This window comes from Pseudomonas sp. UBA5706 (assembly GCF_002419965.1).
In the GTDB taxonomy this organism is placed as follows: Bacteria; Pseudomonadota; Gammaproteobacteria; order Pseudomonadales; family Pseudomonadaceae; genus Aquipseudomonas.
In genome coordinates this window covers 57,672-114,410 of sequence record NZ_DIHC01000038.1, presented here as the reverse complement: position 1 = coordinate 114,410, position 56,739 = coordinate 57,672, and the positions used below count along the sequence as shown (strand labels likewise).

53 protein-coding genes (2 of these 53 running past the window's edge) are annotated in these 56,739 nt (G+C 60.0%); 22 read left to right on the top strand and 31 right to left on the bottom strand.

Translation table 11 applies throughout. From position 1 onward, the window contains the following. The 4 genes in view from B3I26_RS18425 to B3I26_RS18410 are tightly spaced (at most 52 nt apart) and all read right to left on the bottom strand, a layout consistent with a single transcriptional unit that may run on beyond the window. Positions 1-2,034: the 5' portion of an efflux RND transporter permease subunit gene (locus B3I26_RS18425; protein ID WP_296259693.1), read on the bottom strand. Its footprint begins 453 nt before the window's first position; the window shows 2,034 of its 2,487 coding nt (coding positions 1-2,034); its start codon is at positions 2,032-2,034; its stop codon lies off the left edge, out of view. A 25-nt stretch (positions 2,035-2,059) separates the two neighbouring features. Beyond that, positions 2,060-3,124 (bottom strand): WD40/YVTN/BNR-like repeat-containing protein, encoded by a 1,065-nt coding sequence (locus B3I26_RS18420; RefSeq protein WP_296259692.1) that lies wholly within the window; start codon positions 3,122-3,124, stop codon positions 2,060-2,062. A 52-nt stretch (positions 3,125-3,176) separates the two neighbouring features. Then, entirely contained in the window at positions 3,177-4,556 is a 1,380-nt protein-coding gene (locus tag B3I26_RS18415; RefSeq protein ID WP_296259690.1) for a DUF1329 domain-containing protein, read from the bottom strand. 36 nt (positions 4,557-4,592) lie between these two features. Beyond that, complete coding sequence (locus tag B3I26_RS18410; RefSeq protein ID WP_313482440.1) at positions 4,593-6,299, bottom strand: DUF1302 domain-containing protein; 1,707 nt, start codon at positions 6,297-6,299, stop codon at positions 4,593-4,595. Positions 6,300-6,661: 362 nt separating this feature from the next. On the opposite strand from B3I26_RS18410, the gene B3I26_RS18405 reads away from it, so the two are divergent. From B3I26_RS18405 to B3I26_RS18385, 5 genes are read left to right on the top strand one after another with little or no spacing between them, the layout of a single operon-like run. Continuing rightward, complete coding sequence (locus tag B3I26_RS18405) at positions 6,662-8,677, top strand: FAD-dependent oxidoreductase (protein ID WP_296259687.1); 2,016 nt, start codon at positions 6,662-6,664, stop codon at positions 8,675-8,677. A gap of 24 nt (positions 8,678-8,701) precedes the next feature. Next, complete coding sequence (locus B3I26_RS18400) at positions 8,702-9,904, top strand: acyl-CoA dehydrogenase family protein (protein WP_296259685.1); 1,203 nt, start codon at positions 8,702-8,704, stop codon at positions 9,902-9,904. A gap of 15 nt (positions 9,905-9,919) precedes the next feature. Then, complete coding sequence (locus B3I26_RS18395) at positions 9,920-11,071, top strand: acyl-CoA dehydrogenase family protein (RefSeq protein ID WP_296259684.1); 1,152 nt, start codon at positions 9,920-9,922, stop codon at positions 11,069-11,071. Further along, complete coding sequence (locus B3I26_RS18390; protein ID WP_296259683.1) at positions 11,064-12,629, top strand: class I adenylate-forming enzyme family protein; 1,566 nt, start codon at positions 11,064-11,066, stop codon at positions 12,627-12,629. Before B3I26_RS18395 ends, B3I26_RS18390 begins: the two co-directional genes overlap by 8 nt. Then, positions 12,629-14,851 (top strand): acyl-CoA dehydrogenase, encoded by a 2,223-nt coding sequence (locus tag B3I26_RS18385; RefSeq protein WP_296259681.1) that lies wholly within the window; start codon positions 12,629-12,631, stop codon positions 14,849-14,851. The genes B3I26_RS18390 and B3I26_RS18385 overlap by 1 nt, the downstream gene beginning before the upstream one ends. A 58-nt stretch (positions 14,852-14,909) precedes the next feature. On the opposite strand, the gene B3I26_RS18380 is transcribed toward B3I26_RS18385, so the two are convergent. The 4 genes from B3I26_RS18380 to B3I26_RS18365 form a co-directional block, all read right to left on the bottom strand. Then, complete coding sequence (locus B3I26_RS18380; protein WP_296259680.1) at positions 14,910-16,112, bottom strand: CaiB/BaiF CoA transferase family protein; 1,203 nt, start codon at positions 16,110-16,112, stop codon at positions 14,910-14,912. An 86-nt stretch (positions 16,113-16,198) separates the two neighbouring features. Next, positions 16,199-16,978 carry an enoyl-CoA hydratase/isomerase family protein gene (locus B3I26_RS18375; protein ID WP_296259679.1) on the bottom strand — a complete coding sequence of 260 codons (780 nt, stop codon included), beginning with the start codon at positions 16,976-16,978 and terminating at the stop codon, positions 16,199-16,201. After that, positions 16,971-17,870: an alpha/beta fold hydrolase gene (locus tag B3I26_RS18370; RefSeq protein WP_296259678.1), complete on the bottom strand. Its 900-nt coding sequence runs from the start codon at positions 17,868-17,870 to the stop codon at positions 16,971-16,973. The genes B3I26_RS18375 and B3I26_RS18370 overlap by 8 nt, the downstream gene beginning before the upstream one ends. 3 nt (positions 17,871-17,873) lie before the next feature. Then, complete coding sequence (locus tag B3I26_RS18365; RefSeq protein ID WP_296259677.1) at positions 17,874-18,668, bottom strand: enoyl-CoA hydratase/isomerase family protein; 795 nt, start codon at positions 18,666-18,668, stop codon at positions 17,874-17,876. Between the two features lie 149 nt (positions 18,669-18,817). On the opposite strand from B3I26_RS18365, the gene B3I26_RS18360 reads away from it, so the two are divergent. From B3I26_RS18360 to B3I26_RS18350, 3 genes are all read left to right on the top strand, one after another. Next, complete coding sequence (locus B3I26_RS18360; RefSeq protein ID WP_296259676.1) at positions 18,818-19,900, top strand: glycerol dehydrogenase; 1,083 nt, start codon at positions 18,818-18,820, stop codon at positions 19,898-19,900. Positions 19,901-20,028: 128 nt separating this feature from the next. Continuing rightward, complete coding sequence (locus B3I26_RS18355; RefSeq protein ID WP_296259675.1) at positions 20,029-20,919, top strand: SDR family oxidoreductase; 891 nt, start codon at positions 20,029-20,031, stop codon at positions 20,917-20,919. A gap of 377 nt (positions 20,920-21,296) precedes the next feature. Next, positions 21,297-21,458, top strand: coding sequence for a hypothetical protein (locus tag B3I26_RS18350; protein ID WP_296259673.1), 162 nt, complete (start codon positions 21,297-21,299; stop codon positions 21,456-21,458). Positions 21,459-21,541: 83 nt separating this feature from the next. Here B3I26_RS18350 and B3I26_RS18345 read toward each other — a convergent pair whose 3' ends face one another. From B3I26_RS18345 to B3I26_RS18330, 4 genes are all read right to left on the bottom strand, one after another. Beyond that, positions 21,542-22,384: a metal-dependent hydrolase gene (locus tag B3I26_RS18345; RefSeq protein WP_296259671.1), complete on the bottom strand. Its 843-nt coding sequence runs from the start codon at positions 22,382-22,384 to the stop codon at positions 21,542-21,544. Between the two features lie 83 nt (positions 22,385-22,467). Next, positions 22,468-23,637, bottom strand: a complete 1,170-nt coding sequence (locus B3I26_RS18340; protein WP_296259670.1) for an epoxide hydrolase family protein — start codon at positions 23,635-23,637, stop codon at positions 22,468-22,470. Positions 23,638-23,661: 24 nt separating this feature from the next. Next, positions 23,662-24,474, bottom strand: a complete 813-nt coding sequence (locus tag B3I26_RS18335) for an enoyl-CoA hydratase-related protein (protein ID WP_296259669.1) — start codon at positions 24,472-24,474, stop codon at positions 23,662-23,664. 41 nt (positions 24,475-24,515) lie between these two features. Next, a complete protein-coding gene (locus B3I26_RS18330) occupies positions 24,516-25,667 on the bottom strand; it encodes an acetyl-CoA acetyltransferase (protein WP_296259667.1) in 1,152 nt (383 codons plus the stop codon). A 155-nt stretch (positions 25,668-25,822) separates the two neighbouring features. Here B3I26_RS18330 and B3I26_RS18325 point away from each other — a divergent pair, with 155 nt between their 5' ends. After that, positions 25,823-26,683, top strand: coding sequence for a MaoC/PaaZ C-terminal domain-containing protein (locus tag B3I26_RS18325; RefSeq protein WP_296259666.1), 861 nt, complete (start codon positions 25,823-25,825; stop codon positions 26,681-26,683). A 28-nt stretch (positions 26,684-26,711) separates the two neighbouring features. Further along, the gene (locus B3I26_RS18320) at positions 26,712-27,536 is read left to right on the top strand and encodes an SDR family NAD(P)-dependent oxidoreductase (RefSeq protein WP_296259664.1); all 825 of its coding nucleotides are present in this window, start codon (positions 26,712-26,714) and stop codon (positions 27,534-27,536) included. Positions 27,537-27,563: 27 nt separating this feature from the next. Here B3I26_RS18320 and B3I26_RS18315 read toward each other — a convergent pair whose 3' ends face one another. Continuing rightward, positions 27,564-28,751 (bottom strand): thiolase family protein, encoded by a 1,188-nt coding sequence (locus B3I26_RS18315; RefSeq protein ID WP_296259662.1) that lies wholly within the window; start codon positions 28,749-28,751, stop codon positions 27,564-27,566. Between the two features lie 228 nt (positions 28,752-28,979). On the opposite strand from B3I26_RS18315, the gene B3I26_RS18310 reads away from it, so the two are divergent. After that, positions 28,980-30,605: an AMP-binding protein gene (locus B3I26_RS18310; protein WP_296259660.1), complete on the top strand. Its 1,626-nt coding sequence runs from the start codon at positions 28,980-28,982 to the stop codon at positions 30,603-30,605. Between the two features lie 31 nt (positions 30,606-30,636). On the opposite strand, the gene B3I26_RS18305 is transcribed toward B3I26_RS18310, so the two are convergent. Further along, positions 30,637-31,488: an acyl-CoA thioesterase gene (locus B3I26_RS18305; protein ID WP_296259659.1), complete on the bottom strand. Its 852-nt coding sequence runs from the start codon at positions 31,486-31,488 to the stop codon at positions 30,637-30,639. A gap of 23 nt (positions 31,489-31,511) precedes the next feature. Further along, positions 31,512-32,843 carry an MFS transporter gene (locus B3I26_RS18300; protein WP_296259657.1) on the bottom strand — a complete coding sequence of 444 codons (1,332 nt, stop codon included), beginning with the start codon at positions 32,841-32,843 and terminating at the stop codon, positions 31,512-31,514. 139 nt (positions 32,844-32,982) lie between these two features. Here B3I26_RS18300 and B3I26_RS18295 point away from each other — a divergent pair, with 139 nt between their 5' ends. Next, positions 32,983-33,843, top strand: a complete 861-nt coding sequence (locus B3I26_RS18295) for an alpha/beta fold hydrolase (RefSeq protein ID WP_296259655.1) — start codon at positions 32,983-32,985, stop codon at positions 33,841-33,843. A gap of 9 nt (positions 33,844-33,852) precedes the next feature. Here B3I26_RS18295 and B3I26_RS18290 read toward each other — a convergent pair whose 3' ends face one another. The 10 genes from B3I26_RS18290 to B3I26_RS18245 form a co-directional block, all read right to left on the bottom strand. Then, entirely contained in the window at positions 33,853-34,620 is a 768-nt protein-coding gene (locus B3I26_RS18290) for an enoyl-CoA hydratase-related protein (RefSeq protein ID WP_296259653.1), read from the bottom strand. 143 nt (positions 34,621-34,763) lie between these two features. Continuing rightward, on the bottom strand, positions 34,764-35,255 hold the full coding sequence (locus tag B3I26_RS18285) for a MarR family winged helix-turn-helix transcriptional regulator (RefSeq protein ID WP_296259652.1): 492 nt from the start codon (positions 35,253-35,255) through the stop codon (positions 34,764-34,766). A 103-nt stretch (positions 35,256-35,358) separates the two neighbouring features. Beyond that, entirely contained in the window at positions 35,359-35,811 is a 453-nt protein-coding gene (locus B3I26_RS18280) for a PaaI family thioesterase (protein WP_296259650.1), read from the bottom strand. A 14-nt stretch (positions 35,812-35,825) separates the two neighbouring features. Further along, positions 35,826-37,472: an AMP-binding protein gene (locus B3I26_RS18275; RefSeq protein WP_296259649.1), complete on the bottom strand. Its 1,647-nt coding sequence runs from the start codon at positions 37,470-37,472 to the stop codon at positions 35,826-35,828. Then, entirely contained in the window at positions 37,469-37,762 is a 294-nt protein-coding gene (locus B3I26_RS18270; RefSeq protein WP_296259648.1) for a hypothetical protein, read from the bottom strand. The genes B3I26_RS18275 and B3I26_RS18270 overlap by 4 nt, the downstream gene beginning before the upstream one ends. Positions 37,763-37,793: 31 nt before the next feature. Continuing rightward, the gene (locus tag B3I26_RS18265; RefSeq protein ID WP_296259647.1) at positions 37,794-38,567 is read right to left on the bottom strand and encodes an SDR family NAD(P)-dependent oxidoreductase; all 774 of its coding nucleotides are present in this window, start codon (positions 38,565-38,567) and stop codon (positions 37,794-37,796) included. A gap of 49 nt (positions 38,568-38,616) precedes the next feature. Then, positions 38,617-39,366, bottom strand: coding sequence for an SDR family NAD(P)-dependent oxidoreductase (locus B3I26_RS18260; RefSeq protein ID WP_296259645.1), 750 nt, complete (start codon positions 39,364-39,366; stop codon positions 38,617-38,619). A gap of 2 nt (positions 39,367-39,368) precedes the next feature. Continuing rightward, positions 39,369-40,667 carry an acyl-CoA dehydrogenase family protein gene (locus B3I26_RS18255; RefSeq protein WP_296259644.1) on the bottom strand — a complete coding sequence of 433 codons (1,299 nt, stop codon included), beginning with the start codon at positions 40,665-40,667 and terminating at the stop codon, positions 39,369-39,371. Positions 40,668-40,703: 36 nt separating this feature from the next. Beyond that, a complete protein-coding gene (locus tag B3I26_RS18250; RefSeq protein WP_296259643.1) occupies positions 40,704-41,801 on the bottom strand; it encodes a phosphotransferase family protein in 1,098 nt (365 codons plus the stop codon). Between the two features lie 115 nt (positions 41,802-41,916). Continuing rightward, positions 41,917-42,651, bottom strand: a complete 735-nt coding sequence (locus B3I26_RS18245) for an SDR family NAD(P)-dependent oxidoreductase (protein WP_296259641.1) — start codon at positions 42,649-42,651, stop codon at positions 41,917-41,919. Positions 42,652-42,786: 135 nt separating this feature from the next. Here B3I26_RS18245 and B3I26_RS18240 point away from each other — a divergent pair, with 135 nt between their 5' ends. Beyond that, complete coding sequence (locus tag B3I26_RS18240) at positions 42,787-43,977, top strand: amidohydrolase family protein (RefSeq protein ID WP_296259639.1); 1,191 nt, start codon at positions 42,787-42,789, stop codon at positions 43,975-43,977. A 45-nt stretch (positions 43,978-44,022) separates the two neighbouring features. Here the strand turns inward: B3I26_RS18240 and B3I26_RS18235 are convergent, their stop codons facing one another. Then, positions 44,023-45,285, bottom strand: a complete 1,263-nt coding sequence (locus tag B3I26_RS18235; protein WP_296259638.1) for an MFS transporter — start codon at positions 45,283-45,285, stop codon at positions 44,023-44,025. Positions 45,286-45,482: 197 nt separating this feature from the next. Between B3I26_RS18235 and B3I26_RS18230 the strand changes: the two genes are divergently transcribed. Both B3I26_RS18230 and B3I26_RS18225 read left to right on the top strand, forming a co-directional pair. Then, positions 45,483-45,866 carry a Zn-ribbon domain-containing OB-fold protein gene (locus tag B3I26_RS18230; protein ID WP_296259637.1) on the top strand — a complete coding sequence of 128 codons (384 nt, stop codon included), beginning with the start codon at positions 45,483-45,485 and terminating at the stop codon, positions 45,864-45,866. Beyond that, a complete protein-coding gene (locus B3I26_RS18225) occupies positions 45,866-46,639 on the top strand; it encodes an SDR family NAD(P)-dependent oxidoreductase (RefSeq protein ID WP_296259636.1) in 774 nt (257 codons plus the stop codon). The genes B3I26_RS18230 and B3I26_RS18225 overlap by 1 nt, the downstream gene beginning before the upstream one ends. Positions 46,640-47,246: 607 nt before the next feature. Here B3I26_RS18225 and folX read toward each other — a convergent pair. The 4 genes from folX to B3I26_RS18205 form a co-directional block, all read right to left on the bottom strand. Continuing rightward, complete coding sequence (gene folX, locus B3I26_RS18220; protein ID WP_296259634.1) at positions 47,247-47,627, bottom strand: dihydroneopterin triphosphate 2'-epimerase; 381 nt, start codon at positions 47,625-47,627, stop codon at positions 47,247-47,249. Next, positions 47,624-48,190, bottom strand: coding sequence for a GTP cyclohydrolase I FolE (gene folE, locus B3I26_RS18215; RefSeq protein WP_296259632.1), 567 nt, complete (start codon positions 48,188-48,190; stop codon positions 47,624-47,626). The genes folX and folE overlap by 4 nt, the downstream gene beginning before the upstream one ends. Positions 48,191-48,253: 63 nt before the next feature. Then, a complete protein-coding gene (locus tag B3I26_RS18210) occupies positions 48,254-49,441 on the bottom strand; it encodes a thiolase C-terminal domain-containing protein (RefSeq protein ID WP_296259630.1) in 1,188 nt (395 codons plus the stop codon). A 27-nt stretch (positions 49,442-49,468) separates the two neighbouring features. Then, positions 49,469-50,332, bottom strand: a complete 864-nt coding sequence (locus B3I26_RS18205; RefSeq protein ID WP_296259628.1) for an SDR family NAD(P)-dependent oxidoreductase — start codon at positions 50,330-50,332, stop codon at positions 49,469-49,471. 201 nt (positions 50,333-50,533) lie between these two features. Here B3I26_RS18205 and B3I26_RS18200 point away from each other — a divergent pair, with 201 nt between their 5' ends. The 3 genes from B3I26_RS18200 (at position 50,534) to B3I26_RS18190 (ending at position 53,147) form a co-directional block, all read left to right on the top strand. Further along, on the top strand, positions 50,534-51,403 hold the full coding sequence (locus tag B3I26_RS18200; RefSeq protein ID WP_296259627.1) for a MaoC/PaaZ C-terminal domain-containing protein: 870 nt from the start codon (positions 50,534-50,536) through the stop codon (positions 51,401-51,403). A gap of 13 nt (positions 51,404-51,416) precedes the next feature. After that, complete coding sequence (locus tag B3I26_RS18195; RefSeq protein ID WP_296259625.1) at positions 51,417-52,217, top strand: enoyl-CoA hydratase; 801 nt, start codon at positions 51,417-51,419, stop codon at positions 52,215-52,217. A gap of 78 nt (positions 52,218-52,295) precedes the next feature. Beyond that, positions 52,296-53,147 (top strand): MaoC/PaaZ C-terminal domain-containing protein, encoded by an 852-nt coding sequence (locus B3I26_RS18190; protein ID WP_296259623.1) that lies wholly within the window; start codon positions 52,296-52,298, stop codon positions 53,145-53,147. A 3-nt stretch (positions 53,148-53,150) separates the two neighbouring features. On the opposite strand, the gene B3I26_RS18185 is transcribed toward B3I26_RS18190, so the two are convergent. Continuing rightward, complete coding sequence (locus B3I26_RS18185; RefSeq protein WP_296259621.1) at positions 53,151-53,912, bottom strand: TetR/AcrR family transcriptional regulator; 762 nt, start codon at positions 53,910-53,912, stop codon at positions 53,151-53,153. Positions 53,913-54,191: 279 nt separating this feature from the next. Here B3I26_RS18185 and B3I26_RS18180 point away from each other — a divergent pair, with 279 nt between their 5' ends. From B3I26_RS18180 to B3I26_RS18165, 4 genes are all read left to right on the top strand, one after another. Then, a complete protein-coding gene (locus B3I26_RS18180; RefSeq protein WP_296259619.1) occupies positions 54,192-55,094 on the top strand; it encodes an SDR family NAD(P)-dependent oxidoreductase in 903 nt (300 codons plus the stop codon). 146 nt (positions 55,095-55,240) lie between these two features. Continuing rightward, the gene (locus tag B3I26_RS18175; RefSeq protein WP_296259617.1) at positions 55,241-55,408 is read left to right on the top strand and encodes a rubredoxin; all 168 of its coding nucleotides are present in this window, start codon (positions 55,241-55,243) and stop codon (positions 55,406-55,408) included. Next, positions 55,405-55,674 carry an FAD-dependent oxidoreductase gene (locus tag B3I26_RS18170; RefSeq protein ID WP_409521985.1) on the top strand — a complete coding sequence of 90 codons (270 nt, stop codon included), beginning with the start codon at positions 55,405-55,407 and terminating at the stop codon, positions 55,672-55,674. Before B3I26_RS18175 ends, B3I26_RS18170 begins: the two co-directional genes overlap by 4 nt. A 343-nt stretch (positions 55,675-56,017) precedes the next feature. Continuing rightward, a protein-coding gene (locus tag B3I26_RS18165; protein WP_296259616.1) for an amidohydrolase family protein crosses the window boundary here: on the top strand, positions 56,018-56,739 show its 5' portion. 613 nt of this gene lie beyond the right edge of the window; the window shows 722 of its 1,335 coding nt (coding positions 1-722); it begins with the start codon at positions 56,018-56,020; its stop codon lies beyond the right edge, outside the window.

The window sequence follows — 56,739 nt, the reverse complement described above, 5'->3', positions numbered from 1 at the left end:
GCACAGAATCGAGGTGATGATCAATGGGATGAGCGCAACGAGCGTGGCTCGCCAGCTTCTGAACGTCAGCAAGCACAGCAACGCAACGGCGCCATATAGCACCAGATGCAGTGTCCAGAAGCTTTGCTTGACCACGATATTGGTGGTCGCCTCGATACCGGCGTTGCCGGCAGCCAGCAAAAACTGACGATCGTCGCCGTTGTGCGCGGCGGCAAACGTCTCGACGGCTTTCACCACCCTGTCCAGCGTCTGTGCCCGATGGTCAGCGAGGTAGGCAACGATCGGTGTGACCGTGCAACTGCGGTCCGCCAGCTCAGGTCGGTCGGTGGAGAAATTCTGGAATGCCTGGCTGCGATTGCTGGTGTTGCGTGGAATCGTAAGCCATTTGGGATTGCCTTCGAACATTCCGGAAGTCGCCAGCATGATGCCGTCCGCCGACGAGAAGGTAGTTTGCACCCCGGGGATCTGGCGCAACTGCTCACTGAGGCGGTTGGCCTCCACGACCGATGCGTATTGCGTGCACTGGCCTGGCCCTGTTTTGAGCATGATCGCGAACTGATCCATGGACAGCCCGTAATTGCGCGTGACGAATGCAACGTCCTGGTTGTAGCGCGACTCGGGGCGCAACTCCGGCGCCCCCGCGTTCAAGTCGCCGAACTGAACGCCATGCCCCGCCCAAAGCCCGACGAACGTGAGCATCGTGGCCAGAGCTATGGCCACGATGGCTCGCCGCCGCTCGGTCAGGCGAATCAGCCAGTAGCGGATCGACTGCAGCGGGCTGCGTCCTTCGCCGACCTCCTCCATCGACCGCACGCTGCGCTCGGCGGCTTTCTGGCTGACGCCGAAATACGACAACAGCACCGGAATGAGGAACAGCTTGGTGAAAATCAGCACCGTCACACCCAGGCTGGTGGTCAGCGCCATGTCCCGGATGACGGGTATGTCGATGATCATCAGTACCGCGAAGCCGACGATGTTCACCAGCAAGGCGGTCAACCCCGCCATGAACAGACGGCGGAAGGTATAACGTGCAGCGACGTATTTGTGTGTACCGCGGCCGACATCCTGCATGATGCCGTTCATCTTCTGCGCACCGTGGGATAACCCGATCGCGAAAATAAGAAACGGCACCAGGATCGAATAAGGGTCCAGAACGAAACCCAGCACGCTGAGCAGGCCGAGCAGCCATACAACGCCCAGCAATGCGCAGGACACCAGCAACGCGGTACTGCGCCAGCATCGTGTATAGAAAAACACCAGCAGGCTGGCAATCAGCACCGAGATCGCGAAATAGGCCATGACCTGGTAAAGGCCGTCGATCAGGTCACCTACCAGCTTGGCAAAGCCAACGATGTGTATTTTTATTGTCGGCGTTTCCAGCCCTCGTACCTGCTCCTCCAGTTGCCGGGAAAGCACGTTGTAGTCCAGCGGTTTGCCTGTCGTGGGATCGAGGCTGAGCAAGGGGACGAAAATCATCGAGGACTTCATGTCGTTGGCGACATAGCTGCCGATGATGCCAGCGCGGTAGATGTTTTCACGCAGACCATCCATCGAGGCAGGTGTGCCATCCCACCGATCCGGAATGATCGGACCCCCTCGATAGCCCTGCTCAGTCACTTCCGTCCAGCGCAAGCTGCTGGTCCACAAACCACGCATCCAGCCCTGATCGATACCCGGCAGCAGGTAAACTACGTCGTTGATTTTCTGCAGGGTCAGCAGGTAGTCCTTGTCGAAAATGTCGCCTTGGGTATTCTCCACCGCGATCCGCACCGAGTTACCCATGGCGCGCAACGAGTTACGGTTATCGAAGTAATTGCGGATATAGGCATGAGACTGAGGAATCATCTTTTCGAAACTGGCGTTGACCGGAAGCTTCAACGCGTTCCAGCCGAGGAACACTGTCAGACACGCGCAGAGCACTATCACCAGCGCCCGATGATTGAATACCGCGCGCTCCAGCCAATTACCGCTTTGCCGGTCGAACTGCGCCGGGTCGGAAATTACCTTCATGTCAATCACATTGCTTCCAGCCATGTTTGCCTCTTACTAGTTGACCGGATCAGTTCAGTTCAACGACGCGTATACCCGAATAGCCCGCTGTCACCACTGAGCGTTCATCACTCTGCGTCAGGCTGGAGAAACGCCCTCCCCGCGCTGTTTTTACCGGTGTGAAACCTGTCATTGCAGCGTCCCCCATCATGAGCCTTCCATCGACGCTGGACAGCAGGTAGCGGCCGTCGCTCATGAGGTGCATCGCAGTGAATGCGGTATTGATCCCACTGGGAACCACACGCCAGCTTCGCCCTTGATCGTCCGAGCTGTAGACACTGCCGCGCAAACCCGCGGCCACGACCCGGCCCTGGGCTGCATTAATGGCGAAAAACGAGCCGGCATAACCTGTCTGCAGTGCGGTGAAGCGTTGTTGCTGACGATCCAGCTTGAACACGATGCCGCGTTCCGACGCGATGTAGACGTTATCCGCATCGCCGCTGATGGCCAGGAAATGAAGAAATTCCGGATTGTCGACACGCTCCATCCACGACTCCCAGGTCTGGCCGCCATCATGGGTCGCGAACAGAGTGCCGAAGGTGCCGACGATGAAGCCGTTCTGTGCATCAGCGAACCAGACGTCCATCAATGCCTGCTCGGGTCCGTCCTGATAATTGAGTTTGACGCCGTCGAGCAAGGCCTGGGCCTCGGGGTTTCCCGCCTCGACCTGAGCGCTGTAGCGCTCGATCAGTTGCCGCGCTGCCTGTCTACCGTCGAACTGCTTGACCCAGTTGAGGCCACCATCGCACGTGTGCAGCACCAGGCCGTCGTGGCCGACCGCCCAGCCCTGATCAGGGGTCGGAAAGTGCAACGCCAGCAAATCGGACGAGGCCGGCGCCTGCACCTGTGTCCAACTTGCACCCTTATCGCTGGAAACGGCGATCATTGCTCCTGAGCCCACGGCAACGAGCTTCTTTCCGGCCTGTGTCACGGCACTGAAATGACCACGTTCAACGTCGTGTACCTGCATGGCCGGTACATCGAGCGGGTCTTTGAAGACGTTGGCCCCCAGGGCCTGGTTTCCGATGAGGCATGCGCTCAGCAAGCACCACCCGATCGCACGATATGCGCTCATTTTCCCCTCCTGCCCCAAAGGGGGAGCAAGGCTCCCCGTCCTGTTCACTCAATCAGCGAACGCCGGTGCCCGCCAGCGAACTTGGGGTGAAGAAGTTGCTTGACCATGGCTGGACAACGGCGAAGCCGGTCTTGCCTGGCGCGCCCATCATCGAACCGTTGGCGTAGACGCCTTTGCTCAGGTCGTAAAGCAGATATTGGCTGCTGCGAAATGCAGGTTTTTCGTACTGCTGGATGGCAGGAAAGTGTATGACATGCTGGATTTTTCCCGACTGATCCTCGGAGTTGTAGGCCAGGAAGGTCCAGCTGTCTTCATCAATATAGAAACGTTTGACCTTCTGGACATGGCGCTCACCTGGTTTGAGGGTGCCCTCGACAACCCATACACGATGCAACTCCCAGCGCATCAGGTCCGGATTGACGTGTTTGGGGGCGTTGATCTGGTCACTGCTCGCGGCCCATGCCTTATAGTCGTTGTAAGGCACCAGCATTTCCCGACGGCCAAGCAGTTTGAAATCGAACTTGTCCATTTTGCCATCGAAACCCTGGATTTCATCGAAGAGCAGGACCCCGCCGCTGGTAGTACTTACCGTGTCGTATTTGAATTCAGGCGCCAGGCGAACGCGACGTTGCCCTGGAATGTAGGACCAGGCCATGGAGTCACGCTGATCCGGATCAAGAAAGGCTTGCCGCAGCTGTTTAGTTCCGACTTGCGAAGAAGGCGCTGTGGTGGTCGCGATCAAGGCCCAGTATGGTTGGTTGGCAGGGACGCTATCCAGCGAGTTGTCCCAGTACAGATTGCGGTTGGCAATGGTCTGGGTACTCGTTAGCGTTTTGCCGCCAGACGTATCGATCAGGTAAGCATCCTGGCTGCCTTCCATATAAGGCACTTCGTAACGCAGTAACGCGTTCCACATCACCTCGTAACCTGATTTGGGAATCGGAAACGGGACCTGGGCGTGAGCGTCCGCGACGCCGGGTGCCGACCCGACCAGCTTGGGCTTCCTGACGTTCTTAATGGTGTTGTCGTAGACGAACTGTGGATAACATGCCGTCCGGTGGGTCGGGTATACCTCAAGCTTGTAGCTGTCGGGGTAACGTTTGAGCAATTCTTTGTTGCCCTCATCCAATTGCTTGTCGTACTTGGCCATGTTGGCCGCAGTAATGACGTACAACGGTTTTTCGTTGTTGAACAGATCTGCGTAGGGCGAGCCACCCTTGTCACCCATGATCGGCTTGTAGTCAGACGGCGGTTTGCAGACGCCGCCATCCCAGGCCGGAATCGTACCGTCGGCACTCGCTGCCTTGATCGCGCCCATTGGGGTCAGCGTCTTGCCCAACTGAGCAATTTCATCCTCGGAGGGCGCACCCAGGACCTGCCCTATCATCAGCAGTCCAACCGCGCCGAGCATGATCTTGTTCTTGTTATTCATTGGTTACTCCTTCATCGGCCTATCAGCGAAACGAAATCAGAAAGTTGTCTTGTAGGAGAGTGACAGCCAGCCGTGATTGTTCTGGTTGGAGGATCCGTTGGTATAGGCGCTGGTGACGTAGTCGGTCGCCGGATTTTTCGCATAGTCAGCGTGAGAATCCACCCAGCGCAACGTCACTGTGTGCAGGTTTTTCCATTTCCCAGACACACCGATGGAATAGTTATAGGCGCCCTCGTTCGTGCCACCCAATGTCGGACTGTTACCGTCCAGGCCATAGGCCAGGCTGACCGGCATCGAGATGTCCCAGGACGGAAAGAGCTGCGGCCACTCAGGCGTGAAACCAATCTGCATCCCGACCGAATGCTTGTCTGCGCAGTTCTTCGAATACGCCGTAGTACAGCCATAGCCACGAGCGTTGAAGCGGTTTTCATTCTCGGTGATCTTTTGCAGCTTGTTGTAGGTCAGTTCGCCCTGCAGCGTGCCGCCATCCCAGAGGAAGGTTTTGGGCAACAGGTAGATGCCGTTGATCAACGCATGCCAACTGTCACCACGGGCACCCTCGATATCGCTGTAGGAAGGATCGCCCGTAGCAGTAATCACGCTGTAACCGGCGACCGAATTAAGCGCCGTGTTCTTGCGATAGGAAATCTCGCTGCCGACGCTGATCACTCCGATGTTTTTTGAAAGGCTCACACCGTACAACTCGGTGTCACGTGCATACCCAAGACGAATCGCTTGCGGCACGGGGCGCCCCCCGACGAGCCCGATCTGGGTGAAGCTCCAGGGAAGCTTTTCATCGAACTTTCGGTAGTAGATCCCGGCAGTACCGCCCAGCCAGTAAGGAGACCAATGCATGTTCAGGCCGAAGTTGCCGGATTGATGCGCTGGCTCGAAATCGCTGCCGTTAGGAATCTGAAAACCCGCTGCGGTGGTGTTGCCGTAATCGGAGCGCGATCCATCGGACGGACCAAAGTAAGTGCCACCGGGAACTAGGCGAAACGGCTTCCAATCCAGAAGATATTGCGCTCCGACCGACAACTCATCGGTCAACTGGATTTCGCTGGAAACCTGCTTAAGCGGCAGGAACAACTCCTTGGCCTCGGCACCAGGACTGGTGGCGGATTTGATCGTGTCGATCGGCCCTTGAGAGTAGGCAATGCTGTTACCTATCGAATACAGCGACTCGCCCCAGTAAACGTTGTGCTGACCGGCCTTGAGGTTGACGTTGGCGCTGCCGATCGCAAAGTTGGTGAACACGAATGCATCGAGGATTTCACCCGATGGGCCGGCGATGTAGCGATTCGTGTAGCCGTTGTAGTGATTGTTCTTATAGTTGCCACTGGCGCCTAGCGCACTATTGGGCTCGGCGCTGTCCTGATAGGCAGCGTCATACCAGCCGGCAGCACTGATACGAAAACCGTGGGCCTGACGCCAGATCACGTCCAGTTCGGAGATCAGGTCCAGACGGTTGGTGACCATGTCACCGCGATCGAATTTGTGCTCAGTGTCGTCGAAGTAAGGCGAGTTATCGAAACCCGATTTCTGGCCTTCCATCCTCCAGCCTGCGTTATAGCGAACCGTGTTATCCCAACGAACATCGAAGTCGGGATTCCCGACATCGATCGGCATGGCGTGAAGCACGGGGCAGCAGGCCGCGCCGAGCAACAGAGCAATGGAACGTGGAGCACAGGCATGACTGCCGATTCCCTTTGAAGCGCATGCATTTTTCTGTGTTTTTTTCACTTGGCTGCTTCTCCGACTCTGATCGGTTTTTATTTTTTTGGCTTCGCCCCGCCGGGACTAACCAGCGTTTCAGGAAATGCATCACACCTGCGGCCTGCTACGGCAACCCGGATGCGGCACCTGAAATTAAGCTAACACATCGTCAGCTATTCACAAATATTTTTTAGAAGACCTTCACAATACCCTGCACTACAAGCGTACTAGCGCTACCAGATCTGCTGGAAACCGTAAAAGCGTCATTCATGCAGAAGGCTAGCCAACGTCTAATAACTAATATATCGTCAGCTATACAAGCATAACGACTCATGTGTCCGATGCCCGAGAACGCCATCGCACTACCTGAGCGCAACAGAGGATTGGCCATGTATCCCCTCAACTATCCCCGTCTGTTCGAGCCGCTGAAGCTGCGCTCGCTCACTATTCCCAACCGGATTGTCATGGCGCCGATGTCCACTAATCTGGCGAGCCGCGACGGTAACGTCACGGCGCAGCAGATTGCGTTTTATCAAGCCCGCGCCGAAGGTGGCACCGGCATGATCATCGTCGAGTTCTGTTGCGTGGACGGTGACACGGGTCGATCCGAGCACCGCCAGTTGACGCTTGCATCCCTGAGCCAGGTCGCTGGCCACCAGCGTCTGGTGGAAGCGATCCGTTCGGCAGGTGCCGTGGCATGCCTGCAATTGCAGCACGGCGGTCAGGGCGCCAAGCCTGAGCTGATCGCCAATGGCGTCGCACTGGCGCCGAGTGATATTCCTTCGCGGCGTGATCCCTCGCGCTTGATGGCGCGAAGCATGACCGACGACGAAATCGAGCACGTTATCGAGTCATTTGGTCGCTGCGCCGAACTGGGCGTTCTGGCGGGTTATCAAGCCATTGAGCTGCACGGTGCCCACGGTTATCTGCTGACCTCGTTCCTGTCCCCTTTCAGCAACCACCGTGATGATCGCTGGGGCGGTGATGAAGAGCGGCGCCTGACGTTTGCCCGTCGCGTGATTGCCCGGGTGCGCGAGGCCATCGGCGACCGGCCGCTGATCTATCGCCTCTCGGCAGACGAATTCACCCCTCAGGGATTGAATATTGATGACATGGTCAGGATTGCGCCCAAGCTGGTAGACGCTGGACTGGACGCCCTGCATGTTTCGATCGGTCTGGGCTGGACCAGTTTCGACAAAGTCGTGGAGCCTATGTCTGCCCCTGAAGGCTGGCGCTTGCCTTATACCCGACGCATCCGCCAGGCGGTATCGGTTCCAGTAATCAGTGTCGGTCAGATACGCTGGCCTGCCACCGCCGAACGAGCCATCGTCGATGGCGACACCGACATGATCGCCCTGGGGCGACCGCTACTGGCCGATCCCGAATGGGCTAACAAAGCCCGCTACGGCGATGCGAGCGTCATTCGCCCATGCACCTCCTGCAATTACTGCGTGTCCATGAGCAGCGGCGCCGATGGCCGGATAGGCTGCGCCGAAAACCCCCGGACCGGCCGTGAGCTGGATGCGTTGCCTGACGCCGGAAACCGACGTGGCGAACGCGCGGTGGTGATCGGCGGCGGTCCCGGCGGCATGGCGGCAGCCCTTATGCTGCAGCAGGCCGGATTCGCCACCGAGCTTTATGAGTCGCGTGCCAGTCTGGGCGGCGGCTTGATCGCCTCCGCCGCTCCGCCCTTTAAAGAGAAGCTGGAGTGGTATCGAAGCTATTTGCGTCATCAGTTGCAGCACAGCGATGTGGCGGTTCACGTCAACAGTCCGGCCGATATCGACACCGTCAACGCGGCGTCCCCCGCCCTGGTGCTGCTGGCCAATGGCGCCCGCCCCAGACGCCTGGCCATCGAAGGCATCGACCACCCCTGCGTGCGGGATGCCTATGAAGTGCTAATGGGCGACGGCGCGCCTCTGGCAGACGCCGATGAAAGCGTGCAGGTGATGGTCTATGGCGGCGGCGAAACGGGTTGTGAAACCGCAGAACTGCTCGCCGAACAAGGGTATCGGGTGGTGCTCGTCAGTCGTTCGGCAACCCGCCAGTTGGCACGTGCCGCAGAGGCCATCTATCGCTCGGTACTGCTCAAGCGACTGCTGGAAAACCCGCGCATCGAGGTTGTCGAGCACAGCCATGTCCAGCGCATCGAAGCATCCGGGCAGGTTCATCTGGTCGATGCCCAGGGCCAGACGCGCACGATTCGAGTCACTGAGGTGTTGATTGCCCAGGGGCGCGTCCCCGACGACACCTTGCTGAAACAGTTGCTCAAGGCGGAGCTGCCCTTCGCCGCTATCGGTGATGCGCGGCAAGGAGGCCGAATCGGTGACGCCGTACAAGACGCCTATCAGGCTGTTATGGGTCTTTGCGCCAATACAGCACCTGGAAAATCTCTGGCCTGCTGAGAACAGGCAACGACAGGAGCGATCATGGAACTGAATCTGACCCCGGACGAACTGGCCTTCCGCGACCAGGTAAGGGCTTTTCTACAGCGCTCGCTGAATGCGGACGTGGTACGCCGAAGCCGCACCGGCATGCACCCCCCCAACGAGGAGGACCGCCGCTGGTGGAACAGGGTCTTGTTTGAACAAGGCTGGGCGGCCCCGCATTGGCCTGTCGAGTATGGAGGCACCGGCTGGTCGCACGTGCAGAATCATATTTTCGAGTACGAATGCAAACTTGCCGGCGCGCCTGAATTGCGCTGGCAGGGCCTGCGGCTGCTCGGTCCGGTCCTTTATACCTATGGCTCGCCCGAACAAAAGGCGCGCTACCTGCCGCCGATCCTCAAGGGCGAGGAAATGTGGGCGCAAGGGTTTTCCGAGCCGGGTGCAGGTTCAGATCTGGCGGCACTGAAAACCAGTGCCGTGCGCGACGGCGATCATTACATCGTCAACGGCCAGAAGCTCTGGACCACTGAAGGGCAATACTGTGAACAAGGTTTTTTTCTGGTGCGCACGGAGGCGGCCGATCGGCCCCAGCGCGGGATTTCGATGATGATCATCGACATGCGCGCGCCCGGCATTACCGTTCGCCAGATCGACATGATCAACGGGGAGGGTTCGACCTGCGAGGTGTTCCTCGACAATGTGCGGGTGCCGGTCGAAAACATCCTCGGCGAGCCGGGGAACGCATGGAATCAGGCGAAGTTTCTGCTCGCCAATGAACGCACCTCCAGTGCCGACATCCACAAGGCAAGGGCCGATCTAGAACGGATACGGGTCATTGCACGCGCCGAGCGACGCGGCGATCGTCCTTTGCTGGAAGACCCGGTTTTTTCTCGCAAGCTGGCTACCTTGCGCCTCGAGGTCGAAGCGCTGGAATGGTCGGTGCTCAAGGTTGCACACGAGGCCCCCAGCCGGCATCCCATCGCCGCCTGTGCTTCGGTGCTCAAGGTCCGGGGCTCCGGGCTGCAACAGCGCCTGACCGAGCTGATGGTCCAAGCCCTCGGGCAGCGTAGCCTGCGTGTCTATCGCCGCGACGAGGCCTATGCCCCACCGGGCGATGATCCGTCCTGGCCCGCGTACACGCCGGGCGTCACTGCTGATCTGATGTACCTACGCGCCTGCACGATTTTCGGTGGCGCAATGGAAGTCCAGAAAAACATCATCGCCAAGCTGGCGTTTGGATTCTAAGCCATGAACTTCGACATGACCGATGAACAAAGAATGCTGGTCGATGGTGCGCAGCGCTATGTGCGCGAGCGCTACGACTTCGAAACCCGGCGCGGCATCATCAAACGCGAGAAAGGCTTCTCGACACAGCATTGGCATGATTACGCCAACCTGGGGTGGCTGGCGTTGGCTATCGCAGAAGAAGACGGGGGCCTGAACGGAAGTGATGTCGACGTCGCTCTGCTCATGGAGATCCTGGGCGAGGGGTTGCTGCTAGAGCCCGTGGCCGAATGCGCGGTCTTGTGTGCAAGCCTGATTGGCGCGGGCGCCAAAGGCCCGTTACGCGAGTCACTGCTGATGCGCATTGCCAGCGGCGAGATGCTGATCGCCCTCGCCCATCAGGAGCAAACCACACGACACGAATATGATCGGCAGATACACACCACCGCACGCCGCGTGGCTGATGGGTGGGAGCTGTCGGGGGTCAAGCAACGGGTGTTCTTCGGCGTTAACGCCGACGCCTGGCTAGTCAGCGCGACACTGGAAGGCAAACCCGGGCTGGCGATTTTCCTGGTGGAAGCCGGCTCGCCCGGTGCCACCCTCGACAGCTACGAGCTGATCAGTGGCAGTCACGGTGCAGACCTGCATCTGGATCGAGTGATCGTGCGTGAGTGCTCGATGCTGATCGCCCCGGACAAGGGCGCCGATGCACTGGAATATGCCCTCGACCGTGCCTTGGTGGCCAATGGCGCCATGTGCCTTGGCTCAATGGAAGGCGTGATGGCGATGACCGCCGATTACCTTAAGACCCGTGTGCAATATGGCAAGCCGCTCGCGCAGTTCCAGGCGTTGCAACACCGCATGGCCGAAATGTTCGTGGAAACCGACCTGGCGCGCTCGATCCTGTTTGGCGCGCTTGCCGCGCTTGAGTCCGGTGACGTCGAACGTCGACGCTTTTCGGTGTCGGGGATGAAGGTGGTATTGGCCAAGGCCTACCTGTTCGTTACCGCGCAAGGTATCCAGCTACACGGCGGCATAGGAACCACCGAAGAATACGCCGTCGGCCACCATTACAAAGCCGCCGTCGTCTTCGATCAGCGATGGGGCGACAGCGATTTCCATCTCCAGCGCAGCAGCACCGACCAGAACCAGGTCGAACAGCCCATGGGAGGCGCTTTGCATGCTTGATTATCTGCCCCTTTCATTTGCCGACGACCTCGAACAGCGAGCGCGCTTCTACGGCAAGCAGCCGGCCTACACGCAAGACCAACGCTCAATCTCTCACGGCGAATTGCTCGCCAGCGCCCGACAAATCGCCTCGGCGCTGTACCACGCCGGCCTGCGTCATCAGGATCGCGTCGGCATCCTCGCGATGAACTCTATCGAGTTCGGCGAAATCATGGCCGCCACACAGTGGGCCGGCTACATCCTTGCCCCGGTCAATTTCCGGCTGGCGGCGGCGGAGGTGGCGAGCATCATTCAGGACGGCGGACCTCGGCTGTTCTTCTTCGAGCATCAGTACGCGTCGCTCATCGAGTCCCTTCGCGACCGGTTGCCATCGGTGGAGCAATTCGTCTGCATCGACGGGGAAACCTCATGGGCGTCGAGCCTTGCGAACTTTCGTATAGCCGGCGACCCCCAGGGGCCTTCGACACGAGCGCGGGAAGAAGACATCTGCTGCCTGATCTATACCAGCGGTACGACCGGCAAACCCAAAGGCGTGATATGGGGGCACCGCGAATACCGACAACTGGTTCAGGTCGACACTTGGCTGTGCGACATGCAGGAACCGGACAGTACGCTGATCGTGATGCCGATGTTTCATCTTGGCGGTATGGTCATCAGCCTGTCGCAGCACGTTCGCGGTGGTTGCGCCTGCCTTCAGCGCCAGTTTGATCCCCTCGATGTGCTCAAAGCCATCGAAACCCATAAGCTGACCATCTTGCTGCTGGCCCCCACCATGGTGCAGATGGTGCTCGACCATCCCTATGTGGCGCAGGCGGATCTGTCCAGCGTCAGGACCATCATCTACTCGGCAGCCCCCATGCCGGTTTCCGTGCTGCGCCGCGCGATCAAGGTGTTCAAGGGCTGTGGATTCGTCAACCTGTTCGGCCAAAGTGAAATCTGCATGTTTTCGCTGTCTCCCGAAAACCATCGACCCGACGGAGACGAGCGTGACCGCAAGCGACTGGGTTCAGTAGGCAAGCCCTACCCCAATCTACTTGCCAAAGTTGTCGATGACGCCGGCAATGAGTGCCTCACCGGCCAGGCGGGAGAAATTCTTGCGCGCAGCAGCGCAATGTTCCGAGGCTACTGGAACAACCACGCCGCAACGCTGCAGACCTTGCGCGGAGGCTGGTGCCACACAGGTGACATGGGCCGCTTCGACGAGGACGGATACCTTTATCTGGTCGACCGCAAGAAGGACATGATCATCACCGGTGGCGAGAACGTATATTCCCGTGAGGTGGAAGAGGCACTGCTCGCCCACCCGGCCATTTCCGAATGCGCCGTGATCGGGATTCCAGACGAGAAATGGGGGGAAAGCGTCTGCGCGGTTGTGACCTTTAAGACAGGCCGTAGCGTCAGCGAGTCGGAAATCATCGAGCATTGCCGAACCCTGATCGCGAGCTACAAGAAGCCAAAAAGCGTGATCACCGTTGCCGAGTTGCCCAAGCTGGTCACGGGCAAGATCAACAAGCTCGAACTGCGTGCCCACTATGGACAGGCGAAACGAGGCCACTGATGAACCTGCAACTCACGGCACAGCAGATACAGCTTCGGGAAAGCATGGCGCGGCTGTTTCGCGATCAATCCACAGCGGCCCGCGTCCGGGCCGCAGAGCCCCTCGGGTTCGATGACGGGTTATGGCAGCAACTCTCAGCACTCGGCATCCTGTGCATGCGTCTGCCGGAAGCGGCCGGCGGCAGCGCCATGAGCCTGCTCGATGCGTTGTTGGTCGCCCAAGAGGCCGGTCGACACCTGGCCTCGGTGCCCTTGGCCGAAGCCATCGTTACCGCACCTCTGTTGGCGACGTTGGCGAGTGAGCGTGCCGCGCACCTGCTGCGTCAGGTGATGGCCGGGGCGCGGGTGACGCTTTTGCCCACGCCACTCGACCAACCCGGCGCGATTCTGGCGCCCGGGGCCGAAGGTGCAACGGCGGTACTGGCCCTGCGCGGCGATCAGGTGTTGATGCTTGATGACCGCGAACTTGAACGTGGGCAGAAAAACCTGGGCACCGATGCAAGCATCGTCTTCGACGCCTCCGAGCGGGGCGCCCTGCCCTGGAGCCTGGTGGCTGAAGGGAGTGCTGCGCGACATGCATTCCAGGCGGCTGTGGAGGAATGGAAGTTGCTCAAGGCGGCGCTGCTCAATGGTCTTTCACAGCAGGCCATTCGAATGGCCGCAGATTACTGCTGCGAGCGCCAGCAATTCGGAAAAGCCATCGGCAGTTTTCAGGGAATCGCTCACCCCTTGGCCGATGCCCTGACGGAAATCGACGGCGGTTTGCTACTGATCTGGCATGCCGCCTGGGCCATCGCCCGTGAACGCCCGGACGCCGCCGCACAGGTTTCCATGGCCAGTTGGTGGGCGGGCCAGGCGGCCTGCCGCGCCACGGCCCGGGCGCTGCACAGCTTTGGCGGCTATGGCGTATCGCTGGAGTACGACATCCAGCTGTACTACCGTCGCGCCCGTGCCTGGTCACTGCATGCCGGCGATCCGCAACTGGAGCTGGACGCTCTGGCTAACCGACTGTGGAGCGAGGACTGCACAGTACCCCTGCCCTCGGCGGGCGAGATGCCGCTGGAGTTTGGTTACGGAGCCGCTGCCGAGGCGTTTGCCGAACAAGCGCGCGGGTTCTTTCGCGAGCACCTGACCGACGAGCTCAAGGCCCACGCCCATCATTCGGTGGACGGTTATCACCCCGATTTCAATCGAAGCCTGGCCCAGGCCGGCTTTCTATTTCCACATTGGCCCCGCGAGTATGGCGGGCGTGGCAAGTCTGCGTTCGATATGCATGCCCTGCAATCGGTGTTCGAAGCGTTCGGCTGGCAACGCATCACGGCGCCCATCACTAACCAGGTGGCGCAAATCGTCATGCGCTTTGCCAGCGACTCGGTGAAAAGTGAGGCGCTGCCGCGCTTCGCCAGCGGTGAGGCGCTGGCCTGTCTTGGATTCAGCGAACCGTCGAGCGGCTCGGACGTCTTCTCCGCCAAAACCCGCGCCACGCGCCTGCCTGATGGAGCGTGGCGGGTCGACGGGCAGAAGATCTTCACCACCGCCGCCAACCTGGCCGATTACGTCTTTCTCCTGGCGCGCACTAATCCTGACGCCGCCAAGCATGCCGGCCTGACGCTGTTTCTGGTGCCCATGAATCTTCCAGGCATCGAGGTGCAGGCTGTCCATACGCTGCAGGATGAGCGCACCAACATTACCTACTTCGCCGATGTACGCGTACCTGACCAATATCGCGTGGGAGCCGTGGACGCCGGCACCAGCGTGATGGCCGCGACTTTGGAACTTGAGCACAGTGGGGATCAATATCGGCTCAGCTACGCGAATATGCTTGCCCATGCCGTGCAATGGGCTCGGCAAACCGTGGGCAGCTACGGGTCGCGGCTTGAAGATACCCAGGTCAGACGGCGCCTGGCGAAGGTCGCCATTCATACGTCTATCGCCGAGGATCTGTGCTATCGGGCCACCTGGTCGGTGATGGCTCAGGCACCGAATCGCGCAGCGTTCGGTCCGATGTCCAAGCTGTTCTCCACCGAACAGTATCAGCGCGATGCGAACGACCTGATGGAACTCTGTGCACCCCATTCGCTGCTGCGTGCGCATGAGGGTGCCGGCTTGGTGGAGTTGGGGTATCGGCAATCGATCGGCATGACGATCTACGGTGGCACCAGCGAGATTCACCGCAGCCTGATCGCCGAGCAAGGGTTGGGGATGCCCCGATCGCGAAGCTGAAACAATCATTACATCCAGCGACGATGCGGCCGCCGCACAGGCGGCATCGTCTCGGGGCTCAACCGATGGCACCTTTGCGCCTCAGCTCGACCAACGCTTGTGCGGACACACCCAGCTCTGACAGCACCTGATCGGTGTGCTGGCAATAACCTGGCGCTGCCTGCAACGCCCCGATCGGGCGCTCGTCGAACTGGGCAGCAGAGACGCCGGTCAGGTAGCGGGCATCGCCCGGGAGATCCACCGCGCTGACAAAACCGTTGACGAGCGCCTGGGGATCGGTCAGCACCTCAGCCGGGCTCTGTACTGGCGCCCAGACGCCTTCGAGACTGGTCAGGCGTTGGCACCAGTCGGCGTAGTCGCGCTGGGCAAATACCTTGTTGAGCACCTCGACCAGTGCCTGGCGGTTCACATGCCTGGCTGTGGCATCGATGAAGCGAGGATCCTGCGCCAACGCGGGGTCATTGACATGATGCAGAAAATCAGGCCACCACTTGTCCACCAGTAAACAGAGGCTGATCCAGCGACCGTCGCGAGTCTGGTAATTGTTGGCCAGTGCCAGAGGCGCCTGCCCCTGCGCATGGTTGGTAATCAGCGGCGCACCGATCGAGGCGGCCAGCAAGGATTGCGAGGCCAGGTAGGTGCCTGTCAGATAGAGCGAATTCTCGACCACGGCCCCCCGCCCTGTGCGCTCACGCCTGAACAGGGCGGCGGCAATTGCTCCCGCCAGGGCAAGCCCACCTCCCAGATCGCCGATCGAGCCCGGCTGCTTTGGGGGCATGTCGCTGTTCTCCGTGGTCTGCAACCAGGCCGCGCCCGAACGGCACCAGGATGACGGGTAGTCATAACCTCCATCGTTGGCCATCTCGCCATGACGGCCGTAACCGGTGCCCAGACCATAAATCAATCGTGGATGCCGGGACATCAAATCCGCCGGCTGGATGCCCAATCGGCTTCGCGCCTCGTCCCGCAGGTTAGTGATGAATACATCCGCCGTTTCGAGCAAGCGGTACAGCTCCTCGCGACCAGCCTCCTGGGTCAGATCCAGCGTGATGCCACGCTTGCCGCGATTCGCCGCCTCGAAGAACGGATTTATCCGGCCATCGGTGCCTGGCAGCTTCAAATGCCGGGACGCATCCCCTCCCCCCATTCGTTCGACCTTGATCACCTCGGCGCCCCAATCGGCCAGCACCATCCCGGCCGCGGGCACGAACGTGTGTTCCGCGACTTCGACCACCCGTATTCCTTGCATCACGTCATACATGGCATTGCCTCTGGTTAAGCGTGCTTGGGTCGCGATCCTTCGCGCACTATCGGGCCCTGATCGGGCCATGATCGGGCCGCGCCCCGTTAAAGCCCCTTGAACTCGGCGGGGCGTTTATTGACGAACGCATCCACCGCTTCGCGGTGATCCTGGGTCAGATAGAGCGCTGACTGATTGTCGACCTCATACGCCAGCGCGTCTTCGAGGCAATTGATTCCGCGCGCCATGGCCATGCGCGTCAAAGCGACTGACAATGGCGCATTGGCCTTGAACGCTTCGGCAAGGTCCAACGCCTCTCGGTGCATGGACTCGACGCTGTCGGCCAGGCTGTCGACGATGCCAATCTTCAAGGCTTCCTGATCGTCGACCACGCGGGCGCTGTAGAACATGCGGCGGGCCTGCGCGATACCGATGCGTTGCGGCAGCGTCCAAAGTAGCCCCAGGTCAGGCACCAGCCCGACTTTGGCAAAGGAAGATACGAATCTGGCGCCCGGCGCGGCGATCACGTAGTCGGCGGCGGCAACCAATGAAAGCCCTGCGCCGGCCGCGTACCCTTCAACGGCGGCGATCACCGGCTTGCTGCCTCTGAGCATGGCGCGCACGACGCGGTGCCCTAACAGCATGCGGCTTCGACCGATGGGCAAGGGACGCTCCGCGGTCATCCCCGAAATGTCCCCTCCCGAACAGAAATGGCCGTTCGCGCCGGTCAATATGATCACCCGGCATTGCGTATCTTCCTCGAGGGACTCGAGGATGTCCGCCAGCGCGTGGAGCACGTCCCGAGACAGCGCGTTGCGCGTCCTGGGATTGTTAAGGGTCACTTCGGCTACCGCGCCATGGCGCTGCAGCAGTACAAGCTCACTCATGACTTTCTCCAATACTCAGCAGTGTGCGAAGCGTTGCGAGCATGGCCTCGGGTTGATCGATCATCATGTGATGATGCGCATCGGCGACCCTGTACGGCCCTCTGCCGAACGGAAGCAATTCAACCGCCCGCGATGCCAGCGCCTGATCGACGATCACGCTGCATTCGCCAAACACCACGTCAACGGGCCGGCGCACCTGAGGCAACAGGTTTTCGCCCCACTCCTCGTGACGGACACCACGAGGCAGCCCGATGTCGAACTTCCAGCACCATCCTTCTGAGGTTTCACGCACCGAATGGCAGGCGATATGCTGGAGAATGTCAGCGTTCACGCCCGGCTGCTCCGGCATCAACCGATAGCGACTGATCGCACTCCGCTGATCCGGGTAATACCGTCTACTCGCCGTACTGGCAGTGTCAGGCGGGATGTCGACCCCTTTGAACAGAATGAACGAATCGCAAATGATCAGCCGCTGGAACAAATCCGGGCGGTTGACACACGCGCGCAGCAGCCGCGAGCCGCCGAAGCTGTGGCCGATGCCGATCACCGGCGAGCCGACGCGACGTTCGATCAGGTCGACGATATCCATTGAGGCGAACTGCGCCGGGTACACATCACGGTGGTCGCTGTCACCCATCCCTGACAGGTCCAGCGCAAGCACCCTGAAACGCTCCGCCAGCAATGGCGCAATACAATCCCACCAGCGGGCATGCGCGCGCAGACCATGGACCAATAACAGCACCGGTCCAGTCGTGTGCTGAGCGCCCCACTCAAGGTAATGCAGGCGTCGCCCTTCAACTTCCACGAAGTGCGACTGGCCGGCAGCTTGAAAGATCGATGCCAGCCACGGCAGGGCCTTGATCCCCGCAGTGGCCTCGATATCGGGCGTCATGGCTCAGCGCTGATTGAACACTGGCTTGCGCTTTTCACGGAATGCCGCGATGGCCTCCACGTGATCCCTGGCAGCCGACGACACGTTCTCGTAAGCCATGCCGACGTCCATCATGCTGGCGGCCATCTGGCGAAGCGGCACGTTAATAGTGGATTTGCTCCAGCGCAGCGACTGCACCGGCATCGCCGCCAGTTTGTCGGCGTAGGCATCGACATAAGCGTCGAGCTCGGCAGCGGGCATCGCGGCGTTGATCAGGCCTATTTGCTCGGCCTTTTGCGCAGTCAGTTTTTCGCCGGTGAACAAATAGTGCTTGGCCCTCGCATAGCCGATCAGATACGGCCACATGATTTGTCCACCATCGCCGCTGACCAGACCGACGTTATTGTGTGGATCGCCGAAACGCGCATCTTCGGCGGCAAAACACACATCACAGAAAACCGCAACGGTCGAGCCCAGGCCGATAGCGTCGCCATTGACCTTGGCAATGATCGGCTTGTCGCATTCGAGCATGCCGTTGACGATGCGCTTGGCTTCGCGAACGCAACGGTAGAACTCGGCCGGGTTGTCATGCAGCCACTGCATGTACTCGATGTCGCCCCCCGCGCTGAATGCACGGCCCGCACCGGTTATCACGATGATGTCGCTTTCCTTATCTTCCACCAGGTCATAGAACAGCCACGATAGCTCGGTGTGGGATTGGCCGGCGAAGCTGTTGAGCTTTTCCGGCTGATTGAACGTAACGGTCAGAACTCGGCCACGTCGCTCAAAGGCCATCGTCTTGTAATCATCGAAATTCATCGTCGCTCTCCAGCATTTTCCATGGGTGTTGTTTTTGTTGTGACAGACCAAAGCTGACATTCAATCAGTTATGTGTAGAATGTATAGCAGGTCAGGAACGCTGACAAGCTAATCAGTCACCAACTCACTGGATCATTCAGGAGCACCATATGCGGATCTTTGCCACTACTTCTCGCTACATTCAGGGCGCGGGTGCACTGAATGACCTGGGGCAACACTGTTCGGTACTGGGCAAGCACGCGTTCGTCATCACCGATGCAGACATAGCACGTTTGCTGGGAAAGCGAATTACTGACAGCTTTCGGGACGCTGCACTGGACATCAGGCTTGAGGTGTTCCCCGGAGAAATCACCCGCGCCGCCATCGACGCGCTGGCGCATCAGGCGCAGGCCTACGGTGCGGACATGATAGTCGGCGTCGGTGGCGGGAAAGCGCTGGACACCGCCAAAGGCGTTGCGTTAGCGCTTGAACGGCCAATGATCAGCGTACCCACCATAGCCTCCAACGACGGCCCCGCCAGTGCAGCCATCGCGGTGTATGACGAGCACCACATCATGCAAGAGATCCTGCATCTGCCACGCAACCCGCAATTGGTCCTTGTCGATACCCAAGTCATCGCCGATGCCCCGGTTCGCTTCCTCAGGGCAGGAATCGGCGATGCGATTTCGAAAAAATTCGAAGCCCACGCCTGCCATGCGGCCGGAGCAACAACCCTGCTTGGGACACCGCCTTCACTGACCGGCCTGATGGCGGCCGAAGCCTGTTATCAGGCCATCAGAACCCACGCAGTGGCGGCGATCAAAGCAGTCGAGGAAAAGCGCGTCGATGCTCATCTGGAAGCACTGGTTGAAGCGACCGTACTGCTGAGCACGGTTAGCTTCGAGAATGCAGGCCTGTCCCTGGCCCATGCCCTGGCTCGTGGCTTCTCCTATCTGGGGCGGGCACGCGGCACCCTCCACGGCGATCACGTGGCCTATGGGCTACTCGTACAGTTGATCATGGAAAAACGTGAGCTGGCCTTCGTCCATGAGCTCTGCGATTTCTACCGCCAGACGGGCCTGCCAACCCGCCTGGCGGATTTCGGTCTGCACTCGCCGACCGAGGCCGAAGTGCAAGAGCTGGCGCGAATGTCCATGGTCAGTCCGAGCGCGTTGCGCTTTGCTCCGCCGGTCGACGCTGACCAATTGGAAGCCGCGATTCATCAGGTGGAACGGCTCACCACTAACATATAGATGATGTCGCCGGACATGGCGGTCAGTTGCCTGTTGCCGCGGAGGGGCTGTGCGGCCAGGATGGTTTCAATGCGTTTCTGCAGAAACGTCCCCCTCACTTTATTGGCCGTTGACCCGGAGCCCTCCCCATGACAAAGACCATGTTCAAGCCCGACATTCTTGCCGGGCAGCGTATTCTCGTCACCGGTGGCGGCACCGGGCTGGGTCGTATTCTGGCCGCCTCCTTCGCTGATTGCGGTGCAACCGTTTACATCTGCAGCCGTCGCCAGGCGGTTGTGCAAGATACGGCTCGGGCCATCAACGAAAGCGTCGGCACCGAACAGGTCAAGGCGATGGTCTGTGACCTGCGAAACCCTTCGAGCATAGACAGCCTGCTGGAGGCAATCTGGGAGGACGGAGGTGCGCTGACGGGGCTGGTCAACAACGCTGCGGCCAACTTTATTGCCAGAGCCGAAACCATTTCGGTAAATGGCTTCAACGCCATCGCTGAAACCACGATGCGCGGCACCTTCCTTGTCACGACAGGCTGCGCAAGGCGGTGGATTGCGGCGGGCCAGGCCGCCTCGGTGGTATCGATCCTCACGACGTGGGTGTGGAACGGCGGTCCCTTTGCCGCACCGGCGGCCATGTCCAAGAGTGGATTATTGTCGATGACCCAATCATTGGCTGTGGAATGGGGCCGCCACGGGATTCGTCTGAACGCAGTCTGCCCCGGTGCATTTCCAACGCCCGGTATGTCTTCGCAGCTGCTGACAGACGAACAGGGCTTCAACGAGGCCGCCAGTAACCCGATGCGCCGACATGGCCGCCCCGAAGAACTGTGCAATCTGCTCACGTTTCTGCTCGCCCCCGGGTCAGAGTTCATCAGCGCCCAGACGATCGCCATCGACGGTGCCGGCTATCAGGGCAACGGCGCCAACTTCGCCGCCTTGACCGAGTGGAGCGACGATCAATGGACACAAGCCCGCGAGAAAATTCGCAGCAATACCTCTGCCGATAAAAACGCCCGGCAGGAGTGATGTCATGGACTCAGTGACGGTACAAACCGGCTCACTCGCATGTGCCAACCCTGATTGCCACACTCAACGGCCCGGTCGCCGGCGATGGCTTCGCGGTGCCGTTGGGTGCCGACGTTCGCCTGGGGTGCCTGAACACCACCCTTGCAGTGGCCAACGCATGCATCGAACTGAGTGCGGGCGAGCCAGCATCAGCGGGCTGCTCCCAAGCTCGTGGGGCTTTTCCGGTGTATGGAAGTGCAGTTGACAGGACGCCGCTTCGATAGCAATAAAGCCCAGCAGATGGGTTTGCTCTCATACCGCGCAGTCGACGATGAGTGTAATGAACACATGCCTGAAAATCGCACGCCATCGCCGCCAATCCGCCCTTCGGCATGCGCATGAGCAAAGAGGTGATCTACTCGAACCTTGGCGCTCCGGATTTACGCAGCGCCATGGCATTGGAAAACCGCACCCAGCTGTTGTGCGGTACGACCGGGGAAATGACCAGGGCGATCGAAGGGTTCAGACGAAAAAGCAATGACACCCGCCGGATTGACTGAGGGTCAATCCGACTGCCGCCAGAAACGCAGGATTGCTGCCTGCAAAAACGCCGGCGATCGGCGTTTTCCGGCAGCCGGCTGTTTCAGGACGAATAGCGAGCCAACAACTCGACCATGCCCGGCGACGGGACCATCTTGCCTGGGTCATAAGAAGGCGATAGCACTTTGAACAGCCGTTGTCGGCTCGCTTTGCGGATCTTGCCCTTGAGCGTCTTTTCTCTGGCCAACGACGCCTGGCGTTCGGGTTCGGACAACGCCTCGCGATCCACGGCATTAAGATAGGCCGCTACCCTCGCCGTATGAGTGCCAATGTGCTTGGCGGCAAACATGAACCCCCAAACGCGATACAGGTAGGCGAACAGCCCCTTGCCATACAGTGCCTTGTAGGCTTGAAAGCACACTTCGCGATGTTCGAACTCTTCGGCCAGGTGCCATTTCCAGAGATTGACTGCCAATTCGTCGGCGCCGTCCAGATACTCCTTCAGTTCCTCGAAGAACACCTGGCCAGCCGCCGACCCCATGGCTTCGAAACCCTCACAGTAGGCGACGTTGAATCTGAGGGATTTTTGCTCGAGAAATCGTGCGTAGTCGTCGCGGTAGCTTTTTTCAATCGCCTGCATGCCCGGATAACCGGACTTGTAGAGCATTTTATTGAACGCTACGTGCTGTTTGCAGTGCTGCACTTCCTGCTTGTTGAAGATCTCGATGTCGTTGCGCAACGCCTGATGCTCAGGCCCGAGTACTTCCTTGACGCGCATCATGACCTTGACCAGAAACGGTTCGATATGCGCAGGCACCGTGGAAAAAGCGTTATAGCTCTGGGCGAACTCTCTGACGGGGGCCCAGTGCGGATTGATGCTGGAGAAATCGAATCCAGGCTGGCGGACTTTCATTACCAATGACCTCTTGTCGTTATTCTTGGGCATTTCGCAGCGCTCAACCCGTGGTCCGAGATCGCCGAACTAGATAAATGACCTTTATTCAGTTATAGGCGTGAGCATCGCCTCCGTCAATTGCCGGACAGCCCCGCCGGGAGGCCATTGCGCATGTGTTCTGACCAGCGGTGCAGGTCGGCCACGAAGCGCTGTGGGACTTCGAGCGCCGCAAAGTGTCCGCCTTCATCGATATCGCTGACCTGGCTCAGGTTGTAGACCCGCTCAACTCGACTGCGCGGGGCCGCAGGCGCTAGCGAATCGCCGTGGTAACGGGCGAACCAGGTGGGCGTCTCACATCGCACGCCATCGGGCAAGATGCCGAAACCGTCATTGACCACGCCCGGGTAGTACCAGATCGAACTGGCAAAACTGTCGGTCATCAGATAGATCATCAGGTTCGCCAGCAGCGTGTCCCGGTCGAACACCTGCTCGAACGGGCGCTGCCGCAGATCCGCCCAATCATGAAAGCGTTCCAGGATCCAGGCGGCCTGCCCCAGCGGATTCCCGGCAGTTGCCCAGACCAGCGACTGCGGTTTGAACATCTGCACCGCCGAATAGCCGCTATAGACCCGCTGCGCGCCCTCGACGCGCCGCTGCCAATCCCGCTCCTCATCAGTGCCCGGCGGCGCCAGCGAGCGCAGTCCCAGCATGTTCAGGTGAATGGCCTGTACCGAATCAGGAAAATCCAGTCCCAGCCATGACGTGACGATCGCACCCCAATCACCGCCTTGGGCGCAGTAACATGGGTAACCGAGTACCTCGGTCATCAGAGTGTTCCACATGCGCGCCGTCTGACGCTGACCCACGACCTGCCCGGGTTTACCGCTGAAGCCGAAACCCGGCAGGCTGGGAATCACCAGATCGAACGCATCTTCGGGCCGGCCACCATGGCGGGACGGGAACGCCAGAGGCTCGATGACGTTCCAGAACTCGATATATGAGCCCGGCCAACCGTGGGTCAACAACAGCGGGCGGCGTCCCTGGTTCTCGCCTTGCACATGGACAAAATGCACGTCCAGCCCCTCGACGCGGGCTATAAATTGCGGGTGACGATTCAAGGCCGCAACACACGCGCGCCAATCGAAGTCGTTCACCCAATAGTCTCGAAAACCTGCGAGGAAATTGGCGTCGCAACCGTGTTTCCAGCCGTCACTGATCGGGGCTTCCGGCAACGGGGTGTCGGCAATCCTGTGCAGTAATCGATTAACGCTTTCTTCTGTCCACTGAACTTCAAATGCTTGCATGGCATCCTCCATCGATGTGCCCGGTCAGGACCATGACCAATCCGGCTCGCGCTTGTTCAGATAGGCTTGTCTGGCCTCGGCCGAATCGGCATAACGGGTGACACGCCCTGTGTAATCTTGCTCGATACGGTAGCCGTCCTTGAGCGACAAATCCTCCACCCGGCTCAACGACTCTTTGCCCAGACGCAGGCCTATCGGGCTGTGGCGGGCGATCTGCGAAGCCAGCTGCATCGCCGTCTCCATCAACTTGTCCGACGCCACCACGGCTTCGAACGCACCCAGGCGATAGAACTCCTGCGCAGGCACCGGCTCACCGGTGAAGAACATTTTGCGGGTCTTGAAAGGGCCGACCAGCCGCTGCAGGTGTCGCGCGCCGCCCAGCACCCCGGCCTTGATTTCAGGCACGGAAAAGGTGGCATGCTCCGCCGCCACGACCAGGTCACAACTGGCGACCAGCACCAACCCCGCCCCGATGGCTTTGCCGTTGACGGCGGCGATCACCGGCAGCGGGCACTCCAGGATGGCCCAGAAGCATTCACGTACCACCGCGCCGGGATCAAGCAGGTCGATGGCTGAGTCGTCCTCGACCAACTCGCGGGCATGACGCCGCGACGAGTCCTTGAGGTCAATGCCTGCGCAGAAGATGTTGTCGCCTGGCGCAGTGAACACGATCACGCTGGCATCGCGGCTGCGCGCCAGGGCATTAAAAGTCGCGGTCAGTTCGCGAATGGTCACCGAATCCAGTGCGTTGACGGGGGGGCGATTTAGAGTGACGACGGCAACGCGATCGACGATCTGCGTGTGCACGAAGCGGGTGACGGGAAGGCAATCGGTCATGAGGTTCACTCCACAACTGGCGTGTCGGATTTAGTGTTCGATCAGAGGGTTTGTGCGGTCCCAAGAATCATCGTCGCCTGGCTGGACAGTGTTCCGCCGTTGGCATGTGCCAAGGCCAGGTTGGCATCCCGGACCTGGCGCTGCCCCGCTTCGCCACGCAATTGCTGGCATGACTCGACGAGCGTGAACAGGCCATACATGCCCGGATGGCAACACGACAGACCGCCACCGTTGGTATTGACCGCCAACCCGCCACCCGGTCCGATATGGCCGCCGGACACGAACCGGCCGCCCTCGCCCTTGGGACAGAATCCAAGATCCTCGAGAAACAGCAAGGTGTTGATAGTGAATGCGTCGTAGACCTGAACTACATCAATGTCTTGCGGGCTGACCCCGGCAATGGCATAGGCCCGTTTTCCGGATTCTCGTGCGGCGGTCACCGTGAGGTCAGTCGCCTGATCAACGCCGGAGTACCACGTCGCTGCCGCGCCTCCCAGGACGTAGACGGGTTCTGACTTTAAGTCCCGGGCCCGGTCAACTCGGGTCATGACAATGGCGGCGGCACCGTCGGTGACCAGGCAGCAATCGCGCACACTCAAAGGGTCTGACACCAGGCGTGCCCGCAAACAGTCTTCGATGCTCAAGTCCTCGCGCATGAATGCGTCGGGGTTCAGCTTGGCCCAGTTGCGCGCCGCCACCGCCACTTCAGCCAGATGCTCGCGGGTGGTGCCGAACTGATGCATGTGCCGGGAGGCCGCCAGCGCATACGACGACAAGGGCGTCAGGGGCCGGTACGGCTTTTCATAGGGCGAGGGCACGCGCATCGAAACCAGGCCGCCGCTGGCGGTGCGCTGGTTGCTGCCGTACATGATCAGCGCTGTATCGCAATAACCGGCATCGAGCATCAGCGCCGCAGTGATCACATGAGAATGGAAGGCCGACCCGCCAGTGCGGTTGTTTTCCGTGAAGCGCGGCTGGATGCCCAGGTATTCGGCGGCGCTCAGACCAGACAAGGCATCATCGGGTGTGCAGACGAACAGCGCATCGACCTCGCTCAGCTGCAGGCCAGCATCGGCCAGCGCGCGCAATGCCGCATGCGCGGCCAGGTCCAGTGATCGTTGGCCGGGGGACTCGCCCATGCCATAAACAGCTGCACCGACAATCGCGGTTCGCCCTCGCGGGAAATGCTCCATCGCACGCTCCATTTTCTTGTTATGAGGTTGCGTCTGATCTGAGGTGCGAGAGATGGACGACACCCCAGCAACTGACATAGTATCAGCTATGCACGTTAACGTAGCTCATCATGTGCTGCAAGACCCAACAACAAGACCGCACAGGAGTCGCCCGCATGCCCCTGGATTTCGACGCACTGCTCAATTTGCAGATTCCGGACACCCGCCAGCATTACACCCACAAAGACGCCATCCTTTATGCGTTGAGCTTGGGCTATGCGGCCGATCCGATGGACACCGCCCAGCTGCCGCTGGTGTATGAGGCCGGATTACGAGCTGTTCCGACAATGGGGGTGGTGCTCGCTCACCCTGGTTACTGGCCACGCACACTCAATACCGGCCTGGACTGGGTGCGCATCGTTCACGCCGAGCAGGGACTGACCCTGCATAAACCACTGCCGCCCGAAGCCCATGTGATCGGCAAATCCCGCGTGGTCGACATTATTGATAAAGGTCTGGACAAGGGCGCACTGATTACCTACGAACGGCGTATTTTCGAGCGTGACAGCCAGGACCTGTTGTGCACTATCACCCAGACCATGCTGGCTCGCGGGGACGGAGGTTTCGGTGGGCCTGTGCGCAGCAGCGCGCCGCCGCCGTCGGTGCCCGAACGCGCCGCTGACCTGGTGATCGACCTGCCCACTGCCCACAACGCGGCCCTGCTTTACCGGCTCAATGGAGATTGGAATCCCTTGCACGCCGATCCCGAAGTGGCGCGTAAAGCCGGATTCGACCGCCCTATCCTGCACGGCCTCGCCACGTGGGGGATTGCCGGCAGAGCGGTCCTGCAGGGGGTCTGTGATTACGACGGTAGCCGCATCGCCTCCCTGTTCGGGCGCTTTACCGCGCCCGCCTATCCTGGAGAAACCTTTCGCAACGAGCTCTGGATCGACGGTGAGAAGGTGGCGTTCCGGGTGCGCTCACTGGAGCGAAACGTTGTGGTGATCAATAACGGGCTTGTCACATTGCGTGGCTGAGGTCAGGGATTTTCTGGAGGGCAATGATATGACGCAGGGCGCTATTCGCCTCGATGGCAAAGTCGCATTCATCACCGCAGGCGCCAACGGTCTTGGTGCGGGAATCGCTCGTGCCCTGTGCCTTTTCGGCGCAGCGGTGACGATCGCCGACGTGGACCGGGAACAGGGTCAGGCACTGGCGTGCGAGCTGACCAACGAAGGTTACGACGCGCAGTTCGTTGCGGTCGACGTCACCGACAGCAGCGCACTGCGCGAAGCCATCGCCCGGGGCACGGACCACTTCGGTCGACTCGACATTCTCGTCAACAACGCTGGCGGCGTTCGCCAGCGCGCCTTTCTTGAGCAGAGCGAAGACAGTTGGCGCAAACATATCGAGCTGAACTTCATCAGCATGCTCACCGCCACGCAGGCGGCCGCGCAGGCCATGATTGCCGGTCAACGCGGCGGGACTGTGATCAACATCGCCAGCAGCGAAGGCCTGCGGGCTGCGCCAGGATATGCGGTGTACGCTGCCTGCAAAGCCGGAATGATCAGCTTTACCCGCTCAATGGCGCTTGAGCTCTCCGAGCACCAGATAAGGGTTCACGCACTGGCACCAGACATGATCGAAACCAAGGGGCTCAGACGTTGGTTCGACGCAGCAGGCGACGCGGCCAATGCAGCGCGCGACCGTTACATTCCCATGGGACGAACCGGCACCCCCGAAGAGTTGGCCAACGTGGTGGTATTCCTGTGCTCGACGATGTCCAGCTACACCACTGGCCTGACCATTCCGGTAGACGGCGGGGCCATCGCCTCCAGCGGCTGGACACGTTCACCCCATGATGGCGAGTGGAACCTTTACCACGGCTGAAAATCGCGCCGCTCAAGGGCGGCGCGATCAATGAGTGGAGAGCAGTACCGCGCCTGCGAACGGTCCGCCGCCGTTGGTGGCAACGGCCAATTGCGGGCCGTTCGGTACTTGACGCGCGCCCCCTTCGCCGCGCAGCTGAACCACCGCTTCGTGGATATAACCCATGCCGTGCAGACGTCCAGCGGACAATTGTCCGCCATGAGTCGCCAGTGGCAGCTCTCCATCAAGGGCAATGCGCTGCCCGCCCTCGACGAATGCAGCGGCTTCGCCCCGGCCACAGAATCCCAGCGCCTCGAGCCATAGCAACGTCAGCATGCTGAAACCGTCATACAGTTCAGCCAACTTGACGTCCTTGGGTTTGAAATCGGTGCGGCTCCAGAGGCGCTTGCCCGCTTCCTCGGCGTAGTAGCGCGTCAAGTCAGGCATCTGATCCCAGCTGTCGTGGCCCTTGAACGGGCCACAGATCGATTCGACCTGTACCGGTAACGAGCGCAGGTCTTTGGCCGCATCACGGTGGGACACGATCAGCACCGTGGCGCCATCGACCGGTACGTCGCAGTCATAAAGACAAAGCGGCGTGGAGATCATCCGTGACCCCAGATACTGCTCCATGGTCAGCGGATCGCGGTAGACCGCGTTGGGGTTGAGCATCGCGTTCTTGCGCGCATTCAGGGCAATCGCTCCCAGCTGCTCGCGGCTGGCGCCGAACTCGTGAAAATAGCGGCTGGCAACCAAGCCAACCCAATTGGCGGGTGACAGCGCGTCGAATGGGGCCAGAAATTCGTTGTATCCCGAGACGCGAGGCGCGGGGCCCTGGGCGGCATGGGCGGCATGGGCGCGTTGCGCAGCGGCACTGGATTCAAGCACCGTACGAAAGCAGAGCACGTGGCGCGCCTGTCCACAGGCCACCGCCATGCAGGCGTTGATCAACGCGCTCATCTGGGTGGCTTCGTTGCCGGCGTTATACCAGTTAAGTTCAAGCTTCAAGCTGTCCCTGAGGGCGTTGATCGACACAGGCGAAAAGCCCGGCATTTCAGCACTGTAGCCAGGCCAACTGGATACGCCGTCGATGTCCTCGCGCGTCAGACCGGCATCCGCCAACGCCTGCGCGACCGCCTCCAGAGTCAGGTCCAGACCGCTGCGCCCCAGCCGCCGCCCGACTTGTGATTGCCCGATACCGGAAATGACTGCGTTGCGTTCACCTACCGTCGCCATGTGCGATCCTTAATGTCATTAATTTGAGCGTTCACGCCGGCGCTCTGAACGGCGCAGTTCTCGTTTTCACAGCGTGTATTGACCCCTGACCCACACTGATGCAGACTCCGAAAAATGTCAATCAGTCAGTTATCAGCGATAAGGTGACGGATTGCATGAAGGCTTGGGGCGTGAGCCCCTCGTGCATGACAGGCACTCCCAACAAAAACAACAGTGAGGTCAAGATTCATGTCAACACCTGAACCCGGCTGGAGCAGCGATCATCTGGACACGATCAATGCGGTTCTGCAACGGGCCGTTGGCGCTTACGGCGACCGACAATTCCTTGATTTCCTGGGTGACACCCATAGCTTCAGCGATATCGATCATTTCGCGTGCAGGTTAGCCAACGGCCTCAAGCAGCTGGGCGTACGCAAGGGGCAGACCGTGGTGACGCTGCTGGATAACTCTGCCGACGCGGTTTTCATCTGGTTCGCGATCAACAAACTGGGCGCGGTCAGCGTCCCGGTTAATACCGCGCTGAAGGGCGAGTTTCTGGTGCATCAGGTGTCCGATGCAAACGCATCGATCATCATTGCCGAAAGTGACTACGCCCAGCGGGTGGTGCAGGTCGCGGACCGTCTGCCAAAGCTCGAAACCCTGATTCATCGCGGCGAACGTCCGGCGTTGTCGTTCGACGGCCAACTGATGGCCTGGACCCAGTTGCTCAGCGATGATGCCAGCCAGCCCGAAGAACAAGTGTTGCCCGGTGACTTGGCGATGTTGATTTATACCGGCGGCACCACCGGCCCCTCTAAGGGCTGCATGATCAGCCACAACTACGCCTGCAGCATGGCGCGGCAGATGCTGAAGATCGCCAGCCGCGGCGCTGAAACCATCACCTGGACGCCTCTGCCGCTGTTTCATTTCAACGCTGTGGCCAGCACAGTGCTGGCGAACATGATGGTCGGCGCGCAGGTGGCGATCTATCCGCGCTTCTCGGTGTCGAACTTCTGGCCGGAAATCGAGCGCACGGGGGCCAATGACGTACAGCTGCTGGCTTCGATGCTGCCGATGCTTGCCGGTGCGCCAGACAACGACGCCATGCTGCGTTGCAAAGGCCAGGTCTGGATGGTCAACGGCGCGCCGTTCCCCGTGCCGGTGCAGGACACCTGGAAACAACGTTTCGGCGTCACGCATACCATCTGTGGCGGATTCGGGCTGAGCGAGTGCTCACTGCCCTCCCTGCTGCCGTTTGGCACGCCGATGAAGCCCAACAGCTCCGGTAAACGCAACCGCGAAGACTTCGACGTGCGCATCGTCGACGATCACGATAACGAACTGCCAGCCAACACCCCTGGTGAGATCCTTGTGCGTCCGCGCAAGCCGCACATCATGTTCGAGGGTTACTGGCGCCGGCCCGAGGACACGCTCAAGGTCATGCGCAATATGTGGTTCCACACCGGCGATATCGGCATGTTCGACGACGACGATTACTTTTACTTCGTGGATCGCAAGAAAGACTATTTGCGCCGCCGAGGCGAGAATATTTCCAGTTTCGAAGTCGAGCGCGCCTTTCTTCGCCACCCGCTCGTCGACGAAGTCGCTGCACACGCAGTGCTTTCGGACCTTGGGGAAGATGAACTGAAGGTCACGCTGACCCTCAAGGCGCAAAGCACACTCGATGGCGAGTCATTGTGCCGCTGGGCCAGCGAAGAGATGCCTTACTACGCTGTGCCTCGATACATCGAGTTTCGCGCACAGTTGCCCAAGAGCCCACTGGGACGGATCTACAAGTTTCAGTTACGAGACGAAGGCGTGACCGCCACTACCTGGGATCGCGAGAGGGCCGGGTTCATTCTACATAAGCGCTAGCGCACACCTGCGGCCCGCGCTGGCGGGCCGCTTATTCCTCGTTTTGCCGCAACCCTATCACCGACTCCTGTGACGCCGATGCGACCAGTTGCCTGTCGCGGTCGTAGATGCGCACCCAGGTCAGTCCCCTGCCCCTTTGCATCACCGGGCTTTCACAGACAAACAGTAACCAGTCATCGGCGCGGGACGCTGCATGAAACCACAACGAGTGATTCAGACTGGCCACGTACAGAGAGTCCCGAGCGCCCACCAGCGGCACGTGATGACCGATCGCCGCGCCATTGATCCAGTAGTCACTCAAGTAGGCCAACGCCGCCTGCTGCCTGGCGAGATCACCGCCCAGCGGCTTCTGTAATTTCGCCCAATAGCACAGCCGCGCCTCGGTGGTCGGATGGAACATCGATTCGCGGGTGGCGATCAATCGCAATTCGATTCCGGGCTTACACATGTAATCGAGACTGGCCCCCGTCGCATCACGCATTTGTGAAAGCGCGGGCAACTGTTCCGGATTGGCAACTTCGGGCGCGGGTGCCGCGTGTCTGTAACCCTCTATGAGCTGCTGCAACGTGACCTGAGCCTCGACCACCGCACGCCCTCGCTGGCTGCCACGAACCCGGCAGCTGCTGAACCGTCGTCCGGACTGCAACACCTGGACCTCATAACGCAGCGGTTCATCGGGCAGCGCTCCGCGCAAAAAAAGAACATGCAGCGTCGCGGCCACATCGGGGCACACGTGTTGCGCCGCCAGTAGCGTCTGTGCCAACAACTGCCCCCCAAACACGCGGCCATTGAGATTGGCGTCATGGCCGCTGGCGCTGAACCGTGAGTCGCCCAGAGGCTCAAGGGCGAAAAGCCGGTTCAAGTCACGATCAGGTGCGTTCATCCCCGACTCGTCCGTCACTGTCATCAACTGCCGGCTCTCAACGGAGCGTTGGCAACCGGCTCCACTGGCACTGCCCCGGCGCGACTTTCAACCGTTGGATCAGCGAAAGTCGGGTAGCGCCCCAGCAGTGGCAGCAACACCGCGGCCGACACGAAGCTGATCATGCAGAAGACCATCAACGAGGTATAGGCACCGCTCCTGGCGTAGAGATAACCGAAGAAGAACGGTGCCAGCGTGCTGATCAGACCAATCACGCCCATATGCATCGCAAAGACGCGGCTGTAGTCGCGCATACCGAAATAACGCGCCATGAGGAACGCGGCGATGTCCAGTTCCGCGCCCGCGCCAAACCCGACCAGCAACGAGGCCAGCATCAGCATACCCATGTGGTTGTCGCCACTGTAGAACAGAAAACAGCCCATGGCGGGCATCAGCATGACAACCAACGCCACACCGGGCGCCCATAAACGATCAACCAGATAGCCGACCAGCACACGGCCGAGAATCAGGGAAATACCGTACACGCTGAACGCGGTAGCAGCGTCTGCGGCGGACATGCCGCGATCTCGCAACATGGGCACGGTATTGGTCACCATCCCGATCATCGAGACTGTTGCCAGCGTCAAGGCGACGTTGCACAACCAGAAACGTTTGCTGCGCACCACCAGACGCAACGGCATGCCCGGGAGCAACGCCTTTTCTTGCTGGGGCTGGGGAACGGTGTTTGCCACCGGCACTTCCTGAGTCAGCCAGAGGCGTGTGAGCGGCAGCGTGACCACAAGCGGAATAGCGGCGAGAATCCAGTAGCCGGCGCGCCAATCCCACTGCGCGATCGCCCAGCTTATGACATTGGGCATCACCAGCGCACAGAGCCCGGTGCCGCATAGGATGATAGCCAGCGCCAGACCTCGGTTGCGGTCGAACCAAAGGTTGACCAGCTGCGTCCAGGTCACCATGGTCGTGCCGAGTCCAGCGAAGGCAAGCAGGCTGTAGCCCGCATAGAACTGAATGATCGAGCCCTTGTTTAGTGTCATTAGCAGATACCCTGCCGCCAACGTCACCAGAGAGATCAGCGCAACCGGCCGCACGCCATGGCGGCGGATCAACCAGCCCCCCAGCTGTACGGAAATCACCGAGAAGCCGAACAGAAACGCGATGCCGGGCTGGATCTGCTCACGGGTCCAACCAAAAGCCTGTTGCAGCGGCACGATCAGCGTGCCGAACGAATACAGCGGCGCGACGCTGACGGATGTGCCGATGCCGATCAGCGCCAGGATCAGTATTCGCCAACCTCGGCGAAATTCAGTGAGGTCAATCGACAGGCTCGAACCGCCTCTGGGTGAGATATTCGACATGGGCAAAACCTCCATTATTGTAATTTTCGGGCTTTCGGGATTGTAAACATGACACTTATATAAATGACACTCTTTTATTTATTGATTTCCACGCGACATCCGTACCACTATGGCGACGAACAGCAATCAAGAGCCAGGCATGAACGTAACAACTCATTGGTTTAGCGGTGGCAAGGGCAACAGGCTGGCGGCGGACGTCGGTGGGCCGATCAATGGCACGCCGGTGGTGCTGCTGCATGGGGGCGGGCAAACCCGACATTCGTGGTCGCAAGCCCATGACGCGTTGGCAGCGCAGGGTTACCGGGTAATCTCTCTGGATGCCCGCGGGCATGGTGAATCGCAGTGGGTCGAAGACGGCGATTACAGCCTGCAAAGCCAGGTGGACGATCTGCTGGCCGTCATCAAGGTGCTTCCCGCCCCGCCGGTGCTGATCGGCGCCTCCATGGGGGGCGTGCATTCGATGATCGCTTGTGCGGACCATCCCAGCCTGGCCCGCGCGCTGATTCTGGTGGACGTGACGCCCAGACTCGAAGCCGGTGGCGTGGCGCACATCATCGACTTCATGACCCGACACCGCGACGGCTTCAGCAGCTTGGCAAGCGCTGCCGCGGCAGTGGACGCCTACAACCCGCACAGGGCCCGAAAAACCCAGAGCCGAGGGCTGGAGAAAAACCTGCGACTGCGAGATGACGGCCGCTGGTATTGGCACTGGGACCCACGGCTCCTGGCGGACGATCACGAGCAGAGAATTGCTTCTATCAGCGCTCGCATGGAGCAGGCCGCCGGGAAAATCCCGATGCCCGTGCTGCTGGTCCGTGGCACGCAGAGCGATGTGGTCAGTCCGCAGGGCGTGCGACATTTGCAGGCCCTCATACCTCAGCTGGAATTCGTCGATGTCGAAGGCGCAGGTCACATGGTGGCGGGCGACCGAAACGATGTGTTCAACGCTGCCATTCTCGCATTTCTCGATCGCCATGCACTGGTGTCCCCGGCTCGATGATCGCGGTTCTCAACGCCCCTTCCACTCAGGGAGGCGTTTTTCAATGAACGCGCGAGCCCCCTCCTGAGCATCCTCGCTGTCAAAGACCTGAATCATGGCGCTCTCTGCGCGGGCACGCACCTCCCGAGCACCGTCTCGGGCGCAGGTCCACATCAGCATTTTGGTGGCGGCAACCGCAAGCGGTGCATTGGTGCCAATGAGCAGCCCCAGCGCCAAGGCCTTGCCCAGGACGTCTTCAGGCTCGACAACATGATTGACCAGCCCCAGTTCACGGGCTCGCGATGCGTCGATCAGCTTGCCGGTGAGCCCCATTTCCAGTGCGATGGCCAGCGGGACTCTTACTGGTAGCAGAACGCCACCTCCCGGCGCGAAAAGCCCATGTCGAACTTCGGGGATGCCGAATCTGGCGTGTGTGGCCGCCACCACCAGGTCACAGCCGAGCACCAACTCGAAGCCTCCGGCAACTGCGGCTCCGTTTACGGCAGCGATCACAGGCTTTGGGTAGCGACCGTCCAGCAGTGCGTCCAGTGAGTGCGACGAGCGAGGTCGCCCGTCAGGTTGCGCATCTGAGAAGTCCTTAAGGTCCATGCCCGAGCAAAACGCCCGGTCCCCGGAGGCGGCCAGCACGACGACGCGAATCGAATCGTCTTGCGCGATATCGTCAAGCGCCTGGCCCAGGGCAGCCATCAATGCGCTGTCCAGCGCATTACGTTGCTCTGGACGGTTCAATGTCAGGATCTCGATAGTGTTTTCGCGGGTTCTGAGCAGCACAGACATGGTTCGGTTCTCGGCAGGTTATGCGGCACTCGCCCGAAACAGCCCAGCTTTCTGGCGTCGCCGGCAGGGAAAGGAAATAGAGTAACTAACCTGTCATCAGTTATCACCACTTCTCCATCGCTGTTTCGTTCTGGCAGGCCGTCTCAGGTTTCGGCATCCTGCTGCAGATTGTGTCGCACCCGCCGCAGTACGTTCAGCGCCTGGTCAAGCTCGTGTGCGACGAGCCCCTCAGCGACGCGATCAGTCCACGCGGCGCTTTCCCGGTTCGCGAGGTCGTAGGTTTCTTTTCCTTTGTCAGTAGCGACCAGCAACTTTGACGTCTTGTGATGAGGGTTGTCGGCATACCGCGCAAAGCCCTGGTCGACCAGGCCATCGGCGATGCGCTGGATGCCCTGCCTGGCGAACCCCAGGCTGCGGGCAATACGTGCGACGGTGGGCGGTACGGGCGCGACCACGATCGATGCCAGTACGATGGCTTGCGCCGAACTGCCCAGCGCGGAAGGTTTGTTTGCGCTCATGATGCGCCCGTGCAGGCGCAGAATTTCATCGACCAGTTCCGCAACGCGGGCGCCTTGCTCGCTGTGTACGGAACGGTCGAACGTCAGGTTACTGCCATTGCCATCAATATTGCTCACCCGGCAATCCTATTAGCGGTGGAATTGACCAGATGTTGTCATTTTTTTTGGCACCGGCACAGACCTGACAATCAAAACGCCCGCAGAAAAGCTGATAACAACCTTACATGCTGTGCCGCGCCGCGCCAATGAAGCGGAATGTCCCTGACGCGATTGCCAATAGCGTCCCTTGCTCATCGGTGATCTGCGCGTCGCAGAAGGCCAGCGTGTTTCCGCCTCCGCGCCAATCTGCTCGCGCAATGATCAAGTCCCCTGCCTGCCCGCCAGGACGAATAAACTGCGTTTTCATTTCCACGGTCACGCAGTGTCGCCCTCCTCCCTTGTGCGCGGTCGCACAGGCCATCACCGCATCCATCAATGACATCACCAGACCGCCATGGGCGCAACCGCCCCCATTGATGTGAAAACTTTTCAAGCGCAACGCAATGCTTGCACCGTCGTCACGCAGGTCGGGACGTCCGTAGATCTGCAGATGAGTCAAGTAGTCGTCCAGTCCTCTCTGGGTGTAGGCGCTCTGGTCCGGGCTGCCCGGACTCAAAGTGTGATCGGTTGTCATGAGTCGCTCCCCGTCTAACGTTTGGAAAAGATCACATTGGCCTTGATCCGGTCCCAGGTCTGCGCAGTGACGCCTTCATCCCGAAGTTGATACTTGAGGATGCGGCCCACCGGGCTGCGCGGTAACGCCTGGCGAAACTCGATGAAGCGTGGCACGGCATAGTAAGGCACACGATCAATCGCCCAGCGGCAAAGGGTTTCTGCGTCCAGCGTGCTGTTGGCTCGAAGCACCGCGGTGACCTTGACTTCGTCTTCGGACAGTTCGGAGAACACGGCATGTACGGCCACTTCTTCGATATCCGGATGGGCACTGAAACTGCGCTCCATTTCGAACCCGGAAATGTTCTCTCCTGCGCGGCGCATATAGTCCTTCTTGCGGTCCAGGAAAAAGAAGAAACCGTCCTCATCGATCTTGCCGATATCGCCCGTGTGGAACCACATGTTGCGCATGACCTTGAGGGTGTCGGCGGGGCGATTCCAGTACCCTTCGAACATGACATGGGGTTTGAGCGGGCGCACGATCAGTTCGCCCGGCGTCCCGTAAGGCACTTCGATGTCGTGATCGTCGACGATGCGGATGTCGAAATCATCGCAGCGTCGACCTGCACAGTTCGGCTTCTCGGCTGCACCGAACGGCAGCAACGTGACAATCGCGCACTCGGTCAGACCAAACCCCGCACCGCCGACCGTGTGCCGAACGCCGAAACGCTCGCGCCAGACCTGCTGGACGTCGGAGGTGAATGGCGCACTGTAGACCTTGTTCAACTGACCGAAACAGCGCTGCATGGCCTCGCTGTCAGGCGCATCGGCGAGCAGGGGCGCCATAGATGCGAGAAGGTTGGCCTCGTTGGCACCGCTGCGCTCAATGTCTTGCCAGAACCCTGAAACCGAAAACCTTGGATAAATGACCGATCGCGCGCCAATCATCAGGTTGCACAGAACCGTGGTCACTGTCGCGTTGAGGTGGAACAACGGCAGCGGCGTCCAGGTGATCGAGTCTTTCGTGCGGCCATGACACCGAAGGATCTGCCGCGCTTCGTTGCAAGCATTGTTGTGGCTGATCATGCAACCCTTGGAGGGCCCGGTGGTACCACCGGTGTAAATCAACATCGAAAGATCACCTGGACGCACGTCCACGTCGGGGTCACTTTCGTCCAGGCTGCGCAACGCATCGAGCGCCAGCAACTGCTTGTCACCGAGTTCCACCACCGGACGCTCAGTGCGGTAGACGATCTGCTTCACGGCAGGCAGTTGGTCGATAACCAGGCTCAAGCGTTCGGCATATTCGGCTTCAGCCACCACCAGCGCCGCCGTCGCATCCGCCACCTGATGGCGCAGGAACTCCCCCTTGAGCGCGGTATTGACCGGCACGCTGATTGCGCCCAGCTTGTTGATAGCGAACCACAGCAAGACCGCATCGATGTTGTTATTCAGGATAGTCACGACCGTGTCACCTTTGCCGACCCCCTGTTCGGCAAGACCATTGGCGATACGACAACTCTCACGCTGCAGGTCGGCGAAACTGTGTATCTGTCCCAGAAAGTCGAGAAACGGGGCGTCCCCAAACTCAGCTGCAGCACGGCGCAGGACCGCGTTGACCGTATCGGTTTCGCCGCATGCCCACCCCGGTAATGCCTGGTGATTCTGTGTCATGGCATTCATCGCTGTTGCGCTCCTTGTACACGTATGTCATCCAGCAGGCGTTGCCAGCGCTGCCGCGCCAGGCTCAACGACTCAGGATGAGTCAGAATGTGAAAGTCTTTTTGTTGGATGCCTGCCACCACACACGCGGCGACATCCTCGGAAGTCATCGTGGCGTGCGACATTGCGCGCAATGCATCACCTGGCAAGTCCGCCAGCACCACTTGCGTCCCCAGCCAAGCGAATGCGCGGGCGATCGCCAGGCCAACCTCGCTCGCCCCACCGGTGACAACGGCGCTACAAAACTCCATTCATTCATTTTCCGATGCCTCGAAGATTCGTTCAGCGAACCGCAACCGTGCCGCCATCGACGCACAAGGTCTGACCTGTGATGAACCCCGATCCTTCACTGGCGAGGAAAACCATGACCGGCGCCAAGTCACGTTCGGCATCGCCCAGCCTGCCCCCTAACGGAATGATCGAAGCGAGGTGTCGATCATGCTCCGCCAATTGTTCGGTGCTCATCTTCGCCCGGTGCGCGTCGTACATAGGGGTCCAGATCATGGGGGCCACGGCGTTTACGGTGATGCGCTGCGCCGCCCACTCTTGCGCGACCGTGCGGGTCCAGGCCAGAACCGCGCCCTTGGAGGCCGCATAGTGCGCGGCGCCCGGCATTCCGCTGATGCCTGCGGCGGATCCAAAATTGATGATTCGTCCACCGCGCGCTCGCAGATGGGCAAAGGCAGCCTGATTGGTGTGCAACGTTCCGCGCACGTTAACGTCGAAGATCAGGTCCCAGTGCTCACGCCCAATATCTTGTGCCGGTGCAGTACGTTCGACGCCTGCGATGTTGGCCATGACATCCAGCCCACCCATCCAGCCAGTGGCATCGGCGAAGACTTCGGCGACCTGATCCGCATCGGCAATATCGCAATGGTGATACCGGGCTTGACCCGGGTATCGGCACGTCAGTTCGTCGACAAGCTGCTGACCGTTTTCATCGAGTACATCCAGCGACGCCACCCTGGCGCCCTCGCGAAGATAAGCGCTCACGACGGCCGCGCCGATTCCCCGAGCGCCTCCTGTCACGATGATGTTTCTGCCTGCAAGCTGCATGGCATATTCCTCTTTTTTATTGTTATGCGATTACTGCGCCCACGACACGTTACGCAAGGCCGCCATCGACCTTGATCAGCGACGCCGTGGTGTAGCTCGAGTGAGGGCTGGCGAGGTAGAGCGCGGTGGTGACGATTTCCTCCGGAAGCCCGGGCCGGCCCAGCGCATTGTCACAGCGGTCGCGCAGCTCCGCTGGCCATGCTTTGGCGATGTCGGTCAAAAAAGGCCCTGCAGAAATCGTGTTGACTCGCACCTTGGGGCCATATTCCTGGGCCAGCCCCACACTCATAGCGTTCAACGCTGCCTTGGCGCCGGCGTAGGGAATGATCTGAGGCGCAGGCCTGAGGCCGCCCGTGCTGCTGATATTGATGATCGATCCGCCCTCGCCCTCGGCCATGCGCCGGGCCACCAGCGCACTGAGCCGGAAAGGCCCCTTGAAGTTGAGGCCGATGACCTTGTCGAACAGTTCCTCGGTCACTTCGTGGGTGGGCACCGCTGGCGACATGCCTGCGTTATTGACCAATACGTCGACTCGGTCGAACGTTTCGTAGGCCGTGTTTACCAGCTGTTCGACTTCGCCCCACCTGCCGACATGGCACGCCACGGCCAGCGCTCGCCGGCCGAGTTGTCGCACCTGCGCGGCAACCGCTTCACACGCCTCCAGCTTGCGACTGGCGATGATTACATCGGCGCCATGCTCGGCAAAGGCGCGGACCATCTGATAACCCAGTCCCCGGCTGCCGCCCGTCACCAGAATCACTTTGCCGCTCAGGTCGAACAAACTATCCGTGGTGCTCATGCTCAGTCCTCCAGGATGTGGGCATATCGATCCCGTGCCGCGGCGATTTTCGGCGGCAGGTGCTCGGATGTGAACATCGATTCGGTCGCTTTGTGCTTGCGCAGCAGCTCGCGCGCGACCGTGATCTGATGCACTTCGGTCGGGCCGTCGGCCAAGGCCATGGTCGGGACGTTGAGCCACATGTAGGCCAGCGGCGTTTCAAACGTCGCGCCCAACGATCCATGCAGATGAATGCCCCGTCGTACGATATCCAGGTAAATCTTCGCCATGGCCACCTTGACCATGGCGATATGCGCGCGTGCCTGGCGTGGATCCCCGTGGCTGTTGTCGATCAGCCAGGCGGTTTTCATGACCAGCAGGCGAAACTGCTCCAGTTCGATCTGGCTGTCGGCAAGCATCGCCTGCACCGTTGACTTCTCGGCGAGCAATGTGCCCTGAGTCCTGCGGCTGAGTGCTCGCTCGCACATCATGTCCAGTGCTCGCTGGCATTGCCCGACGGTACGCATGGCGTGGTGAATCCGGCCTCCGCCCAATCGAGCCTGCGCCACCGCAAATCCACCGCCCGGCTCACCAAGCATGTGGTCCAGGGGCACTCGGACCTGGTTGTAACGCAGGTAGCCCTCGGTGGCTTCGTCCTGCTCGATACGCTCGCCCATGTGAGGCACGTTGCGGACGATCTCAAGCCCCGGCGTTTCAGCGGGCACAATGAACATCGACATCCGTTGCTGAATCGGAGCTTCGGGATTGGTGACCGCCAGAACCAGCACGAACGCGGCATAACGCGCATTGGAGGAATACCATTTCTCGCCGCTGATCACCCAGTGATCGCCCTCTTGGACGGCTGACGTAGCGAACACACGGGGATCGGCACCACCCTGCGGTTCGGTCATGGAGAAACTCGACACAATCTTGCCGTCGAGCAAGGGCTGCAGGTAGCGCGATTTTTGAGCCTGGGTGCCGAACATTGCCAGAATCTCTGCGTTGCCGGTATCCGGGGCAGCCGTTCCGAATACCGTGGGTGCCCACAGCGAGCGTCCGAGCCGCTCATTCATCAACGCCAGCTTCAACTGCCCATACCCTTGACCACCCAGATGAGGATCGAGGTGGCAGGCCCACAACCGTTGCTGACGTACCTTTTCCTGGAGCGGAGCCAGAATCGCCCTCGACTTGGCATGCCCGGTGTCGTACACCACGCTGACGGACGGATAGAGCACATCGAGTGCTTCTACTTCCTCGACCAGGAAACGATCGATCCAGTCCAGCTTCGCCTGAAACTCGGCGTCAGTCGAAAAATCCCACATCGTGTTTATTCTCCCGAGCAGGTTGCGTAACCGCGATCAGGCGGCATTGATCAGCTGATGTGACTTGCGGATGAGCCACGCGGCATAGTCGTGGAGGTACTCGCCCATCTGCGCCGGCGCCTTGCCGACCAGCGATCGGGCATAGGTACCTTCCAGCAGGCAGGCGAGCTTGTAGCAGGCCAGAACGAAGAACCACGGCATAGACGTCATGTCACGACCGCTCAGTTGCCCATACAACGAAATCAGCTCGGCGCGGCTCATAAAGCCATCCCACGGCTGCACGACAGGATTGGCGCCTTTACCACCTTGGGGATCACCGGCTTCGCGCCAGGAGGTCAGCACCCAGGCCAGATCCAGCAGCGGATCACCGAGGGTGGACAGCTCCCAGTCGATCAGCCCCGAAATCGTTGGCTGCTCAAGCGAAAACATCACGTTCGGCCACTGGAAATCGCCATGAATGATGCCGATTCGCCCATCGCTGGGTACGTTATCGCTGAGCCAGCGCCCGACATTGTCAACCTGAGCCAGACCTCCAATGTCATAACCTGGGGTTTCGCGATAGCCGTCCAGCTGCGACCGCCAGCGCTCCACCTGGCGTCCATGCCAGTTGTCCGGCTTGCCAAAATCGCTCAACCCGAGCGCTTGATAATCCAGCTGGCCCAGCGCTGCCGCCGCCTGAACAAATGCCTCACCCATCTGTCGACGCCACGACGACTCCGTTGCGTACCGGCCCTGGAGATCCCCTGCCGGAGAAAAACCTTCCAACGCCTCCATGACGAAGAAGTTCACACCGATCACCGATTCATCGGAGCACGCTGCAAGCAATGCGGGATGAGGCACCGCGCTGCCGGCCAATGCGGCCAGTACACGGGCTTCACGCTGCATGGTGTTATTGCTGTTGGCGCGCAAATGGCGCGGCGGTCGGCGCAGGACGAACCGAGCGTCCCGACGCTCCATGAGAAACAGGTGATTCTGTGAACCACCGACCAGCGCCTTGACGCTGCAGAGGGGCCCTGTTCCGGGCAGGCCCGCCAGCTCGACCCAGGGTTCGAGCCGCGACCAATCGAGCAACCCGTCGAAATCAGGTAGCCGCTCATGAGTGGAGCGGTGCATGGTTTGCGGTTCGCCAGCCATCGCCGTTCTTCCTTTTTGTTGTTATGCAGAAGGTGAGGACAACACCGCCCGGCCAGGGCGTCGGGAAAATATGACATCAGAACTACACAATGACAACTTATTGTCATTTATTTATTCAAATGCCGCACGCCAGATACCCACCGTCGATCGGTAGAACGACGCCATTGACGAATGACGCGGCGGGCGAACACAGGAAAACGATGCCCGCGGCGATCTCCTCGGGCCTGCCCCAGCGCTGCATGGGTGAGCGCGCTATCACTCGGGCGTTGCGACCCTCGTCCGCCTGCAGGCCCTGGGTCATTGGGGTATCGATCCATCCGGGTGCTACGGCGTTGACTCTGATGCCCTCGGCCGCCCACGCCACCGCCAGGCTCTTGGACAACTGCGCCACACCACCCTTGCTCGCGGCGTAGGCCGGTGCGGTCGGGCTACCGAAGAAGCTCATCATTGACGCCAGGTTGACGATGCACCCGGCACTGGCCTTGAGCAGTTCACGTGCGGCATAACACGTGCGCATCGTCCCGCTGAGGTTGATCTCCAACGTGCGCACAAAGCCTTCTGGCGTGAACTCGCTGGCACCGCGTCCGACCCCTGCTGCGTTGACCAGTATGTCCAGCCGCGGCAGCGATCCGAGCAACGCGTCGACCGCTGAGCCCTCCCCCAGATCCAGGCACACCGTTTGTATGCCTTGCATCCGCGAATCCGCAATACAGGCGACGACCTCGGCTTCGCTCACGCCGGTTGCCAATACCGCACATCCAGCGTGGCGCAAAGCGATGGCAGTCGCACGCCCAATACCGCTGCTACCGCCCACCACCAATGCCTGCTGACCTTGGAAAATATTATTCACTGTCAGTTACTCCTTTTCTGCCACTCATGAAATGGACATGATCTAACGTAAGATCAAGACCAGTTGTGTATTGACGCATGATATTAGCTGACATATTGTCAGCTATACAAAACAAAACCAACGAGGTGCATTCCCATGAGTGCAGTCAATTACCCGATTTACGATGTCGACCGCCATTTCTACGAGCCGCCCGAGGCTTTCCTGCGCCATCTGCCGAAGGATTTCCGAAACGATTTCCAATACGTCCAGATCAACGGGCGCACCAAACTGGCGGTCGGTGGAATCATCAGCGACTACATTCCCAACCCCACGTTCGATGTGGTGGCGGCACCCGGCTCGCACGAAAAGTGGTATCGCGGCGACAATCCCGAAGGGCTTTCGCTGCGCGAAATCGGCGGCGAACCCATTCCCTCCGATCCAGCGTTCTATAGCGGTGAAGCGCATCTGAAGGTCATGGACCAGCAAGGGATCCACGCCGGCCTGTTTATTCCAACCCTTGGCTCGGTGATCGAAGAGCGCTTGCAGCACAAGCCCGAGGCGATCAGTGCGCTGTTTCATTCAGCTAATCGCTGGCTCTCGGAAGACTGCGGATTCGCCCGAGACAATCGACTGTTTCCCGTACCAATGATCAATCTGTACGACGTTGACAAAGCGGTCGAAGAACTGGAATTCGTGCTCAAATCCGGCGCCCGCGCGGTGGGGATTCGCCCTGCGCCCGTCACCGGAGACAAAGGTGGCCGCTCCATGGGCTTTGCCGAGTTCGACCCTTTCTGGGCACGAATCAACGAAGCGAAGGTGTTCGTCATGCTGCATGTATCCGACTCCGGATACGACAAGATCTACCGCTGGTGGACGGCTGGCGGCAAAGGCGAATTCAGGCCCTTTGAAAAGGATGTGTTCGGCGAAGTGCTGGACTGGATGGGTCGCGCGATTTCCGACACCCTCGCGGCGCTGATCTGCCATGGCGTATTCGATCGCTTCCCCGATGTGCGCGTCGCGTCGCTGGAAAACGGCTCATCCTGGCTTGAGCCGCTGCTGGGACGTCTGGCGCATAACTACAAGAAGATGCCCAAGTCGTTCAAACAGGATCCGGTGCAAACCTTGCGCAAACACGTATTCGTCTCGCCGTTCTACGAGGATCCGGTGGCCAAGGTCATCGACTTGATCGGCGCCAACAGGATTCTGTTCGGCAGTGACTGGCCACACCCCGAAGGCCTGAGCCATCCACTTGATTTCTACAAGGACATTGCCGATATCAACGACGTCGACTCGCAACTGATCATGAGCACCAACCTCAAGAACCTGCTTGAAGGTCACCGCGATTGATCAATTGATCGGCAGACACAGAGCCCGCTTTCTGACGCGGGCTTTTTAATGTTCGGCTACTTCATTGTCACTTCCCAGCGAACCCTCCTGCACCTGCGTCACCGGCTTGATCGCCAGGCAATGCATCAACCACAACGCCAGCAGGGTCATGGCAGCGGCCAACAAAAGTGAATTGCGCGCGCCGACATGGATAGCGACCAGTCCCCATAGAGCCCCGCCAACAGCCATCGACCCTTGAAATACCAGCATGTAGATGGCGACCGAGCGTGCCCGGATCCAGGCCGGAACCGACAGCTGAATGGCGGCCAGGTTGCTGGTGCCGATCAGCATCCAGCCAATGCCCGCCACAAACAACGCCAGGCTCTGGGCAACCGTGTTACTGAGCAGGGCAAGTACCACCGTTCCCACTGCGTAAGCCAGGCAAGCGCCAGACAGCATGCCATTGATGCCCACGCGCGCTCTCAGCCACGTGATGATCAGCGCGCCGAACAAGGTGCCAACGCCGATACTTCCAAGCAACACACCATAGCCGCCGGCGCCGGCCGATTCACTGGCGACCAGTGGCAGCAGCGCCCACAGTGCGCTGCCGGCCCCCACGAACGCCAGCGTTCTGGCCGTCTGGGCGCGGATGACCGATGAGGATCGTGCGTATCGAATCGCGGTGATCAGCCCTTCGCGCAGCGTTACCGCAGGAGCGAGCGCATCCTTGGGCTTGCTGCGCAACGTCATGGCCGCTGCCAGCGATCCCGCCAGCAGAAGTGCACAGATTGCAAACACGGTGATGACACCGGAGAAACTCACTAGCGCACCCGCAATCGCCGGGCCAACGGCACGGGCGCAGCTATAAGACACCGAAGACAGTGCCATGGCCGATGTCACCAACCCCACTGGCACGGCCTCTGCCTGACTGGTGTACCAGGCCGGGCCTTGCATCGCGAAGCCAATGCCGAAGGCGAACGTCAATGCCAGCAGCGAGATCGGCCCGAGCCAGCCGCAGGCACACCACACCACCAGCAACACGGCGCTGACGAGCATGCCCGCGTGCGTCAACAATAGGTATCGCCGACGATCGAAGATATCGGCAAACACCCCGCCCGGCAGGCCAAAAATAAACGACGGAAGACTGATCGCAGTCTGAACCAATGCCACCGGAAGCGGCGAAGGCGTCAGCGAAACCATCACCCACGCCGCACCCACGCTTTGCATCCAGATAGACAGATTCATCGCCAGTGCGCCCATCCATAACCAGCGAAACGCAGCAAAACGAAACGGTGCCCAGAGGGAATCGGCGAAACGAGAAGAAGTCATCGGCAAGCTCCTGTATGCAGCGCTCTCTTGACTGACCGCACGATTGCCGCCATATTAAAAGCTGACTGTTTAACAGTTATTATACAAGAACGCACTATATAAGCCCCTGACTTCAGTGCAAGAAAACTACAACTGCCAACATAGCGACAGTTTTCTAGAAGGCAGGATATGATCGATGACAGGTCAGGACTTGCCGCATGTCTCTACAACCCGATGCAGAATTTCAGCACTATCTGGCTCAAGGCCGGTTCATGCTGCAACGCAGCCACTCCAGCCAGCGCTGCTTCTTTTATCCGCGAACTCTTGAACCGGGAACCGGCGCGACCGACCTTGAATGGGTCCCTGCCAGTGGTATCGGCACTGTCTATGCCGTCACCGTCATCCGCCCCAAACCGCCAGCCGAACCCTACAACGTAGTGCTCATCGACCTTGCAGAAGGCCCGAGAATGATGAGCCGCGTCGAGATTTCGCCCGCCGATAGCGTGCAGATCGGTCAACGGGTACGCGCCCGCATCGCTACCGAGGGCGATCAACGCTTCGTGGTTTTCGACCCTGACAACAACGAGAGGCAGCCATCCTGATGAACAACCCAATGTCCCTTGAGGGCCGCACGATTATCGTCACAGGCGCCGGCCAGGGCATCGGCCTCGCCATCGCGACCCTGGCCATCGAACAAGGCGCTAACGTTGCAGCTGTGGATTTAAACATCGACGCGCTGCAAAGCGCCGCCGACACGCTGGGAGAGCGTTATCTGCCACTGGCCGGCAGCGTGACCGATCCGGCATTCGCTCAGCAGGTCGTAGAACAGGCCGAGTCGCGTTACGGAGCTGTTCACGGATTGGTCAATAACGCGGGTATCGGTCGTCCGGCCATGATCGAAAAAATGACCCTGGAGCAGTGGCAACAAGTGATGGACGTCCACCTCACAGGCTCATTTCTGTTTACCCAGGCAATCGGCAAGCACCTGATCCAGCGCGCGAAAAATGGAGACAGAGCTGCGGGGTCGATTGTTTTCATTTCTTCGGATGCCGGCCGGCGCGGCAGCCTCGGACAGATCAACTACGCCACCGCCAAATCGGGAATGTTCGGCATGGCGATGACTGCGGCAAGAGAATGGGCGCGCTATGGAATCAGGTCCAACGCGGTGTGCTTCGGCATGGTGGAGACCTCGATGACCGAAAAAGTACGCAACGACCCTAAATTCCTCGAAACCTATCTGCAACAGATAGCGCTAGGTCGCTTCGCCACGCCTGAAGAGGTGTCGGTGCCGATCTGCTTCCTGCTTAGCGAGGGGGCGTCCTACATCACCGGTCAAGTGCTGTCCGTCAACGGCGGCTACACCATTGCAGTCTGAGGAATAAATATGCACGGCAGCCTACCGCAAGCGCTCGCGGCGTTCGCGTACTGACGCGGCACCGGGGGCGAACCGCATCAGGATCCACCAACAGCCAGGCGGCCAATCGCACTAAGCGTTCTGTGACGATCGACCTCGCTCAACCGACCGGCCCGACCAGGAATTGATCTGGCAACAGGCGCGGAGCTGCGTCGTCGCCCTGGAAATTATCGCACCGCCACGCTGGCGCGCTACGGCCTGGGATAGGAGAACCTGCGCAAGTTCAACCCGCGCCTGATCTACTGCTCCATCACAGGGTGATGGCCAGACCGGGCGCTATGTCGACCGCTTACTACCTGATTCAGGCGAGGGCTGAGTCAGGTCGGTCAACGGTCAACGGTCAGCGCAAGGGCGAGTCCGGCGGCGGCCCGAACGCGTGTCGGCGTCCCTGTGGCGGACGTTTTCGACGGTCTTTATGCGGTAATCGGCATGCTCGGGGCGCTCATCGCAATGCCAGGGGTGAGGGTCAGCACATTGACGTACCGCTGCTCGACGCACAGATGGCATCGGCGATAACGGATAAGCGCCCTGTAGCTGCGGTCTGGCTGGCTGCGTTCGGCCTGTGGGTTTAGCGGGCTGGACGGCTGGCGGCCAGGGTCACGGACACCGAGTCGGCGAATCGCAGTGCATGAGGTTTGTCGACTTCGATCACTGCACTTAGCACTTGCGGGGCGTGCATCAGCAAATCCAGGAGTTCCTGAGCCATTCGTTCCAGCAGGCCGAAACGATTGCGCTCCACATGGCGGATGAGCGATTTGGTCAACAAACGGTAATTGAGCGCCTGGTCGATGCGCTCATTTTCAATGGCCTCCTGCGCAACGTAATCCAGCGTGAAATTGATCACGACATCCTGGCGGTTGTTGAACTCCTGTTCATTGATGCCGACGCAGGTTCTGAGCCGCAGATTTTTCACTTGAATACGTGCGTGGCCAGCAGCAGGTGGACTCATCGAGCACCCCCGATCAACTGCAGGAATTCCTGCCGTGTGCTGCTCGACTCCCGAAAGGTGCCGAGCATCACGGACGTCGTCATCACCGAGTTCTGCTTCTCCACCCCGCGCATCATCATGCACATGTGCCTGGCTTCAATGACGGTGGCAACGCCTGCAGCGTCAGTGACATCGCGCAGGGTTTCGGCGATCTGCCGGGTCAGATTTTCCTGTATCTGCAGGCGGCGAGCGAACATATCGACGATGCGGGCCACCTTCGAGAGTCCCAGCACTTTGCCGGTCGGCATATAAGCGACATGGGCCTTGCCAATGAACGGCAGAAGGTGATGCTCGCACAACGAATAAAGCTCGATGTCCTTGACGATGATCATCTCGTCGGTGTCCGAGGCAAACAACGCGCCGTTGACGACCTCCCCAATGGTCTTGCCGTAGCCGTTGCACAGGTATTGCATCGCCTTGGCCGCTCGCACCGGCGTGTCTTGCAGCCCTTCGCGCAACGGGTCTTCGCCGACCTCGATCAGTATTTCCCGGTAACGCCGGGCCAGTGATTCGTGTTCAAGCATGATGAGCCCTTGCCGATCTTGTAGGTGAGCGGCCCGACGGTCAGAAACCCTCGGGCGCGCGGGTCAGGTACGTTTGAGAACGGTCACGACACAGGCCCCGCCCAACCCGATGTTGTGCTGCACGCCCACACGCGCATTCTCCACCTGACGGTCGCCGGCCGTCCCCCGCAGGTGCCAGCTGACCTCGGCAATTTGCGCCAGCCCCGTCGCCCCCAGCGGATGCCCCTTGGACAGCAGGCCACCGGAGGGGTTGGTGACGATGCGTCCGCCGTAGGTGTTATCGCCGTCCATGACGAAGCGCTGCGCATCCCCTTCGGCGCACAGTCCGAGCGACTCGTAACTGAGAACCTCATTGGGCGAGAAACAGTCGTGCAGTTCCACCAGTTGCACGTCTTCGGGGCCGATTCCGGCCTGCTCATAGGCCTGCTGCGCGGCCTTGCGCGTCATGCTCGACCCGACCACGTCCATCATGCTGCCGGACTCGAAACTTTCCGGACCGTCGGTCGTCATCGCCATGCCGGCGATTTCCACCGTGTTCTTGAGCCCGTGTTGACGTGCGAAGGCCTCCGAGACGACAACGGCCGCCGCAGCACCGCAGGTCGGCGGACAGCACATCAGTCGGGTGACGGGACCAAAGATCTGTGGCGACTGCATCACTTGCTCCAGGGTCAGCGGATCCGTGAACAGCGCAAACGGGTTGCGTTGCGCATGGCTGCGCGCCTTCACCGAAACACGGCCAAAAAGCTCCGCAGTGACGTTGTACTTCTCCAGGTATTGCGCGCCGGCACCGCCAAAGTACTGAGGACCCGCCGGTGCGTTTTCATCCCATCCGCGGATTTTCGCGGTGGCCGCGTCCAGACGCACGGTAATCGGGGTCCGCAAGGCCGCATCGCTGGCCGCCAACGGGCCAGGGTTCATCTGCTCGAACCCCAGGGCCAGCGCGACGTCCACCGCTCCGCTGGCCACCGCCTGACGGGCGAGGAACAGCGCGGTGGAGCCGCTGGCGCAGGCGTTATTAACGTTGATGACAGGGATCGACGTCAGGCCGACGCGGTACAACGCCGTTTGCCCGGAGCACGTATCACCGGAGACGAAAGCTGCGAATGCCTGCTGCACCTGCGAATACTCAATGCCAGCATCTTGCAGAGCCCGCACTGCCGCATCACTGCCCATCCGGTCATACATTTCGCTTTTGCCCGGCTTGGTGAACTTCACCATGCCTACACCCGCGATCAAGGTCTTGTTAACCATTGCAACCTCCAGTCACCTTACCGGTGCTTATTTGGCGAAATCCATGACGGTCAACGCAGGTTCGGCACGGAAGAGCCTGTCCTCGGCCTGCGCCAATCGCTGTGCGCTGAAGTCAGGATCCAAGCCCGCGCCGGGAACCCCCTCGGCCGACACCAGTTTGAGCTCGCGGACACTGTGCCCGGACGCGAACAGGCAGTGACCGGTTCGCGTACCCGAGAGTTCGCTGACCATGTACAAAAGCACCTCAGCGACATGCTCGGGCGCCAGTTGAGTCTGCATCTCAGCGTCCATCAGCGGCGCCGTCAGTGCCGAAACTGCCGTTGGCACCAGCGTCCAGACACGAATGCCGAACCTGACTCCCTCGATTGCAAGGACATTGGAGAGCCCCCAGGCGCCCGCTTTGGAAGCGGCGTAGTTGCTTTGCCCGAAGTTACCCACCAGGCCGGATGGCGAAGACGTATTGACAATCACGCCGCCCCCGTTTTCCTTCATCCAGGCGAAAACCGGCCGGGTAACCGCGTACATACTCTTGAGATTGACCTTCAGCACCGCGTCCCAGTCGTTCTCCTCCAGCTTTACAAACGACTTGTCACGCAAAATGCCCGCATTATTGATCAGAATATCGACACGCCCGAACGCATCGAGCGCGCTGTGCAGCAGTGACTCTGCCCCCTGCATGCTGGAAATATCCTCAGTGTGCGCAATCGCCTGACCGCCCGCTTCGCAGATACTCGCAGCAACGTGCCCGGCGGTGAACGCGCCGTTCTCATCACGGCCCAGATCATTAACGACGACCAGCGCGCCCTCCTCTGCCAGACGTCTGGCATGGGCCGCGCCCAAACCTCGACCCGCCCCCGTAACGATCGCAACCTTGCCTGTCAGCAGCCCCATCCAACACCTCCGATAACTGTCATCTTGTTATTCATTTTCATGACCCCCGGGTAAAAAATGATCGGATAGCCCTGTTTTAGGCAGGCACGACACCCTTGACCTTCAAGCCTTGACGGATGCTACTACAATTAGCTGACTGTTTGACAGTTATCAAGATCGGAGCGATGCTGTCGGCACAACAAAGATAAGGAGTACACGGCGGTGCCACTGGACTACCAACGGATCAAGAACTGGCGACTCCCCGAAACCCGGCATGCCTATGACGCACGCGAAGTGATTCTTTATGCACTCGGCGTCGGCGCGGCAACCCAAAACCCGCTGCCCCCGGAGGATTTGCAGTTCGTCTACGAAGACGGCCTCAAGGCATTGCCGACCATGGCCAGCATTCTCGCCAGCGGACCTTTCTGGATGGGCGACCCCCGTGCCGGGATCGACCTGACCAAGGTATTGCACGGGGAGCAATACCTGACGATTCATCGTCCTTTGCCAGCAGGATGCCAGCTGATCGGCCAGGACAACGTCGATGAAATCTACGACAAGGGCGCCGACAAAGGCGCGGTCCTCTACATGACGCGCAAGCTCTATGACGCACAGACGCGCGAGCTGCTGGCCACCTCCTCCTGGTCAACCTTCATGCGCGGCAATGGCGGATTCGGCGGCACCGCCTCGAACCCGCCCAAGCCCTATCCCCTGCCCGACGACCGCGCGCCAGACCGGGTCCTGGAGCTCTCCAGCCGTCCCGAGCAGGCCGTCATCTATCGGCTTTCCGGCGATCTCAACCCGCTGCATATCGACCCTGACTTTGCCCGTCGCGCCGGTTTTGACAGGCCAATCCTGCATGGCATGAGCAGTTATGGAATGGCTGGGCGCGCCATGATCAAGCTGATGTGTGAGAACGATCCTCATCGCTTGCGCGTGCTTAACCTGCGCTTCGCATCCCCAATGTATCCCGGAGAAACCTTGCGTATCGAACTATGGAACATAGGTCCGGGCAAAGCGTGTTTTCGCGCCCGCTCGGTTGAACGCGATCAGATCATCCTCAACAACGGCTACGTCGAATTCGACGCTTGAACGGACGACCACCATGAACTACCAAGACATCAGCTACGAAGTGATCGGTGCAGTGGCACGGATCTGTCATAACCGTCCGGCGCAGGCAAACGCCGAATCCGAAAACCTGCTGGCCGAGCTTGACCATGCACTGGAAGTCGCACGCCAGGACGACGCCGTTCGCGTAGTGATCATCGGCGGTCGGGGCAAGCATTTCTCCGCTGGCCACGACCTGATGGACGGCATGGAAAAAAGAGGTGATTTCTCGCCCGAGCAGCACTGGCTCTGGGAAAGCGAGCACTACCTGGGCAACGCGCTGCGTATCTGGGACTTCCCTAAACCGACCATTGCACAGGTACAAGGCGCGTGCATCGCCGGCGGCTTCATGGTCGCCAACATGTGCGACATGGTCGTTGCCGCCGATGACGCTTTCTTCAGCGATCCGGTGGCGCACAGCCTCGCCGCCGCGTCGGTGGAGGCGTTGATGCACCCGTGGGTGATGGGCATCCGCAAGTCCAAGGAATTCCTGTTCACCGGGCAGCGCCTGTCTGCCGTCGATGCCAAGGAGCTGGGTATGGTGAATCATGTGGTGGCCCGCGCCGAGCTGGAACAATTCACCCTGGACCTGGCCAATCGCATCGCGCTCGCTCCGCCGATTGGCATCCGGATGCTCAAGCGCTCGATCAACCGCTCAGCCGACATCATGGGTTTCCGCAACTCGTTGATGGCGCACTTCGACACCCACATCCTGAGCACATCGACCCGCGAGCATCTGGACCTTGCTGCCGCCGGAATGCGCGCCTCGATGGAGGCTGCAAAAAAGGCCCAGTCCTGACCGTTCGACACATGGGTCACCCTCGCTCCGGGCGGCCACCTCACTTAACCGCTTGCGAAGATCCGACCGGGAGACTGCATGCCGCTGGACTATGAAAACCTTATCAAGTGGCCGTTTCAGCCGTTCACTCGTCATTACGATGAACAGAACCTCATCGAGTTTGCCCAAGGCTTCGGGGCGGGGATCGATGAGAACTGGATAGAGGCCGATAATTGCTATCTCAAACCCGGACCGTTGTTCCAGGCCTTACCGATGGCCGCCGTGGCGCTAACCGACGGCCCCTTCTGGGAGCAGGATGGTGCGACGGGGATCGACTGGCGGCAAATGGTGCATGCGCAGGAGAGCCTCTACATTCATCGTCCCTTACCCCGCATGGGAGGCGTCACCGTCAGCCAGCGAGTCGCGGACATCTTCGACAAGGGCGCCGAAAAAGGTGCCGAAATGCTGCAAACTTTGGAATTGAGCGACCTGCAAGGCGAGCTATTGGCTCGCGTCGAGGTGACCACCGTGCTGCGTGGCAATGGAGGCTTTGGTGGTCAGCCGAGCAACCGCCCCCGATTGCCGGCCATTCCGGATCGCGAACCCGATGCGACCCAGGACATTCGCACACCGGTAGATCCTGACACCCCGTTCAGGCTCAAGGCAGACATCGCACTGACGCGCGAAACCAACGGCATCATGATCCGCGGGCTGGGCAGTTTTGGATTGGCCGGTCGTGGCGTGCTGTGGCTGACGTGCGCCAATCGCCCGGAGCGTCTGCGAATGATCGCCGTTCGCTACGCCGGCCCCATGTTCACCGCCGAAACGATGCGGCTGGAGCTCTGGCACACCGCACCGAACCAAGCGGTGTTTCGGTTGCAGGCAGTCGAACGCCAACAACCGGTGATCAGCAGCGGCGTTGCCGAGTTTGATCCGGACGTTGCGGATTAGCCGTTACTTGGCAGCCGCGGCATCTCCCGAATGCGCAGTCAACGCTTGCTCTGCGGGTTCACTGACGGCCTTGGTCCGCTTGGCCTTGGCTGTCGGCGCGGAGCTTGCGACCGCTTCGCTCGGCTCTTCGTTCGAGCCGCGCAAGGTTTGCGCGATGATACGGGCGATCGCCGCATTGACGCGCTTGGCACCCAGACCGCGCTCCATCAACATCGGGTCGGTTGCTGCCATACGTTCCATCGACGCGTGCAAGGCTGTGGCCTCTGCATAGGCGTCGCTGCGTTTACGACCACCGACCGCCGGGTTGACCGCCAGGATCAGCTTGGCAAACCGTTCGATAAAAGGAATGTAGGTGTTCATGCGCAATTCGTCGAAGCGTGGGTCGCCCCGGTCGGCTTCCAGATTGCGATAACGCAATATCTCACGATGACGGCTCCAGACGGCATTCAACGTCTCGATCAGCACCAGCGCCTCTTTCTCGAACGTTCCTGCAGCCCAAGGAGTTTCGAGCAGCTTGGCGACCTCGGCCATTTCCTCGTTCGCCATCAGCCCCAGTGCATAGAGAACATCCTGCACGTCGTCAAAATACATATAAAAGCTGGCCGATGATGTCCCTGCCGCTTTTGCAATCGCCACGGCGGTAATGTCCACCAGCGGATGAGTAAACAAGAGCCTGCGGGTGGCCATCATCAACTTGTGTCGGGTTTCCTGACCTTTACGCCCAAGAATCTGCCCCTGTTTGTTCATCGTCACTTCATATGCCATCGCTTTACCTTACCCGTCCTGGACGCTTCGCACACCAGGGTGCGCACCTGATCTCGCCCCCCATCGATCGTCATTACTCATTCCGACAAAAGGATGAAGCAACAGTTATACCAAATACAGACTAGGCCAGCGAGATTTCATTCAGCTAAAAACGGGCCCTTCCGCAAAATTATCAGATAAGCCCCGAGCATAACTGACTACTCGACAGTTATAGTGCTAGAATTCCATTTCATCTAAACCCTGGCGCTGCGGTCCGGGCGCTATCGCACAGGAGGTCTTATGTCAGACATGGTCGCGGATAAGGTAGTGGTCATCACCGGCGCTGGCAGCGGGATAGGAATGGAATTTGCGCTGGCTTTCGCCGCTCACGGCGCAAAGGTCGTGGTCAATGATCTAGGACGCGACGCACACGGCAACAGCGCTGCCGAGAGCGTGGTCACCCGCATTCGGGAACTGGGCGGCGAGGCCGTGGCCAGTACAGACAATGTCTCGCAATGGGACAGCGCCAAGCACATCGTGCAGGCCGCGCTGGACAGCTTCGGGCGCATTGACTGCGTCGTCAATAACGCTGGCATCGTGCGTGACCGTTTCTTCTTCAAGATGAGCCTGGAAGAATGGCAGGCGGTCGTCGATGTGCACCTCAACGGCTCGTTCTTCGTCGCTCGCGCCGCCGCGCCTTATTTCAAGGAGCAGGCCAGCGGATCTTATATACACATGACCTCCACCAGCGGGCTGATCGGCAATCCAGGGCAGGCGAACTATTCGGCGGCCAAGATGGCGGTCGTCGGTCTGTCCAAAAGCATCGCCTTGGACATGGCGCGTTACAACGTGCGGTCCAACTGCATAGCGCCATGGGCCTGGACGGCGATGACCGCCTCGGTGCCCACCGACACACCAGAAGCCGCCGCGCGCATGGAAAAACTGAAAACGATGGAACCGCGCAAGATCGCCCCGCTCGCGGTGTATCTGGCCAGCGATGCAGGTGCTGGAGTTTCCGGGCAGATCTTTGGCGTGCGTGCCAACGAAATCTATCTGTTCTCACAATCGAGGGTGATCCGTTCCGTACATCGAAGCGAGGGCTGGACCCCTGAGGGCATTGCTGAACACGCCATTCCTGCCATGCAGACGTTCTTCTACGATAACGTCCCTTCGCCACAACTGACGACTTGGGACCCACTGTGATGACTATGCATATGGACGCCTCGGAAACCGAGATCATCGGTACCGGCTTTCCGTGGGAATAGCTGCCGGTGGGCCGACGCTTTCGAATTTACGGTCGCACCATCACCGAAGCCGACATCACAACAAGCATCTCCAAGGTGTGTGACATGAAAAAGTGGCAATGTTTTTTCTGCAGTTTTATCTATGACGAAGCCTTGGGCCTACCGGACGACGGTATCCCTGCCGGAACTGCATGGCAGGACGTGCCTGAAGACTGGCTGTGCCCTGAATGTGGCGCGGCGAAAGAAGATTTCGCCATGGTAGAGATGGCATGAGCACGCCGCGCGACAACAAGGAACACAAGGGCGTGCGTCCATCAACCGCCATTGTGGGCATCGGACATGCAGGTGGCGACTCCGCCGTTGCGCTGCGGCAGCAAGGTTATACCGGCCGCATTGTTCTAATCGGTGACGAACCGCACGCGCCCTATCATCGCCCTCCATTGTCCAAGGCTTTGCTCATCGACTCCTCCGTGGCGGTACAAGACCGGACGCGGCTTACGAAAAAGCCGGCATCGAGTCATGGCCGGGCAAGACAGTGACTGCGCCGGACCCGCAACGCTAGCTGCTAAAACTGAGCAACGGCCAATCCGTTGCATACGATCAATGGGTACTAGCGTACCGGCGCCCCGCCCCGACACTGACGCTTCCCGGTCTGCCGCAAGCGTCTCGGCGGAATGTCTGCACGATGAACGGATGAATCTGAAAGAACGCGCCTTGAGTCTGGTCGCCTAGAAGCATGCATTAACTGACAATATGTCTGTTTTTGTTGATCCTGCCTTCCAGCAAGAGTAACGTTAGGCTGCGAATACAACAAAAACCGTAGCCGTCCAGAACAGCCCGTCGTTGAACGGGCAGAGACGGCTAGAGCGATGGAGACAACGCATGAAAGTTGATGACCTGATCCTGGTGAGTGTCGACGACCACATCGTTGAACCCCCTACCATGTTCGAGCAGCATTTGACGGTCGAGCAAAAGGCCTTTGCGCCCAAGGTGCTTAAGGACAAGAACGGTGCGGACTTCTGGCTCTTCGAGGGCCGCCGTGCAGGTAACATCGGGCTCAACGCAGTGGTCGGCAGGCTGCGTGAGGAATATGGCTGCGAACCGATTTCCTTCGAGCAGATGCGCAAGGGTGCGTGGGACATCGATGCGCGAATCGAGGACATGAATGCCAATGGTCTGCTCGCGTCCATCAACTTTCCGAGCGTCGTGACGTTCGACGGCAGCCTGTTCCACCAATTCGACAACAAGAAAAATGCGCTGACCCTGTTGCGCGCCTATAACGACTGGCACATCGATGAGTGGTGTGGCAGCTATCCAGGACGCAACATTCCCAACGCCATCATTCCCTACTGGGACATCAATGCTTCTGTCGCGGAGATCAAGCGAGTGGTCGCCAAGGGCTGCCATGCCATTTCCTTCTCGGACAACCCTTCCCTCAAGGGTCAGCCCAGCATCCACGATTCGCACTGGGAGCCGTTGTGGAAGGTGTGTGCCGAAAACAAAGTGATGATCAACATCCACATCGGTTCCGGAGCCCAGGCCCCCCATGCCTCGCAGCATTCGCCGATTGACGCGTGGATCATTACCATGCCGATCTCGATAGT

What these genes read in the sequence shown, in the direction of transcription:
- B3I26_RS18420 (WP_296259692.1), bottom strand. Translation starts at nt 3,124, where the DNA reads ATGAGCGCATATCGTGCGATCGGGTGGTGCTTGCTGAGCGCATGCCTC.
- B3I26_RS18415 (WP_296259690.1), bottom strand. Translation starts at nt 4,556, where the DNA reads ATGAATAACAAGAACAAGATCATGCTCGGCGCGGTTGGACTGCTGATG.
- B3I26_RS18405 (WP_296259687.1), top strand. Translation starts at nt 6,662, where the DNA reads ATGTATCCCCTCAACTATCCCCGTCTGTTCGAGCCGCTGAAGCTGCGC.
- B3I26_RS18400 (WP_296259685.1), top strand. Translation starts at nt 8,702, where the DNA reads ATGGAACTGAATCTGACCCCGGACGAACTGGCCTTCCGCGACCAGGTA.
- B3I26_RS18395 (WP_296259684.1), top strand. Translation starts at nt 9,920, where the DNA reads ATGACCGATGAACAAAGAATGCTGGTCGATGGTGCGCAGCGCTATGTG.
- B3I26_RS18390 (WP_296259683.1), top strand. Translation starts at nt 11,064, where the DNA reads ATGCTTGATTATCTGCCCCTTTCATTTGCCGACGACCTCGAACAGCGA.
- B3I26_RS18385 (WP_296259681.1), top strand. Translation starts at nt 12,629, where the DNA reads ATGAACCTGCAACTCACGGCACAGCAGATACAGCTTCGGGAAAGCATG.
- B3I26_RS18380 (WP_296259680.1), bottom strand. Translation starts at nt 16,112, where the DNA reads ATGTATGACGTGATGCAAGGAATACGGGTGGTCGAAGTCGCGGAACAC.
- B3I26_RS18375 (WP_296259679.1), bottom strand. Translation starts at nt 16,978, where the DNA reads ATGAGTGAGCTTGTACTGCTGCAGCGCCATGGCGCGGTAGCCGAAGTG.
- B3I26_RS18370 (WP_296259678.1), bottom strand. Translation starts at nt 17,870, where the DNA reads ATGACGCCCGATATCGAGGCCACTGCGGGGATCAAGGCCCTGCCGTGG.
- B3I26_RS18365 (WP_296259677.1), bottom strand. Translation starts at nt 18,668, where the DNA reads ATGAATTTCGATGATTACAAGACGATGGCCTTTGAGCGACGTGGCCGA.
- B3I26_RS18360 (WP_296259676.1), top strand. Translation starts at nt 18,818, where the DNA reads ATGCGGATCTTTGCCACTACTTCTCGCTACATTCAGGGCGCGGGTGCA.
- B3I26_RS18355 (WP_296259675.1), top strand. Translation starts at nt 20,029, where the DNA reads ATGACAAAGACCATGTTCAAGCCCGACATTCTTGCCGGGCAGCGTATT.
- B3I26_RS18350 (WP_296259673.1), top strand. Translation starts at nt 21,297, where the DNA reads ATGAGCAAAGAGGTGATCTACTCGAACCTTGGCGCTCCGGATTTACGC.
- B3I26_RS18345 (WP_296259671.1), bottom strand. Translation starts at nt 22,384, where the DNA reads ATGCCCAAGAATAACGACAAGAGGTCATTGGTAATGAAAGTCCGCCAG.
- B3I26_RS18340 (WP_296259670.1), bottom strand. Translation starts at nt 23,637, where the DNA reads ATGCAAGCATTTGAAGTTCAGTGGACAGAAGAAAGCGTTAATCGATTA.
- B3I26_RS18335 (WP_296259669.1), bottom strand. Translation starts at nt 24,474, where the DNA reads ATGACCGATTGCCTTCCCGTCACCCGCTTCGTGCACACGCAGATCGTC.
- B3I26_RS18330 (WP_296259667.1), bottom strand. Translation starts at nt 25,667, where the DNA reads ATGGAGCATTTCCCGCGAGGGCGAACCGCGATTGTCGGTGCAGCTGTT.
- B3I26_RS18325 (WP_296259666.1), top strand. Translation starts at nt 25,823, where the DNA reads ATGCCCCTGGATTTCGACGCACTGCTCAATTTGCAGATTCCGGACACC.
- B3I26_RS18320 (WP_296259664.1), top strand. Translation starts at nt 26,712, where the DNA reads ATGACGCAGGGCGCTATTCGCCTCGATGGCAAAGTCGCATTCATCACC.
- B3I26_RS18315 (WP_296259662.1), bottom strand. Translation starts at nt 28,751, where the DNA reads ATGGCGACGGTAGGTGAACGCAACGCAGTCATTTCCGGTATCGGGCAA.
- B3I26_RS18310 (WP_296259660.1), top strand. Translation starts at nt 28,980, where the DNA reads ATGTCAACACCTGAACCCGGCTGGAGCAGCGATCATCTGGACACGATC.
- B3I26_RS18305 (WP_296259659.1), bottom strand. Translation starts at nt 31,488, where the DNA reads ATGAACGCACCTGATCGTGACTTGAACCGGCTTTTCGCCCTTGAGCCT.
- B3I26_RS18300 (WP_296259657.1), bottom strand. Translation starts at nt 32,843, where the DNA reads ATGTCGAATATCTCACCCAGAGGCGGTTCGAGCCTGTCGATTGACCTC.
- B3I26_RS18295 (WP_296259655.1), top strand. Translation starts at nt 32,983, where the DNA reads ATGAACGTAACAACTCATTGGTTTAGCGGTGGCAAGGGCAACAGGCTG.
- B3I26_RS18290 (WP_296259653.1), bottom strand. Translation starts at nt 34,620, where the DNA reads ATGTCTGTGCTGCTCAGAACCCGCGAAAACACTATCGAGATCCTGACA.
- B3I26_RS18280 (WP_296259650.1), bottom strand. Translation starts at nt 35,811, where the DNA reads ATGACAACCGATCACACTTTGAGTCCGGGCAGCCCGGACCAGAGCGCC.
- B3I26_RS18275 (WP_296259649.1), bottom strand. Translation starts at nt 37,472, where the DNA reads ATGAATGCCATGACACAGAATCACCAGGCATTACCGGGGTGGGCATGC.
- B3I26_RS18270 (WP_296259648.1), bottom strand. Translation starts at nt 37,762, where the DNA reads ATGGAGTTTTGTAGCGCCGTTGTCACCGGTGGGGCGAGCGAGGTTGGC.
- B3I26_RS18265 (WP_296259647.1), bottom strand. Translation starts at nt 38,567, where the DNA reads ATGCAGCTTGCAGGCAGAAACATCATCGTGACAGGAGGCGCTCGGGGA.
- B3I26_RS18260 (WP_296259645.1), bottom strand. Translation starts at nt 39,366, where the DNA reads ATGAGCACCACGGATAGTTTGTTCGACCTGAGCGGCAAAGTGATTCTG.
- B3I26_RS18255 (WP_296259644.1), bottom strand. Translation starts at nt 40,667, where the DNA reads ATGTGGGATTTTTCGACTGACGCCGAGTTTCAGGCGAAGCTGGACTGG.
- B3I26_RS18250 (WP_296259643.1), bottom strand. Translation starts at nt 41,801, where the DNA reads ATGGCTGGCGAACCGCAAACCATGCACCGCTCCACTCATGAGCGGCTA.
- B3I26_RS18240 (WP_296259639.1), top strand. Translation starts at nt 42,787, where the DNA reads ATGAGTGCAGTCAATTACCCGATTTACGATGTCGACCGCCATTTCTAC.
- B3I26_RS18235 (WP_296259638.1), bottom strand. Translation starts at nt 45,285, where the DNA reads ATGACTTCTTCTCGTTTCGCCGATTCCCTCTGGGCACCGTTTCGTTTT.
- B3I26_RS18230 (WP_296259637.1), top strand. Translation starts at nt 45,483, where the DNA reads ATGTCTCTACAACCCGATGCAGAATTTCAGCACTATCTGGCTCAAGGC.
- B3I26_RS18225 (WP_296259636.1), top strand. Translation starts at nt 45,866, where the DNA reads ATGAACAACCCAATGTCCCTTGAGGGCCGCACGATTATCGTCACAGGC.
- folX (WP_296259634.1), bottom strand. Translation starts at nt 47,627, where the DNA reads ATGAGTCCACCTGCTGCTGGCCACGCACGTATTCAAGTGAAAAATCTG.
- folE (WP_296259632.1), bottom strand. Translation starts at nt 48,190, where the DNA reads ATGCTTGAACACGAATCACTGGCCCGGCGTTACCGGGAAATACTGATC.
- B3I26_RS18210 (WP_296259630.1), bottom strand. Translation starts at nt 49,441, where the DNA reads ATGGTTAACAAGACCTTGATCGCGGGTGTAGGCATGGTGAAGTTCACC.
- B3I26_RS18205 (WP_296259628.1), bottom strand. Translation starts at nt 50,332, where the DNA reads ATGGGGCTGCTGACAGGCAAGGTTGCGATCGTTACGGGGGCGGGTCGA.
- B3I26_RS18195 (WP_296259625.1), top strand. Translation starts at nt 51,417, where the DNA reads ATGAACTACCAAGACATCAGCTACGAAGTGATCGGTGCAGTGGCACGG.
- B3I26_RS18190 (WP_296259623.1), top strand. Translation starts at nt 52,296, where the DNA reads ATGCCGCTGGACTATGAAAACCTTATCAAGTGGCCGTTTCAGCCGTTC.
- B3I26_RS18185 (WP_296259621.1), bottom strand. Translation starts at nt 53,912, where the DNA reads ATGGCATATGAAGTGACGATGAACAAACAGGGGCAGATTCTTGGGCGT.
- B3I26_RS18180 (WP_296259619.1), top strand. Translation starts at nt 54,192, where the DNA reads ATGTCAGACATGGTCGCGGATAAGGTAGTGGTCATCACCGGCGCTGGC.
- B3I26_RS18175 (WP_296259617.1), top strand. Translation starts at nt 55,241, where the DNA reads ATGAAAAAGTGGCAATGTTTTTTCTGCAGTTTTATCTATGACGAAGCC.
- B3I26_RS18170 (WP_409521985.1), top strand. Translation starts at nt 55,405, where the DNA reads ATGAGCACGCCGCGCGACAACAAGGAACACAAGGGCGTGCGTCCATCA.